At 70.3% G+C, this 56,896-nt stretch carries 52 protein-coding genes and 4 tRNA genes (2 of these 56 cut by a window edge); 12 read left to right on the forward strand and 44 right to left on the reverse strand.

The features are described from left to right. From CP980_RS13855 to rfbB, 6 genes are all read right to left on the reverse strand, one after another. Positions 1–515, reverse strand: the 5' portion of a protein-coding gene (locus CP980_RS13855) for a glycosyltransferase family 2 protein (protein ID WP_132759739.1). The gene continues 391 nt to the left of window position 1, outside the view; 515 of the gene's 906 nt are visible here — the first part of the coding sequence; its start codon is at positions 513–515; the stop codon falls past the left edge of the window. 6 nt (positions 516–521) lie between these two features. Then, positions 522–965, reverse strand: a complete 444-nt coding sequence (locus CP980_RS13860; RefSeq protein ID WP_132759738.1) for a DUF2304 domain-containing protein — start codon at positions 963–965, stop codon at positions 522–524. Beyond that, positions 965–1,651 carry a glycosyltransferase family 2 protein gene (locus CP980_RS13865; protein ID WP_207917794.1) on the reverse strand — a complete coding sequence of 229 codons (687 nt, stop codon included), beginning with the start codon at positions 1,649–1,651 and terminating at the stop codon, positions 965–967. The genes CP980_RS13860 and CP980_RS13865 overlap by 1 nt, the downstream gene beginning before the upstream one ends. Positions 1,652–1,725: 74 nt before the next feature. After that, positions 1,726–3,057, reverse strand: a complete 1,332-nt coding sequence (locus tag CP980_RS13870) for a lipopolysaccharide biosynthesis protein (RefSeq protein ID WP_189998908.1) — start codon at positions 3,055–3,057, stop codon at positions 1,726–1,728. Then, positions 3,054–3,977, reverse strand: coding sequence for a dTDP-4-dehydrorhamnose reductase (gene rfbD, locus CP980_RS13875; protein WP_150528283.1), 924 nt, complete (start codon positions 3,975–3,977; stop codon positions 3,054–3,056). The genes CP980_RS13870 and rfbD overlap by 4 nt, the downstream gene beginning before the upstream one ends. Then, on the reverse strand, positions 3,974–4,951 hold the full coding sequence (gene rfbB, locus CP980_RS13880; RefSeq protein WP_099889938.1) for a dTDP-glucose 4,6-dehydratase: 978 nt from the start codon (positions 4,949–4,951) through the stop codon (positions 3,974–3,976). Before rfbB ends, rfbD begins: the two co-directional genes overlap by 4 nt. Positions 4,952–5,034: 83 nt before the next feature. On the opposite strand from rfbB, the gene rfbA reads away from it, so the two are divergent. Together rfbA and rfbC are read left to right on the forward strand one after the other, a co-directional pair. Beyond that, positions 5,035–5,910, forward strand: a complete 876-nt coding sequence (gene rfbA / locus CP980_RS13885; RefSeq protein ID WP_132759735.1) for a glucose-1-phosphate thymidylyltransferase RfbA — start codon at positions 5,035–5,037, stop codon at positions 5,908–5,910. Further along, positions 5,907–6,509: a dTDP-4-dehydrorhamnose 3,5-epimerase gene (gene rfbC / locus CP980_RS13890; RefSeq protein ID WP_123513050.1), complete on the forward strand. Its 603-nt coding sequence runs from the start codon at positions 5,907–5,909 to the stop codon at positions 6,507–6,509. Before rfbA ends, rfbC begins: the two co-directional genes overlap by 4 nt. 221 nt (positions 6,510–6,730) lie before the next feature. On the opposite strand, the gene tuf is transcribed toward rfbC, so the two are convergent. From tuf to rpsL, 4 genes are all read right to left on the reverse strand, one after another. Then, positions 6,731–7,924 carry an elongation factor Tu gene (tuf, locus tag CP980_RS13895; protein ID WP_132759734.1) on the reverse strand — a complete coding sequence of 398 codons (1,194 nt, stop codon included), beginning with the start codon at positions 7,922–7,924 and terminating at the stop codon, positions 6,731–6,733. 151 nt (positions 7,925–8,075) lie between these two features. Then, the gene (gene fusA / locus CP980_RS13900) at positions 8,076–10,208 is read right to left on the reverse strand and encodes an elongation factor G (RefSeq protein ID WP_099889942.1); all 2,133 of its coding nucleotides are present in this window, start codon (positions 10,206–10,208) and stop codon (positions 8,076–8,078) included. A gap of 39 nt (positions 10,209–10,247) precedes the next feature. Then, entirely contained in the window at positions 10,248–10,718 is a 471-nt protein-coding gene (gene rpsG / locus CP980_RS13905; RefSeq protein ID WP_007265894.1) for a 30S ribosomal protein S7, read from the reverse strand. A gap of 2 nt (positions 10,719–10,720) precedes the next feature. Beyond that, a complete protein-coding gene (rpsL, locus tag CP980_RS13910) occupies positions 10,721–11,092 on the reverse strand; it encodes a 30S ribosomal protein S12 (protein WP_007265893.1) in 372 nt (123 codons plus the stop codon). Positions 11,093–11,566: 474 nt separating this feature from the next. Between rpsL and CP980_RS13915 the strand changes: the two genes are divergently transcribed. Then, positions 11,567–14,053: a YfhO family protein gene (locus CP980_RS13915; protein ID WP_229907157.1), complete on the forward strand. Its 2,487-nt coding sequence runs from the start codon at positions 11,567–11,569 to the stop codon at positions 14,051–14,053. A gap of 100 nt (positions 14,054–14,153) precedes the next feature. Here CP980_RS13915 and CP980_RS13920 read toward each other — a convergent pair whose 3' ends face one another. The 11 genes from CP980_RS13920 to CP980_RS13975 all read right to left on the reverse strand — a co-directional run bounded on the left by CP980_RS13920 (position 14,154) and on the right by CP980_RS13975 (position 28,571). Further along, positions 14,154–18,053, reverse strand: a complete 3,900-nt coding sequence (locus tag CP980_RS13920) for a DNA-directed RNA polymerase subunit beta' (RefSeq protein WP_030154672.1) — start codon at positions 18,051–18,053, stop codon at positions 14,154–14,156. A 97-nt stretch (positions 18,054–18,150) separates the two neighbouring features. Continuing rightward, on the reverse strand, positions 18,151–21,633 hold the full coding sequence (gene rpoB / locus CP980_RS13925; RefSeq protein WP_099889949.1) for a DNA-directed RNA polymerase subunit beta: 3,483 nt from the start codon (positions 21,631–21,633) through the stop codon (positions 18,151–18,153). A 606-nt stretch (positions 21,634–22,239) separates the two neighbouring features. Then, positions 22,240–22,626: a 50S ribosomal protein L7/L12 gene (gene rplL / locus CP980_RS13935; protein WP_048474779.1), complete on the reverse strand. Its 387-nt coding sequence runs from the start codon at positions 22,624–22,626 to the stop codon at positions 22,240–22,242. A gap of 110 nt (positions 22,627–22,736) precedes the next feature. Continuing rightward, positions 22,737–23,267: a 50S ribosomal protein L10 gene (gene rplJ, locus CP980_RS13940; protein WP_099889951.1), complete on the reverse strand. Its 531-nt coding sequence runs from the start codon at positions 23,265–23,267 to the stop codon at positions 22,737–22,739. 297 nt (positions 23,268–23,564) lie between these two features. Then, complete coding sequence (locus tag CP980_RS13945; RefSeq protein WP_150528284.1) at positions 23,565–24,455, reverse strand: SCO4651 family lipoprotein; 891 nt, start codon at positions 24,453–24,455, stop codon at positions 23,565–23,567. 74 nt (positions 24,456–24,529) lie between these two features. Further along, positions 24,530–25,501, reverse strand: a complete 972-nt coding sequence (locus CP980_RS13950) for an SCO4651 family lipoprotein (protein WP_150528285.1) — start codon at positions 25,499–25,501, stop codon at positions 24,530–24,532. A 193-nt stretch (positions 25,502–25,694) separates the two neighbouring features. Then, positions 25,695–26,423, reverse strand: a complete 729-nt coding sequence (rplA, locus tag CP980_RS13955; RefSeq protein WP_030154662.1) for a 50S ribosomal protein L1 — start codon at positions 26,421–26,423, stop codon at positions 25,695–25,697. Positions 26,424–26,512: 89 nt separating this feature from the next. Further along, positions 26,513–26,947 carry a 50S ribosomal protein L11 gene (gene rplK / locus CP980_RS13960; RefSeq protein ID WP_030154660.1) on the reverse strand — a complete coding sequence of 145 codons (435 nt, stop codon included), beginning with the start codon at positions 26,945–26,947 and terminating at the stop codon, positions 26,513–26,515. Between the two features lie 168 nt (positions 26,948–27,115). Further along, on the reverse strand, positions 27,116–28,027 hold the full coding sequence (nusG, locus tag CP980_RS13965; protein WP_150528286.1) for a transcription termination/antitermination protein NusG: 912 nt from the start codon (positions 28,025–28,027) through the stop codon (positions 27,116–27,118). Between the two features lie 84 nt (positions 28,028–28,111). After that, a complete protein-coding gene (gene secE / locus CP980_RS13970) occupies positions 28,112–28,393 on the reverse strand; it encodes a preprotein translocase subunit SecE (protein ID WP_030154653.1) in 282 nt (93 codons plus the stop codon). 105 nt (positions 28,394–28,498) lie between these two features. Continuing rightward, positions 28,499–28,571: transfer RNA gene (locus CP980_RS13975), tRNA-Trp, on the reverse strand. 219 nt (positions 28,572–28,790) lie between these two features. On the opposite strand from CP980_RS13975, the gene CP980_RS13980 reads away from it, so the two are divergent. Together CP980_RS13980 and CP980_RS13985 are read left to right on the forward strand one after the other, a co-directional pair. Then, a complete protein-coding gene (locus CP980_RS13980) occupies positions 28,791–30,017 on the forward strand; it encodes a pyridoxal phosphate-dependent aminotransferase (protein WP_150528287.1) in 1,227 nt (408 codons plus the stop codon). 222 nt (positions 30,018–30,239) lie between these two features. Further along, a complete protein-coding gene (locus CP980_RS13985) occupies positions 30,240–31,259 on the forward strand; it encodes an adenosine deaminase (RefSeq protein WP_099889955.1) in 1,020 nt (339 codons plus the stop codon). A gap of 15 nt (positions 31,260–31,274) precedes the next feature. Here CP980_RS13985 and CP980_RS13990 read toward each other — a convergent pair whose 3' ends face one another. The 5 genes from CP980_RS13990 to CP980_RS14010 all read right to left on the reverse strand — a co-directional run bounded on the left by CP980_RS13990 (position 31,275) and on the right by CP980_RS14010 (position 35,548). Then, on the reverse strand, positions 31,275–31,691 hold the full coding sequence (locus CP980_RS13990; protein WP_099889956.1) for a hypothetical protein: 417 nt from the start codon (positions 31,689–31,691) through the stop codon (positions 31,275–31,277). 15 nt (positions 31,692–31,706) lie between these two features. Continuing rightward, positions 31,707–32,834 (reverse strand): UDP-N-acetylmuramate dehydrogenase, encoded by a 1,128-nt coding sequence (locus tag CP980_RS13995; protein ID WP_268257434.1) that lies wholly within the window; start codon positions 32,832–32,834, stop codon positions 31,707–31,709. Then, a complete protein-coding gene (locus CP980_RS14000; protein ID WP_099889958.1) occupies positions 32,831–33,241 on the reverse strand; it encodes a DUF3291 domain-containing protein in 411 nt (136 codons plus the stop codon). The genes CP980_RS13995 and CP980_RS14000 overlap by 4 nt, the downstream gene beginning before the upstream one ends. A 96-nt stretch (positions 33,242–33,337) precedes the next feature. Beyond that, entirely contained in the window at positions 33,338–34,867 is a 1,530-nt protein-coding gene (locus CP980_RS14005; protein WP_229907156.1) for a DHA2 family efflux MFS transporter permease subunit, read from the reverse strand. Between the two features lie 102 nt (positions 34,868–34,969). Continuing rightward, the gene (locus CP980_RS14010) at positions 34,970–35,548 is read right to left on the reverse strand and encodes a TetR/AcrR family transcriptional regulator (protein WP_132759729.1); all 579 of its coding nucleotides are present in this window, start codon (positions 35,546–35,548) and stop codon (positions 34,970–34,972) included. 155 nt (positions 35,549–35,703) lie between these two features. Here CP980_RS14010 and CP980_RS14015 point away from each other — a divergent pair, with 155 nt between their 5' ends. After that, on the forward strand, positions 35,704–37,011 hold the full coding sequence (locus CP980_RS14015; protein WP_150528288.1) for an NAD(P)/FAD-dependent oxidoreductase: 1,308 nt from the start codon (positions 35,704–35,706) through the stop codon (positions 37,009–37,011). Further along, on the forward strand, positions 37,008–37,931 hold the full coding sequence (locus CP980_RS14020) for an RNA polymerase sigma-70 factor (protein ID WP_150528289.1): 924 nt from the start codon (positions 37,008–37,010) through the stop codon (positions 37,929–37,931). The genes CP980_RS14015 and CP980_RS14020 overlap by 4 nt, the downstream gene beginning before the upstream one ends. Before the next feature lie 57 nt (positions 37,932–37,988). Here the strand turns inward: CP980_RS14020 and CP980_RS14025 are convergent, their stop codons facing one another. From CP980_RS14025 to CP980_RS14045, 5 genes are all read right to left on the reverse strand, one after another. Beyond that, positions 37,989–38,417: a MaoC family dehydratase gene (locus tag CP980_RS14025; RefSeq protein ID WP_150528290.1), complete on the reverse strand. Its 429-nt coding sequence runs from the start codon at positions 38,415–38,417 to the stop codon at positions 37,989–37,991. 1 nt (position 38,418) lies between these two features. Then, complete coding sequence (locus CP980_RS14030) at positions 38,419–38,871, reverse strand: MaoC family dehydratase N-terminal domain-containing protein (RefSeq protein ID WP_030870124.1); 453 nt, start codon at positions 38,869–38,871, stop codon at positions 38,419–38,421. A gap of 141 nt (positions 38,872–39,012) precedes the next feature. Then, the gene (rpmG, locus tag CP980_RS14035; RefSeq protein WP_007265873.1) at positions 39,013–39,177 is read right to left on the reverse strand and encodes a 50S ribosomal protein L33; all 165 of its coding nucleotides are present in this window, start codon (positions 39,175–39,177) and stop codon (positions 39,013–39,015) included. A gap of 88 nt (positions 39,178–39,265) precedes the next feature. Next, positions 39,266–39,338, reverse strand: a tRNA-Met gene (locus CP980_RS14040). 48 nt (positions 39,339–39,386) lie between these two features. Then, a tRNA-Thr gene (locus CP980_RS14045) sits at positions 39,387–39,459 on the reverse strand. Between the two features lie 407 nt (positions 39,460–39,866). Here CP980_RS14045 and CP980_RS14050 point away from each other — a divergent pair. Continuing rightward, positions 39,867–41,204: an amidohydrolase family protein gene (locus CP980_RS14050; RefSeq protein ID WP_189998906.1), complete on the forward strand. Its 1,338-nt coding sequence runs from the start codon at positions 39,867–39,869 to the stop codon at positions 41,202–41,204. A 67-nt stretch (positions 41,205–41,271) separates the two neighbouring features. Continuing rightward, complete coding sequence (locus CP980_RS14055; RefSeq protein WP_150528291.1) at positions 41,272–41,928, forward strand: SDR family oxidoreductase; 657 nt, start codon at positions 41,272–41,274, stop codon at positions 41,926–41,928. Positions 41,929–41,961: 33 nt separating this feature from the next. Here CP980_RS14055 and CP980_RS14060 read toward each other — a convergent pair whose 3' ends face one another. After that, entirely contained in the window at positions 41,962–42,399 is a 438-nt protein-coding gene (locus tag CP980_RS14060; protein WP_132759723.1) for a DUF3574 domain-containing protein, read from the reverse strand. Positions 42,400–42,506: 107 nt separating this feature from the next. Then, a tRNA-Tyr gene (locus tag CP980_RS14065) sits at positions 42,507–42,588 on the reverse strand. A 198-nt stretch (positions 42,589–42,786) separates the two neighbouring features. Between CP980_RS14065 and CP980_RS14070 the strand changes: the two genes are divergently transcribed. From CP980_RS14070 to CP980_RS14080, 3 genes are all read left to right on the forward strand, one after another. Then, positions 42,787–43,275: a YajQ family cyclic di-GMP-binding protein gene (locus CP980_RS14070; protein ID WP_007265868.1), complete on the forward strand. Its 489-nt coding sequence runs from the start codon at positions 42,787–42,789 to the stop codon at positions 43,273–43,275. Positions 43,276–43,496: 221 nt separating this feature from the next. Beyond that, positions 43,497–44,900 (forward strand): SulP family inorganic anion transporter, encoded by a 1,404-nt coding sequence (locus CP980_RS14075; protein ID WP_150528292.1) that lies wholly within the window; start codon positions 43,497–43,499, stop codon positions 44,898–44,900. 42 nt (positions 44,901–44,942) lie between these two features. After that, positions 44,943–46,190: an APC family permease gene (locus CP980_RS14080; protein ID WP_150528293.1), complete on the forward strand. Its 1,248-nt coding sequence runs from the start codon at positions 44,943–44,945 to the stop codon at positions 46,188–46,190. On the opposite strand, the gene CP980_RS14085 is transcribed toward CP980_RS14080, so the two are convergent. The 11 genes from CP980_RS14085 to CP980_RS14135 form a co-directional block, all read right to left on the reverse strand. After that, positions 46,174–46,701 (reverse strand): SMI1/KNR4 family protein, encoded by a 528-nt coding sequence (locus tag CP980_RS14085; protein WP_132759720.1) that lies wholly within the window; start codon positions 46,699–46,701, stop codon positions 46,174–46,176. The two genes, CP980_RS14080 and CP980_RS14085, sit on opposite strands and share 17 nt — an antisense overlap. Positions 46,702–46,766: 65 nt before the next feature. Then, the gene (locus CP980_RS14090) at positions 46,767–47,750 is read right to left on the reverse strand and encodes a glycosyltransferase family 2 protein (RefSeq protein ID WP_268257433.1); all 984 of its coding nucleotides are present in this window, start codon (positions 47,748–47,750) and stop codon (positions 46,767–46,769) included. 12 nt (positions 47,751–47,762) lie between these two features. After that, entirely contained in the window at positions 47,763–48,155 is a 393-nt protein-coding gene (locus CP980_RS14095) for a YccF domain-containing protein (protein ID WP_132759719.1), read from the reverse strand. After that, positions 48,152–49,015, reverse strand: a complete 864-nt coding sequence (gene htpX, locus CP980_RS14100; RefSeq protein ID WP_030870104.1) for a zinc metalloprotease HtpX — start codon at positions 49,013–49,015, stop codon at positions 48,152–48,154. The genes CP980_RS14095 and htpX overlap by 4 nt, the downstream gene beginning before the upstream one ends. A 203-nt stretch (positions 49,016–49,218) precedes the next feature. After that, positions 49,219–50,772 (reverse strand): NADH-quinone oxidoreductase subunit N, encoded by a 1,554-nt coding sequence (locus CP980_RS14105; protein WP_229907164.1) that lies wholly within the window; start codon positions 50,770–50,772, stop codon positions 49,219–49,221. Positions 50,773–50,777: 5 nt separating this feature from the next. Continuing rightward, positions 50,778–52,361, reverse strand: coding sequence for a complex I subunit 4 family protein (locus tag CP980_RS14110; protein WP_132759717.1), 1,584 nt, complete (start codon positions 52,359–52,361; stop codon positions 50,778–50,780). A gap of 38 nt (positions 52,362–52,399) precedes the next feature. After that, entirely contained in the window at positions 52,400–54,457 is a 2,058-nt protein-coding gene (locus tag CP980_RS14115; protein ID WP_150528295.1) for an NADH-quinone oxidoreductase subunit 5 family protein, read from the reverse strand. After that, on the reverse strand, positions 54,454–54,837 hold the full coding sequence (gene nuoK / locus CP980_RS14120; protein ID WP_150528296.1) for an NADH-quinone oxidoreductase subunit NuoK: 384 nt from the start codon (positions 54,835–54,837) through the stop codon (positions 54,454–54,456). The genes CP980_RS14115 and nuoK overlap by 4 nt, the downstream gene beginning before the upstream one ends. Continuing rightward, a complete protein-coding gene (locus CP980_RS14125) occupies positions 54,837–55,436 on the reverse strand; it encodes an NADH-quinone oxidoreductase subunit J family protein (protein WP_150530219.1) in 600 nt (199 codons plus the stop codon). Before CP980_RS14125 ends, nuoK begins: the two co-directional genes overlap by 1 nt. Before the next feature lie 5 nt (positions 55,437–55,441). Continuing rightward, a complete protein-coding gene (locus CP980_RS14130; RefSeq protein ID WP_189998904.1) occupies positions 55,442–56,044 on the reverse strand; it encodes a NuoI/complex I 23 kDa subunit family protein in 603 nt (200 codons plus the stop codon). Beyond that, positions 56,044–56,896 carry the 3' portion of a complex I subunit 1/NuoH family protein gene (locus CP980_RS14135; RefSeq protein WP_099889974.1) on the reverse strand. Its footprint extends 107 nt past the window's final position, so the window shows 853 of its 960 coding nt (coding positions 108–960); its start codon lies beyond the right edge, outside the window; the stop codon is at positions 56,044–56,046. Before CP980_RS14135 ends, CP980_RS14130 begins: the two co-directional genes overlap by 1 nt.

Consider the following 56,896-nt stretch of genomic DNA (forward strand, 5'->3'; position numbering starts at 1 on the left):
CAGCAGATCGACGGGAAGTACAGCCAGTTCCCGCGCAGCACGCTGGTGGCGAGCTCCTCGCCGCCCATCAGGCGCCGGCCCTTGACCTGCGGCGCGTACAGCCGCCGCTTGGTCTGGTCGGCGAGCCCGTACGCGACCTGACCGGAGCCGTCGATCACCTCGACGCCGGGCTGGACCATGCCGATGCCCGGGTTGTCGGCTATGAGGCCGCGGACGGTCTCCAGGTAGTGCGGGTGGAGCAGGTCGTCGCAGCCCATGATGACGACGTGGTCGGCTTCGGAGAGCCGTACGCACTTCTGGAAGTTCTTGGTGATGCCGAGGTTCTGCTCGTTGCGGGTGTAGTGCACCCGGTCGTCGCCGAGGGCCTCGAACCAGCCCGGGACGTCCGGCTCCTTGCCGTCGTCGATGACGACGAGGCGGAAGTCCGGGTCCGTCTGGGCCAGGACGCTGCGGACGGCGTCCTGCATCAGCTGCACGTCCCCGTAGTAGGGGAGCATGAAGTCGAAGGTCACCACGGGACGTCAGGCCTTCACGGAGTCGGAGTCGGCGTCGGCGGGCTCGGGCTGCGGCTCGGCGACGACGACCTCCGTCACGACGACGGCGGTGGTCGCGCCGAGGCGCGCGTCGTTGTGGCGGGCGCCCTCGGCCAGGGCCACCGTACGGGCCAGGTCGGTGAGCTTCTTCTCCAACGAGCGGAAGCGCAGGAAGGTGTTGAGGGTCAGGAAGCCCATCGCCAGCACCATGACGTACAGCACGAGGTCGGTGCCGCGGCCGACGCCGAGCTGGTGCGCGACCCACGTGACGTCCGTGGGGCGGAGCACCGCGTACACGTTGACGATGACGAACAGGGAGAACGCGATGCGCTTCCAGGCGCGGTTCTTGGCCTGGCCCCACGTCCGTATGAACATGAGGGCCATCGACACCGAGCCCGCGATGAGCAGCAGCTGGATCCAGAAGTACTTCATCAGCGGCTTCGCTCCCGCATCGTGATGTCAAAGATGATGTTGACGCCGTTGATCAGGGACTGACCCTTGGCGCGCGAGTACTCGGTGTAGAGGATGTCCACCGGGACCTCGGTGACGCGCAGGCCGGAACCGGCGAGGAAGCCGACGATCTCCGACGCGTGCGCCATCCCGTTCATGGTGATGTTCAGCTGCTCGGCGGCCTTGCGGCTGAGCACGCGCAGGCCGTTGTGCGAGTCGGTGAGCTTCAGCTTGCGGGCGGTCGGGCTGACCGTCGCGGCCGTGCGCAGCACCACGCGCTTGATCCACGGCACTTGGCCGTTCTGCTCGATGAAGCGCGAGCCGAGGACCACGTCGGCCTCGTCGTCGCGCAGTACCCGGACCATCTTCTCGACGTCGTGCGTCTGGTGCTGGCCGTCCGCGTCGAACGTCGCGAAGTAGCGGGCACCGGGCTGCGAGAGGGCGTACTTGAGGCCGGTCTGGAGGGCGGCGCCCTGGCCGAGGTTGACGGGGTGGCGCACCAGGTGGGCGCCGGTCGTCGCGATGTGCTCGGCCGAGTTGTCGGAGCTGCCGTCGTCGACGACGACTATGTTCGGGAAGGTCTTGCGCGCTCCCTCGACCACATCGGCGATCACCTGGCCCTCGTTGTAGGCCGGGATGACCAGCCAGACGTCGTCGTATTGGGACACGGTAGCTCCAGCGGAATGTGGCACGTGCGCGTGCGCGGTGATCGGTGGGACGTCGGAACGGGAAGCCGGCATGGTCACTCTCCGCCCGCCCCGGCGCCCAGTGGGCTTGCGGCGACCTTGTGCCCGGGTCCTTCGGTCGCGCCCGGAGCCGCTCCGGGGAACCTCAGCCTCAGCACCGCCAGCATACCGAGCACCGTGGCGAGGGATCCGAGAGCGTAGGCCAGGATGACGCGCAGGGCCACTTCGCCCGGTGCGAAGGTGACACCGGTCAGGACGACGGTGCCGGCGGCCCAGCAGAGCAGTTGCAGGTTGTGCCGCTTGAATACCATCAGCGCCTGACCGAGGACCATCGCGAACATGTACGCAACGGTGCCGGCGGACAAAAGGAAGAAGTCGAGACGGCCCAGTACGGGACCCGCGTCGAACAGGACCTTGATCAGCCAGGGGCCGAGCACGGTCGCGGGCACGCCGCCGAGCAGCCCGAGCGCCCCCACGACCACGCCGATCCGGCGCAGCATCGCGGAGAACGCCGCCCGGTCGCCGGCGGTGTAGGCGGCGGTGAGGCCGCCGAGCAGCGAGGCCTGGAGCGAGCCGAAGACGAACAGCGGCACCCGGGCCAGGACCAGCGCGTTGAGCAGGGCCGCGATGAGCACGCTGTCGGTGGGGGCGAGCAGCTTCGTGCTCATCACCGCGGCGTTGACGACGACCTGGGACAGCAGGGTCGAGCAGATCAGCAGGCCGAGTCCGGCGGTCAGTTCCCGCCAGGCGATCTCCTCGCCGGGCTCCACGGCGCGCAGCAGCGACGGCAGGGTGACCAGCGTCGCGGCGATCGGCGCGACGGCCAGGACCAGGCTGAAGGCGAGCGCCGAGTGCAGCCCGGCGAGCGCGCAGCCGAATGCGAGGGCGATGCGCAGCCCGCCGTCGACGGCGAGTTGCGTACCGTACGCGCCGAACCGGCCGAGACCGGCCAGCACCCCGCGGGTCAGGTAGCAGACGGCCATGCCGGTGAACGCGCCGCCGAGGGCCGCCACCAGAGCGCGGTCGCCGCGGAACAGCAGGTCCGCGATCGGGCCCGCACCCAGCGCGAGGACGAGCAGGGTCGCGCCGAGGATGCCGGAGGTCAGCAGCGTGGCCCGGCGCAGCACGGGGGCAGCCCCCTGGCCGTGCACCACGCGGGCGGCGACGATCCGGGTGAGCTCCTGCTCGATGGGGAAGAAGATCCCGAGGCCGAGCGCCATGACGATCGTCCACAGCACCGAGACGTTCGCCATGGCGTCCGTGTTCAGGCTGTGCCCGGCCACGCCCAGGTGGACGTAGGAGGCCGCACCGAGCACGACAGTGCCGCCGGCCACCGCGACGGTGCCCGGCGGCAGCGCCGCGGTGAGCCTGCTCAGCAGGGACTTCATCCCGTACTTCCGTTCCTGGCCGCGGCGGCCAGAGCGGTGAACGCGGGGGTGGCCAGGGCCTGGGCGAGCTGCTCGCGCCAGTCGGGGAGCGGGGCCAGCCCCGCCCCTTCCTCCCAGGCCTCGTGCCCGAGCACGCTGAACGCGGGGCGGGCGGCGGGGCGTACGAACGCGGCGGAGGTGGTCGGCCGGATGCGCTCCGGGTCGAGCCCGCTCAGCCGGTACGCCTCGCGGGCCAGCCCCATCCAGGTGGTCCGGCCGCTCGCGGTGCCGTGGTAGACCCCGCCCGCGGCCGTGCCGTTCAGCGCGGCGAGACCCAGCTCGACCAGGCGCCGGGCCAGCGCGTTCGACCAGGTGGGCTGGCCGTGCTGGTCGTCGACGACGTCGAGGGTCTCGCGCTGGGCGGCCAGCTTGAGCATGGTGGCCACGAAGTTCGGCCCGTGCTCGCCGTACAGCCACGCGGTCCGCACGACGTACCCGTCCTGCGGCAGCAGTTCGGCGACGGCCTGCTCGCCGATCAGCTTGGAACGGCCGTACGCGTTGAGCGGGCCGGTCGGGGCGTCCTCGCGGTACGGCTCCGTGGCGTCGCCGGGGAGCACGTAGTCGGTGGAGACGTGCAGCAGCCGTACGCGGGCGGCGGCGCAGGCCTCGGCGAGGACGCGCACGCCGGTTCCGTTGACGGCGGTGGCGGCGTCCTCGGCGGTCTCGGCGCCGTCGACGTCGGTCCACGCGGCGCAGTTCACGACCACGGTGACGCCCTCGACCGCCGCGCGGACGGCGGCCGGGTCGGTGATGTCGAGGTCGGCGCGGCGCAGGCCCACGGCCTCGATCCCGGCGTCCTTCAGGACGGCCAGGACGTCCTGGCCGAGCATCCCGGCGGCGCCGGTGACGAGCCAGCGCCCGGCTCGCGGGTTCGCGCTCACTTCTGCAGGGCCGCCTTCACCTTGAGCGGCTCCCACCAGGCGCGGTTCTCGCGGTACCACTCGATCGTGGCGGCGATGCCGTCCTCGAAGGTGACCTGCGGGGCGTAGCCGAGCTCCGAGCCGATCTTGCTGATGTCGATGGAGTAGCGGAGGTCGTGGCCCTTGCGGTCCTCGACCTGCTCGACCATGTCCCAGCCGAGGCCCGCCGCTTCGAGCAGCACGCCGGTGAGCTCCTTGTTGGTGAGCTCGGTACCGCCGCCGATGTTGTAGACCTCGCCGGCGCGGCCCTTGCGCATGGCCAGGTCGATGCCGCGGCAGTGGTCGGAGACGTGCAGCCAGTCGCGGACGTTGCCGCCGTTGCCGTACAGCGGGACCTTCTTGCCGTCCATCAGGTTCGAGACGAACAGCGGGATGACCTTCTCCGGGAACTGGTAGTGCCCGTAGTTGTTGGAGCAGCGCGTGACGACGACGTCCATGCCGTGCGTCCGGGCGTAGGCCAGGGCCAGCAGGTCGGACGAGGCCTTGGAGGCGGAGTACGGGGAGTTCGGCACCAGCGGCCACTCCTCGGTCCAGGAGCCCTCGGTGATCGAGCCGTACACCTCGTCGGTGGAGATGTGGACGAAGCGGCCGACGCCGTGCTTGCGGGCGGCGTCGAGCAGCACCTGCGTGCCCACGACGTTGGTCATCACGAAGGGGCCGGCACCGGCGATCGAACGGTCCACGTGGGACTCGGCGGCGAAGTGCACCACCACGTCGTGCCCGGGCATCACCTGGTCGACGGCCTCGGCGTCGCAGATGTCGCCCTTGACGAACTTGTAACCGGGGTGGTCGGCGACCGGGGCGAGGTTGGCCTCGACGCCCGAGTAGGTCAGCTTGTCGAAGACCGTGATCTGGGCCGATGCGTCTGCACCGAGCTGCTGGCGGACGAATTCTGAACCGATGAAGCCGGCGCCGCCGGTCACAAGGATGCGCATAATACGAAGAGTCTAGCCGCTCGTACACCACCCACCCGGCCCGGGCCGCGGCGCCCCCCGCGCTCTCGCATAGGGTTGTGCCCATGCGTGGAATTCTCTTGGCCGGTGGCACCGGATCCCGACTCTGGCCGCTGACCCGGGCAGTCTCGAAGCAGCTGCTCCCCGTCTTCGACAAGCCGATGATCTACTACCCGCTCTCCACCCTGGTCATGGCCGGAATCAGCGAGATTCTGGTCATCACCACGCCGGAGGACCGTGCGCAGTTCGAGCGACTGCTCGGCGACGGCTCCCAGTTCGGCATACGGCTGGAGTACGCGGTCCAGGAGCGCCCCGAGGGCATCGCCCAGGCGTTCGTGCTCGGCGCCGACTTCATCGGCGACGAGTCCGTCGCCCTGATCCTCGGCGACAACATCTTCCACGGCAGCGGCCTCGGCACGCGCCTGGCGGAGCACACCGACTCCAAGGGCGGCCGGGTCTTCGCGTACCCGGTGGCCGACCCGACCGCGTACGGCGTGGTCGAGTTCGACGAGAACGGCCAGGCCATCTCCATCGAGGAGAAGCCGGTCACGCCCAAGTCCCGTTACGCGGTGCCCGGTCTGTACTTCTACGACAACCGCGTCGTCGAGATAGCCCGCAACCTGAAGCCCAGCGCGCGCGGCGAACTGGAGATCACCGCGGTCAACGACGCGTACCTCCAGGCCGGTGAGCTGAATGTCACCATTCTCGACCGCGGCACCGCCTGGCTGGACACCGGGACCTTCGTCTCCATGGTCCAGGCCTCGGAGTTCGTCCGCGTGATCGAGGAGCGTCAGGGCTTCAAGATCGGCTGCATCGAGGAGGCGGCCTGGCGGGCCGGCCTGATCGACTCGGCGCAGCTGCGCGAACTGGCCCAGCCGCTGCTCAAGAGCGGTTACGGCGACTACCTGATCGGTCTACTCGAAGAGGAGTCCTCCCGGTGAAGTTCCGTCAGCTCTCCATCGAGGGCGCGTACGAGATCACCCCGCAGCTGCACGGCGACCCGCGCGGCCTGTTCACCGAGTGGTACCGCTTCGACAAGCTGTCCGAGGTCGTCGGGCACCCGCTGAACCTGGCGCAGGCGAACCTCTCGGTGTCCTCGCGCGGCGTGGTCCGCGGCATCCACTTCGCCGACGTGCCGCGCGGTCAGGCCAAGTACGTGACCTGCGTGCGCGGCGCCGTGCTCGACGTCATCGTGGACCTGCGGGTCGGCTCCCCGACCTTCGGCCGCTGGGAGGGCGTCCGCCTCGACGACGTGGACCGCCGCGCGGTCTACATCCCGGAGGGCCTGGGCCACGGGTTCTGCGCGCTGAGCGACGACGCCACGCTTTCGTACCTCTGCTCGGAGACGTACAACCCGACCGGCGAGCACTCGGTCCACCCGCTCGACGCCGATCTGGGCATCGAGTGGCCGGCCGACGTCCCGCTGCTGTCGGCGCGTGACGAGGCCGCGCCGACGCTGGCCGAGGCGATCGAGTCGGGCCTGCTGCCCGACTACGCCGTCTGCAAGGAGTTCACCGAGTCCCTGCGCGTGACCGGCTGACGGCTGCGCGCACGGCGCGAGAGAGGGCCGCACCCCGTGATCGGGGGTGCGGCCCTCTTCCGTAGGTCCGTACGTCCGTAGGTCCGGCGCGTCCGTACGTACGGCGCGTCCGGCGCCTCCGTACGACGAAGGGCCCCTCCCCCGCCGCCGAGGCGGTGGGGAAGGGGCCCTCCCGTCAAACGTGGTGCCCGTTCGCACGGGCTACCAGGTCAGAGCACGAATTACTTCGTGATCTTGATGACCTGGCCGGCGCCCACCGTACGACCACCCTCACGGATGGCGAACTTCAGGCCCTCCTCCATGGCGACCGGCTGGATCAGCGCGACCGTCATCTCGGTGTTGTCGCCCGGCATGACCATCTCCGTGCCGGCCGGCAGGGTGACGACACCCGTGACGTCCGTGGTACGGAAGTAGAACTGCGGGCGGTAGTTGTTGAAGAACGGGGTGTGACGGCCACCCTCGTCCTTCGACAGGATGTAGGCCTGGGCCTCGAACTCGGTGTGCGGGGTGACCGAACCGGGCTTGATGATGACCTGGCCGCGCTCGACGTCCTCGCGCTTGATGCCACGGAGGAGCAGACCGACGTTCTCGCCCGCCTGGCCCTCGTCGAGGAGCTTGCGGAACATCTCGATACCGGTGACCGTGGTGGTGGTCTTGGTCTCCTTGATACCGATGATGTCGACGGTCTCGTTGACCTTCAGGACACCACGCTCGATACGGCCGGTGACGACGGTACCGCGACCGGTGATCGTGAAGACGTCCTCGACGGGCATGAGGAACGGCTTGTCGGTGTCACGCGGCGGGGTCGGGATCGACTCGTCGACGGCGGACATGAGGCCGAGGAGCTTCTCGCCCCACTCCTTGTCGCCCTCGAGGGCCTTCAGCGCGGAGACGCGGACGACCGGAAGGTCGTCGCCCGGGAACTCGTACTCGGAGAGCAGCTCACGGACCTCGAGCTCGACGAGCTCCAGGATCTCCTCGTCGTCCACCATGTCGGCCTTGTTGAGGGCGACGACGATGTAGGGGACGCCGACCTGGCGGGCCAGGAGCACGTGCTCCTTGGTCTGCGGCATCGGGCCGTCGGTGGCGGCGACCACGAGGATCGCGCCGTCCATCTGCGCGGCACCGGTGATCATGTTCTTGATGTAGTCCGCGTGACCCGGGCAGTCGACGTGGGCGTAGTGACGCGCCTCGGTCTGGTACTCGACGTGCGCGATGGAGATGGTGATACCGCGCTGGCGCTCCTCAGGAGCCTTGTCGATCTGGTCGAAGGCCGAGGCCTCGTTCAGGTCCGGGTACGCGTCGTGCAGCACCTTGGTAATGGCGGCCGTGAGGGTCGTCTTACCGTGGTCAATGTGACCGATGGTGCCGATGTTGACGTGCGGCTTAGTCCGCTCGAACTTCGCCTTCGCCACGGGGGTCCTCCTGGAGAGTGGTTCTGTACGCCTTACAGATCGGCGCCAGGTGATCTTTGCTGGAAAGCCGGCCGGTCCCCGGGGCAACGGGAGTGAATCCTGTTGCCCCAGAGGCTGCCGGTGACAAGCCTAAAGCGTGTACTCGGAAGAGTTACTCGCCCTTGGCCTTCGCGATGATCTCCTCGGCGACGTTCCGGGGAACCTCGGCGTAGGAGTCGAACTGCATCGAGTAGCTGGCGCGACCCGAGGTCTTGCTGCGGAGGTCGCCGACGTAGCCGAACATCTCCGACAGCGGCACGAGGCCCTTGACGATCTTGGCTCCGTGACGGTCCTCCATGGCCTGAATCTGGCCACGGCGGGAGTTGATGTCGCCGATGACGTCACCCATGGACTCCTCCGGCGTGGTGACCTCGACGGCCATCATCGGCTCAAGGAGCACGGGAGAAGCCTTGCGCGCGGCCTCCTTGAAGGCCTGCGAACCGGCGATCTTGAAGGCGAGCTCGGAGGAGTCGACCTCGTGGTAGCCACCGTCGAGAAGCGTGACGCGGACGCCCGTCATCTCGTAGCCGGCCAGGATGCCGAACTGCATGGCCTCCTGCGCACCGGCGTCGACCGAAGGGATGTACTCCTTCGGCACGCGGCCACCGGTGACCTTGTTCACGAACTCGTACGCCGGACCATCGGCGTCCGTGATCGGCTCGATCGCGATCTGCACCTTCGCGAACTGACCGGTACCACCGGTCTGCTTCTTGTGGGTGTAGTCGTGACGCTCGACGGCCTTGCGGATCGTCTCACGGTACGCGACCTGCGGCTTGCCGACGTTGGCGACGACCTTGAACTCGCGCTTCATACGGTCGACCAGCACCTCAAGGTGCAGCTCGCCCATACCGCCGAGGATGGTCTGGCCGGTCTCCTCGTCCGAGTGGACGTGGAACGACGGGTCCTCTTCCGCGAGACGCTGGATGGCGACACCCAGCTTCTCCTGGTCGCCCTTGGAGGCGGGCTCGATGGCGACCTGGATGACCGGAGCCGGGAAGTCCATGGACTCCAGGATCACGGGTGCCTTGTCGTCACACAGCGTCTCACCGGTGGTGGTCTGCTTCAGGCCCATGACGGCGACGATGTCGCCGGCGCCCACCGCGTCGATCTCCTCACGCTTGTTCGCGTGCATGCGGTAGATCTTGCCGATGCGCTCCTTCTTGCCCTTCACGGAGTTCAGCACCGCGGTGCCGGCCTCCAGGCGGCCCGAGTAAACCCGGACGAAGGTGAGCTTGCCGAGGTGCGGGTCGCTCATGATCTTGAACGCGAGCGCGGCGAGGGGCTCCTCGTCCGACGGCTTGCGCTTCACGACGACCTCGGCGTCACGGACGTCGTGGCCCTCGATGGCCTCGATGTCCAGCGGCGACGGGAGGTAGCGCACGACGGCGTCGAGCAGGGGCTGAACGCCCTTGTTCTTGAACGCCGTACCGCAGAAGACCGCGGTGATCGTGGGCTCGCCCTTGCCCTTGCCGGAGCCCAGGATGATGCGGCGCACGGCGGCGTGCAGCTGCTCCTCGGTCGGCTCGTCGCCGTTGAGGAAGAGCTCCATGATCTCGTCGTCGTTCTCGGCGACGGTCTCGACCAGCTTGCCGCGCCACTCTTCAGCGGCCTCGGTGTGGCTGGCGGGGATGTCGACGACGTCGTACATCTCGCCCTTGGTCGCCTCGGCGGACCAGACGAGCGCCTTCATGCGGACGAGGTCGACGACACCCTGGAAGTCGGCCTCGGCACCGATGGGGAGCTGCATGACGATCGGAACCGCACCGAGGCGGTCCTTGATCATGTCGACGCAGCGGTGGAACTCGGCGCCGGTGCGGTCGAGCTTGTTGACGAAGCAGATGCGCGGCACGCCGTAACGGTCGGCCTGACGCCACACCGTCTCCGACTGCGGCTCCACACCGGCGACACCGTCGAACACGGTGACGGCACCGTCGAGGACGCGGAGCGAACGCTCCACCTCGACCGTGAAGTCCACGTGACCCGGGGTGTCGATGATGTTGATGGTGTGGTCGACGTCCTCGAGCGGCCAGTGGCAGGTCGTCGCGGCAGACGTGATCGTGATGCCGCGCTCCTGCTCCTGCTCCATCCAGTCCATCGTGGCAGCGCCGTCGTGGACTTCACCGATCTTGTAAGACACACCGGTGTAGAACAGGATGCGCTCGGTGGTGGTCGTCTTGCCCGCGTCGATGTGAGCCATGATGCCGATGTTGCGCACCTTGGCCAGGTCAAGCGAAGTGGTAGCCATATCGGCTCAGTCTTCTCTCGGTCTCGATGTGGGTTGGGACTACCAGCGGTAGTGCGCGAAGGCCTTGTTGGACTCGGCCATCTTGTGCGTGTCCTCACGCTTCTTGACAGCAGCGCCAAGACCGTTGGAGGCGTCGAGCAGCTCGTTCATGAGGCGCTCGGTCATGGTCTTCTCACGACGGGCGCGGGAGTAACCCACGAGCCAGCGCAGCGCGAGGGTCGACTGGCGACCCGGCTTGACCTCGACGGGGACCTGGTAGGTCGCGCCACCGACACGGCGGGACTTGACCTCAAGGGACGGCTTGACGTTCTCCAGCGCGCGCTTCAGCGTGATGACCGGGTCGTTGCCGGTCTTCTCGCGGAGGCCTTCCATGGCGCCGTAGACGATGCGCTCGGCGGTGGAGCGCTTGCCGTTCAGGAGGATCTTGTTGATGAGCGACGTCACCAGAGGAGATGCGTAGACCGGGTCGATGATGACCGGGCGCTTCGGGGCGGGGCCCTTACGAGGCATTCTTACTTCTCCTTCTTGGCGCCGTAGCGGCTGCGGGCCTGCTTGCGGTTCTTGACAGCCTGGGTGTCAAGCGCACCGCGGATGATCTTGTAACGAACACCCGGCAGGTCCTTCACACGGCCACCACGCACGAGCACGATCGAGTGCTCCTGCAGGTTGTGTCCCTCACCCGGAATGTAAGCGGTGACCTCGATGCCGGAGGTCAGACGCACACGCGCGACCTTACGGAGCGCCGAGTTCGGCTTCTTCGGGGTGGTCGTGAACACACGCGTGCAGACGCCGCGGCGCTGGGGCGAAGCCTCAAGCGCGGGCGTCTTCGTCTTCTCGACCTTGTCCTGCCGGCCCTTACGGACCAGCTGCTGGATCGTAGGCACTACTTCTCCGGTTTCTGTGTGCCGTGTAGTGAAGCTAACCTGGAACTTTGCCGACCCACGCGGTCGGGTGTGTCGGATCCGGCGTGACTCCGCGCAAGCACGGAAACGCATGGATCGCGGTGGCTGAACCGGCTCTCATGCGGTTGATGGACACGCACGGGAGCCCAGGCACACCCCAGGCACAAGGTCTGAGCGTACCTACCGCATCCCATCCGGTCAAAACAAAGGCCCGCGCAGGGCGGGGGCGACATCGCCGCCGGTCATGCGCCGCTTGGGCGAGGACCCGGTGTGGCCGTGCCGACTCGCGCATGTGGTAAAGGCGTGCTAAGCGGAGCCGGACGGGGCGGCCTCCCCCGCGAACTAAACTGCCCCAGCGATTCACTTGATTCGTCCCGAAACGGCACGGGCGGCCACGGGCGCCCACAGGCGTCACGGGCGTCCACGGGCAGCCACGAGCACTCAGGGAGCGGGACATTGCGGACGGTCACCTCGGAGACGACGGCGACGGACCGTCCGCTCGTTCCGTCACCCCGCCGCCGGCCCCTGCGGCTCGTCCGCGTGCCCGCCCGCCTGCGCGGGCGCCTGTACGGACCCCTGCTGGCGTTCGTGATCACCTCGGCCGCGTTCTGCTCGGCCTGGGCCGCCCGCGGCACGTTCCCCTTCGGCAACACCGGCCGGGCCATCAACGACCAGGCCAACCAGTACGTGCCCTTCCACCGCGCGCTGTGGGACCTGGTCCACGGGCAGGCCGCCGGTGACCTCCTCTTCACCTGGCGCGGCGGCTTCGGCCAGCAGTTCCTGTCCGACTACTACACGTACCTCGGCAACCCGTTCTCCTGGCTGGCCGTCCTCGTCCCGCGCGCCCACGTCGACCTCGCCGTCTTCGCGGTCACCCCGGTCACGATGGGCGCGGCCGCGGCCGTCATGACGGTCTACCTCGGCAAGCTGCACCCCGGCCCCTGGTGGCAGCGCGCAGTCCTCGGCGCCTGCTACGGGCTGTGCGGCTGGGCGCTCAGCGACGCCTCGTACATCCCGATGTGGCTGTGGGGCCTGGTCGCGCTCCCGCTGCTCGGCATCGCCGTCGAGTGGTGCCTGGAGGAGCGCCGCTGGCCGGGGGTGGCGCTGTTCGTCGCCCTCGCCTGGTTCGGCAACTTCTACACCGCGATGATGGCCACGATGGCCGCCTGCGTCCTGCTCGCCGTCCGCCTGCTCACCCGGGACATGACCGGCCGGCAGCGGCTGCGCGCCGTGTGGCGGGCCGCGACGGCCGCCGCGACGGGCATCCTGCTGACCCTGCCGCTCCTGCTGCCTTCGTTCCTCTCCAGCGGCTCCGCCCAGCCCACCGGGGCCGGGGCCTTCACGCCCGTACGGATCGAGCTCTTCCTGGCCGGGATGCTCCCGGCCACCCACCTCTGGGGCGGCCGGCCCAGGCTCTACGTGGCCTCGCTGGGCCTGATCCTCGCCGGATCGTTCCTGTTCAACGCCGCCATCGCGCGCCGCACCCGCCTGGTGTGGGCGGCGGCGACGCTGCTCGTCGTGGCCTCGTTCCAGTTCCCGCCGACCCAGTACGCGTGGCACGGGCTGGCGGTGCCGAACGGCAACCCGTACCGCGAGGCCTTCGTCTTCAGCGGCATGGTGGTGGTCCTGGCCTGGCTGGCCCTGGCCCACCGGCCGCGCGCACTGCACGTGGCCCTGTCGGCCGCCCTGCTGGTGACGGCCACCTTCGTACTCCGCCACGCCGACGACTTCGGCGGCTGGACCTGGCCGGCGGTGCTGGTCGGCGGGGGCGTCTCGCTGCTGGCCCTGGTCCTCCTCGCGCTGGGCGAGAAGCGGCGGTACCTGATCCCCGTGGCCGCGGTCCTCATGGTCGGCGTGGTCTTCGCCGAGTCCACGGCGGCGGCCGCGAGCGCGGACTCCCGCCGCAGCCGCGAGCGCTGGGCGAAGCCGGTCCCCACCTCGAACCGCTCGATCGACGCGCACTTCGACGCCGTCCGGCAGGTGGACGGCTGGCCCGCCTACCGGACCGACTCGGGCGCGCCGCAGAGCGCGTACAACGACGCCCTCGCCCTGCGCGCGGAGGGCCCCCAGTACTACAGCAGCTACCTGCCGGAGGCCACGTACCGGGCCCTGGAGCCCCTCGGCTACGGCTACAAGAACGACGGCCGGACCTTCTTCGGGGCCGACAACCCGGTACTCGACGCGATCTTCTCGATCGGCGCCCGGATCCACCCGGGGAGCGCCCCGCACACCTGGACGGCCACGCGCTTCGAGGCCCCTCCCCTGGTCACGGTCCGCACCGGACCGTACGCCTCCCCGAACCCCGCCGACAGCGTCTACGCCCGCCAGGAGAACGTCCTCGGCGCCACCGTCTACCAGGTCCCGCAGGTCACCCGCGGGGGCAGCGCCACCGAGCAGACGTACGCCGCCCGGTGCACCCCGGGCTCCGAGGCGTACTGGTACTCCCCCGCGCTCTACGGCACCCTCACCCACGCCGGCGCGCCCCGCCCCCTGGAAGACCGGATGACGGGCGTGATCCCCCTGGGCAAGGTCCCCGCGGACGGCGGGGTGGCGGTGACGGTCCGTACCGGGACCAAGGACGCCACGGCCGGCGAGCACCCCGTCGGCTGCCTGGACCGCCCCGCCCTGGACACGGCGATCGCCTCCCTGAAGGCCACGGGCGCCACCCGGGTCACCGCGGGCGGCCACTCCATCGAGGCCACCCTCCCGAAGGGCGCCGCCGGCACGGCGGTCTTCGCGATGACCGACGTCCCGGGCTGGCAGTGCTCGGCCCCGGCGAGGAGCTTCCACGGCCTGGTCGCCCTGTCCGTCCCCGCGGGCACCGACAAGGTCTCCTGCACCTTCACCCCCAAGGGCCTCACCCCCGGCCTCGCCGCCGCCACCCTGGCCCTCCTCACCCTCACCTCGGTCACCCTCACCTCCCTCCGCCGCCGCCGGGCCTGAGGGCGTCGCCACGGCCCCGGGGCATCCCCCGGGGCCCCGGACACGAAGAAGCCCCCCGCCGCTCCTCTCGGAGCGGCGGGGGGCTTCCTCTTACGAGCTGTTAGCCGTTGTACGGGCCGTAGTCGTAGTCCTCCAGCGGGACAGCCTGGCCGGAGCCGGTGCCGAAGGGCGAGTAGTCGATGTCGTCGTAGCCGACGGCCGAGTACATCGCGGCCTTCGCTTCCTCGGTGGGCTCGACCCGGATGTTGCGGTAGCGGGCGAGGCCCGTACCGGCCGGGATGAGCTTACCGATGATGACGTTCTCCTTGAGGCCGATGAGGCTGTCGGACTTGGCGTTGATCGCCGCATCCGTCAGGACTCGGGTCGTCTCCTGGAAGGAGGCGGCCGACAGCCAGGATTCCGTCGCCAGCGAGGCCTTGGTGATACCCATCAGCTGCGGACGGCCGGAGGCGGGGTGACCGCCCTCGGTGACCACACGACGGTTCTCGGTCTCGAACTTCGAGCGCTCGACGAGCTCGCCCGGCAGGAGCTCCGCGTCGCCGGACTCGATGATCGTCACGCGGCGCAGCATCTGCCGGATGATGATCTCGATGTGCTTGTCGTGGATCGACACGCCCTGCGAGTTGTAGACCTTCTGGACTTCGCCGACCAGGTGGACCTGGACGGCACGCTGGCCGAGGATGCGCAGCACGTCGTGCGGGTTGGTGGCACCCGCGGTGAGCTTCTGGCCCACCTCGACGTGGTCGCCCTCGTGCACGATGACCTTGGCGCGCTTCGAGATCGGGAACGCCGTCTCGTCGCTGCCGTCGTCGGGCGTGATGACGATCTTCTTCGTCTTCTCGGTCTCCTCGATCCGCACGCGGCCGGCGGCCTCGGAGATCGGGGCGACACCCTTCGGGGTACGGGCCTCGAAGAGCTCGACGACACGCGGCAGACCCTGCGTGATGTCGTCACCGGCCACACCACCGGTGTGGAAGGTACGCATCGTCAGCTGGGTACCGGGCTCACCGATGGACTGGGCGGCGATGATGCCGACCGCCTCACCGATGTCGACCAGCTTGCCGGTGGCGAGCGAGCGTCCGTAGCAGAAGGCACAGGTGCCGACCGCGGACTCACAGGTCAGGACCGAGCGGGTCTTGACCTCCTCGACGCCGTTGGCGACCAGGGCGTCGATCAGGACGTCACCGAGGTCGACGTTGGCCGGCGCGATGACCTTGCCGTCGATGACGACGTCCTCGGCCAGCATGCGGGCGTAGACGGACGTCTCGACGTCGTCGGCCTTGCGCAGCACGCCGTCCTCGCCGCGGACGGCGATCTTCAGCTTCAGGCCGCGCTCGGTGCCGCAGTCCTCCTCGCGGATGATCACGTCCTGCGAGACGTCCACCAGACGACGGGTCAGGTAACCCGAGTCGGCGGTACGCAGGGCGGTGTCCGCCAGACCCTTACGGGCACCGTGCGTGGAGATGAAGTACTCCAGAACGGTGAGGCCCTCACGGAAGGACGCCTTGATCGGACGCGGGATGGTTTCGTTCTTCGCGTTCGACACCAGACCACGCATACCGGCGATCTGTCGCATCTGCATCATGTTTCCTCGGGCACCCGAGTCAACCATCATGAAGATGGGGTTCGTCTTGGGGAAGTTCGCGTTCATCGCCTCGGCAACCTCGTTGGTCGCCTTGGTCCAGATCGCGATGAGCTCCTGCGTGCGCTCGTCCTTGGTGATCAGACCGCGCTCGTACTGCTTCTGGACCTTCTCGTCCATCGCCTCGTAGCCCGCGACGATGGCCTTCTTGGCCTCGGGCACGACGACGTCGGAGATGGCCACGGTGACGCCCGAACGGGTCGCCCAGTGGAAGCCGGCCGCCTTCAGGTTGTCGAGCGTCGCCGCCACGATGACCTTGGGGTAGCGCTCCGCCAGGTCGTTGACGATCTCGGAGAGCTGCTTCTTGCCCACCGAGTAGTCGACGAACGGGTAGTCCTCGGGCAGCAGCTCGTTGAAGAGCGCGCGGCCCAGCGAGGTCTTCAGGCGGAAGCTGTCGCCCGGCTGGAACTCCTGCTCGCCCTCTTCGGCGACCGGCGGCACCCAGCCGCGCGGCGGGATGGTGCCCACCGGGAAGCGGATGTCGACGGACGACTGCAGCGCGAGCTCGCCGGCGTCGAACGCCATGATCGCCTCGGCCGTGGAGCCGAACGCGCGGCCCTCGCCCTTGGTGTCACGGAGCTCACCGTCGGTGGTCAGGAAGAACAGACCGAGGACCATGTCCTGGGTCGGCATCGTGACCGGACGGCCGTCGGCCGGCTTCAGGATGTTGTTCGAGGACAGCATCAGGATGCGGGCCTCGGCCTGCGCCTCCGCGGAGAGCGGCAGGTGCACGGCCATCTGGTCACCGTCGAAGTCCGCGTTGAACGCGGTGCAGACGAGCGGGTGGATCTGGATGGCCTTGCCTTCGACCAGCTGGGGCTCGAAGGCCTGGATGCCGAGGCGGTGCAGCGTGGGCGCACGGTTCAGCAGGACCGGGTGCTCGGCGATGACCTCTTCGAGCACGTCGTACACGACCGTGCGGCCGCGCTCGACCATGCGCTTCGCCGACTTGATGTTCTGCGCGTGGTTCAGGTCGACCAGGCGCTTCATCACGAACGGCTTGAAGAGCTCCAGCGCCATGGCCTTCGGCAGACCGCACTGGTGCAGCTTCAGCTGCGGGCCGACGACGATCACGGAACGCGCGGAGTAGTCCACGCGCTTGCCGAGGAGGTTCTGACGGAATCGACCCTGCTTGCCCTTGAGCATGTCGCTCAGGGACTTCAGCGGACGGTTGCCGGGGCCCGTGACCGGGCGACCACGACGGCCGTTGTCGAACAGGGCGTCGACGGCCTCCTGGAGCATGCGCTTCTCGTTGTTCACGATGATCTCGGGGGCACCGAGGTCGAGAAGGCGCTTCAGGCGGTTGTTGCGGTTGATCACGCGGCGGTACAGGTCGTTCAGGTCGGAGGTCGCGAAGCGGCCACCGTCCAGCTGCACCATCGGACGCAGGTCCGGCGGGATGACCGGCACGCAGTCCAGAACCATGCCCTTGGGGCTGTTGCTGGTCTGCAGGAACGCGGAGACGACCTTGAGGCGCTTGAGCGCACGGGTCTTCTTCTGGCCCTTGCCGGTACGGATGATCTCGCGGAGGCGCTCGGCCTCCTCCTCCAGGTCGAAGGACTCCAGGCGCTTCTGCAGCGCCGCGGCACCCATCGAACCGTCGAAGTACGTACCGAAGCGGTCGCGCAGCTCGCGGTAGAGCAGCTCGTCGCCCTCCAGGTCCTGGACCTTGAGGTTCTTGAAGCGGTTCCAGACCTCGTCCAGACGGTCGATCTCGCGCTGGGCGCGGTCACGGAGCTGCTTCATCTCGCGCTCGGCGCCTTCGCGCACCTTGCGGCGCACGTCGGCCTTGGCGCCCTCGGCCTCAAGCTCGGCCAGGTCGGTCTCAAGCTTCTTGGCACGGCCTTCGAGGTCCGCGTCACGGCGGTTCTCGATCTGCTGGCGCTCGACGGAGACGTGGGCCTCCAGCGACGGGAGGTCGCGGGTGCGGCGCTCGTCGTCCACGAACGTGATCATGTACGCGGCGAAGTAGATGACCTTTTCGAGGTCCTTCGGCGCGAGGTCCAGCAGGTAGCCCAGGCGCGAGGGGACGCCCTTGAAGTACCAGATGTGGGTGACGGGAGCGGCAAGCTCGATGTGGCCCATCCGCTCACGACGCACCTTGGCGCGCGTGACCTCGACGCCACAGCGCTCACAGATGATGCCCTTGAAGCGGACACGCTTGTACTTGCCGCAGTAGCACTCCCAGTCCCGGGTCGGACCGAAGATCTTCTCGCAGAAGAGTCCGTCCTTCTCGGGCTTGAGGGTGCGGTAGTTGATGGTCTCCGGCTTCTTGACCTCGCCGTGCGACCAGGTTCGGATGTCGTCCGCGGTGGCAAGGCCGATCCGCAGCTCGTCGAAGAAGTTGACGTCGAGCACTGTGCGTCAATCCCTCTTTCGGGGTCGAGTCTCAATCATGGTCTGAACGGTCCCGGGGATGACGGGGGGCTCTTGAGCGAGCCCCCCGTCAGGCCCGTCAGACCTCTTCGACGCTGCTCGGCTCACGCCGGGACAGGTCGATACCGAGCTCCTCCGCCGCGCGGAAGACGTCCTCGTCGGTGTCGCGCATCTCGATGGACATGCCGTCCGAGGACAGCACCTCCACGTTGAGGCAGAGCGACTGCATTTCCTTGATGAGCACCTTGAAGGACTCGGGAATGCCCGGCTCGGGGATGTTCTCGCCCTTGACGATGGCCTCGTAGACCTTCACTCGGCCGGTGACGTCGTCGGACTTGATGGTCAGCAGCTCCTGGAGGGCGTAAGCGGCGCCATAAGCCTCAAGCGCCCACACCTCCATCTCACCGAAGCGCTGGCCACCGAACTGCGCCTTACCACCCAGCGGCTGCTGCGTGATCATCGAGTACGGACCGGTCGACCGCGCGTGGAGCTTGTCGTCGACCAGGTGGTGGAGCTTGAGGATGTACATGTACCCGACCGAGATCGGGTCCGGGAACGGCTCGCCGGAGCGGCCGTCGAACAGACGCGCCTTGCCGGACGGGAGGACCAGGCGGTCACCGTCGCGGTTCGGGATCGTGTGCTCGAACAGGCCGGCGAGCTCGTCCTCGCGGGCGCCGTCGAACACCGGGGTGGCGACGTTGGTGCCGGGCTCGACGCGGTCGGCGCCGATGGCCTTCAGTCGCTCGGCCCACTCCTCCGCGAGGCCGGAGACGTCCCAGCCGCGGCTGGCGAGCCAGCCGAGGTGGATCTCCAGGACCTGTCCCGGGTTCATTCGGGACGGGACACCCAGCGGGTTCAGGATGATGTCGACCGGCGTGCCGTCCTCAAGGAAGGGCATGTCCTCGATCGGAAGGATCTTGGAGATGACGCCCTTGTTGCCGTGGCGGCCGGCGAGCTTGTCACCGTCGGTGATCTTGCGCTTCTGGGCGACGTAGACGCGGACCAGCTGGTTCACGCCCGGAGGAAGCTCGTCGCCCTCCTCGCGGTCGAAGACGCGGACACCGATGACCTTGCCGATCTCACCGTGAGGGACCTTGAGCGAGGTGTCACGCACCTCGCGGGCCTTCTCACCGAAGATCGCGCGGAGCAGGCGCTCCTCGGGGGTCAGCTCGGTCTCACCCTTGGGCGTGACCTTGCCGACGAGGATGTCGCCGGCGACGACGTCCGCACCGATGCGGATGATGCCGCGCTCGTCGAGGTCGGCGAGGACCTCCTCGGAGACGTTCGGGATGTCCCGGGTGATCTCCTCGGGGCCCAGCTTGGTGTCACGGGCGTCGACCTCGTGCTCCTCGATGTGGATCGAGGAGAGGACGTCGTCCTGCACGAGGCGCTGCGACAGGATGATCGCGTCCTCGTAGTTGTGGCCTTCCCACGGCATGAACGCGACGAGCAGGTTCTTGCCGAGGGCCATCTCGCCCTCTTCGGTGGCCGGGCCGTCGGCGAGGACCTGGGCCTCGACGATCCGGTCGCCCTCGTTGACGATGACCTTCTGGTTGACCGAGGTGCCCTGGTTCGAGCGGGAGAACTTGGCGACGCGGTACGTGGTGTACGTGCCGTCGTCGTTGGCGACGGTGATGTAGTCGGCCGAGACCTCCTGGACGACACCGTCCTTCTCCGCCTTGATCGAGTCGCCGGCGTCGACCGCGCAGCGGTACTCCATGCCGGTGCCGACGAGCGGGGCCTCCGCCTTGATGAGCGGAACGGCCTGGCGCATCATGTTCGCGCCCATGAGGGCGCGGTTGGCGTCGTCGTGCTCCAGGAAGGGGATCATCGCGGTCGCGACGGACACCATCTGGCGCGGGGAGACGTCCATGTAGTCGACGTCGTCGCCGGCGATGTAGTCGATCTCGCCGCCACGACGGCGGACCAGTACGCGGTTCTCGGTGAAGCGCATCTCGTCGTTCAGGCCGGCGTTGGCCTGGGCGATGACGAAGCGGTCTTCCTCGTCGGCGGTCAGGTAGTCGACCTCGTCGGTGACGACGCCCTCGACGACCTTGCGGTACGGGGTCTCGACGAAACCGAACGCGTTGACGCGACCGTAGGACGCGAGCGAGCCGATCAGACCGATGTTCGGGCCTTCAGGGGTCTCGATCGGGCACATGCGGCCGTAGTGCGACGGGTGCACGTCACGGACCTCGAAGCCGGCCCGCTCACGGGACAGACCACCGGGACCCAGCGCCGAAAGACGACGCTTGTGCGTCAGACCCGACAGCGGGTTGTTCTGGTCCATGAACTGCGACAGCTGGCTGGTGCCGAAGAACTCCTTGATGGAGGCGACGACCGGCCGGATGTTGATCAGGGTCTGCGGCGTGATCGCCTCGACGTCCTGCGTGGTCATGCGCTCGCGGACGACGCGCTCCATACGGGCCAGACCCGTGCGGACCTGGTTCTGGATGAGCTCGCCGACGTTGCGCAGACGACGGTTGCCGAAGTGGTCGATGTCGTCGGTCTCGACGACGATCGAACGGCCCGACTCACCGGTCGTCTCGGTCTCGCCCGCGTGGAGCTTCACGAGGTACTTGATCGTCGCGATGATGTCGTCGGTGGTGAGCACACCGGCGTCCAGCGGCTCGTCGGCGCCGAGCTTCTTGTTCACCTTGTAGCGGCCGACCTTGGCGAGGTCGTAGCGCTTCGGGTTGAAGTAGAGGTTCTCAAGCAGCGTCTGAGCGGCCTCGCGGGTCGGCGGCTCGCCCGGGCGCAGCTTGCGGTAGATGTCGAGCAGCGCGTCGTCCTGGCCCTGGGTGTGGTCCTTCTCCAGGGTGGCGCGCATGGACTCGTACTCGCCGAACTCCTCCAGGATCTGCTCGGTGGTCCAGCCGAGAGCCTTCAGGAGGACGGTGACGGACTGCTTGCGCTTGCGGTCGATGCGGACACCGACCATGTCGCGCTTGTCGACCTCCATCTCCAGCCAGGCACCCCGGGACGGGATGATCTTGGCGGAGAAGATGTCCTTGTCGGACGTCTTGTCGATGGAGGAGTCGAAGTAGACACCGGGGGAACGGACGAGCTGCGACACCACGACACGCTCGGTGCCGTTGATGACGAAGGTGCCCTTGTTGGTCATGAGCGGGAAATCGCCCATGAAGACCGTCTGAGACTTGATCTCACCGGTCTCGTTGTTCGTGAACTCGGCCGTGACGAAGAGCGGCGCCGCGTACGTGAAGTCGCGCTCCTTGCACTCGTCGACGGAGTTCTTCGCCGGCTCGAACCGGTGGTCGCGGAACGTCAGCGACATCGAACCGGAGAAGTCCTCGATCGGCGAGATCTCCTCGAAGATCTCTTCCAGACCGGACTTGGTGGGAACGTCCTGTCCACTCTCGAGCGCCGACTCGACGCGAGACTTCCAGGCTGCATTGCCGAGCAGCCAGTCAAAGCTCTCGGTTTGCAGCGCCAGGAGGTTCGGAACCTCGAGGGGCTCCTTGATCTTTGCAAAGGAGATGCGCAGCGGGGCGGTGCTGGCACCGGTGTTCGTATTGGTCGAGGCGTTGCGCGAGGCGGCCAAGAGGGGGTCCTTCCGAGGGCTCGGACTCACTACGCGCGTACCGGTCCCAGCTGACACAGAAGACGGCCCGCCTGATTCGGCCGAAAAGACCTGGTCAGGGCGTATCGATCAAGTGTGCTCAAGCGTGGGCATGCCCCTGGCGACGGGCAGGGGGCAGCTAACAGGCAGCGCAAAGGGTCAGTGTAGCCACTTGGCTCACTGATGTCCAGACCAGGTTTCCGGAAACCGGCAACAGGCCTTCCCCATGTCGTTGAAACCAACCCTGCGACCCTGCGTCCAACACGCGACCCCGATGGCTCTCGCACACGGAGCGCGTATCAGTACTGCCCTCTTCGTAGTCGATCCATGCCTCGGATCCTCGATCCGTGCGTCGGATCTCGGACCGATCCGATCGATCCCACAACGGGACTGAGAATTGCGCGCCGCGTCCCGTTCGTCAAGGCCCCCTGCTCCGTGCGGATCAGCTCAGGATCCTGCCGCGGGGCAACGATGATCACCCTACTCACCAACGAGACCAGGGCAAGTCAGGCACTGCGGGTACGCCAAAGGGCGACCACCCTTACGGGTGATCGCCCTTGGTTGGGGCCCCAGAGGGCCCCAGAGGTGTTACTTGACCTCGACGGCCGCACCGGCGCCCTTGAGGGCCTCGGCGGCCTTCTCGGCGGCGTCCTTGGCGACCTTCTCGAGGACGGGCTTCGGCGCACCGTCGACGAGGTCCTTGGCCTCCTTCAGACCCAGGGAGGTCAGCTCGCGCACGACCTTGATGACCTGGATCTTCTTGTCGCCGGCACCGGTGAGGATGACGTCGAACTCGTCCTTCTCCTCCTCGGCGGCGGCGGCGTCGCCACCACCCTGACCCGGGGCGGCAACGGCGACGGCCGCGGCGGCGGTGACGTCGAACTTCTCCTCGAAGGCCTTCACGAACTCGGAGAGCTCGATGAGGGTCATCTCCTCGAACTGGGCGAGGAGGTCGTCCTGAGAGAGCTTCGCCATGATGGGCGATCCTTCCACTAATTCGGCAGGTGCCGGATGTATATAGAGGCGGGCGTAACGGCCCGCTACGACCCACGCACTAGGCGGCGTGGATCAATGCGCGAGCCGAATTACTCGGCACCGCCCTGCTCGGCGAGCTTGACGCGAAGCGCTTCCGCAGTGCGGACGAACTTCGACGGCAGCGCCTGGAAGAGCGAGGCAGCCTGGGACTGCTTGCCCTTGAACGCGCCGGCCAGCTTGCTGAGCAGAACCTCGCGGGACTCGAGGTCCGCGAGCTTCTTGATCTCATCGGCGGTGAGCGCCTTACCATCAAGGACACCCGCCTTGATGATGAGGTTCGGGTTCTCCTTGGCGAAGTCACGCAGGCTCTTCGCCGACTCCACCGGGTCACCGGTGATGAAGGCGACCGCGGTCGGACCAGCGAAGTGCTCGTCCAGCGCGGTGATCCCGGCCTGGTTGGCCGCAATCTTGGTCAGCGTGTTCTTCACCACGGCGTACTGGGCGTTCTCACCGAGAGAGCGACGCAGCGTCTTGAGCTGCGCGACGGTGAGACCCCGGTACTCGGTCAGCACGGCGGCGTTCGAGCTCTGGAACGCGTCCTTGAGCTCGGCTACCGATGCAGCCTTGTTGGGCGTCGGCATATGCGTTCGCCTCCTTCCGGGTGATGAGGACCGCTCAGAAGGGGCTGACATACGAAACGCCCCGGCGCAGGCGCCAGGGCGTAGCTCAACCGGAACGGAATTCCGGGAACAATCCAAGGTCACCTGCGCAGGACGTCCGCAATTGGCGGATCCTTCGGCCGCCGCACCCTCACGGGCACGACAACGACCAGCGGTCTTTGGCTTCTCCGGAAGAGTACGTGAACCGGCCGACCCGAGGCAAATCGCCTCAGGACCACCCCGGGGAGCCGCCAGGAAACCCGGGCGGCCCCCGAGGACTCAGGAGCCGCCCAGACCGCCCAGACCCGCGTCCTTCAGGGTCTTGTCGGCCTCCTTCAGGGTGTCGTCGACGCCCTTGAGCTTGTCGTCGATGCCCTTCATCACGTCGTCGAAGTCGGCCACCTGGTCCGCGGGCGGCGCGCTGACCGGAGCGGTCGTGCCGTAGCCGGAGAACTTCGCCGAGACCTTCGTCGTGCCGTCCTTGGTGCCCTGCGCCGAGTCGACGCGGACGGGGTAACCGTCCTTGCCGATCCACAGGTCCACGTCGAGGGAGGTGTACTCCTTGAGCGCCTCGTGGAGGTACTGCCGGTTCGCCGCCTCCATCACCTTGGTGGACTCGTCCGCGGCGAGCAGGTCGGCGTTGGTGAGGGCGGCCTTGAAGTGCCGGGCCTCCCCGCCGTCGATCTGTTCGGTGCCGACCAGCGTCACCTTCTGCTGGCCCAGGAGCACGGCGAGGTAGTCGGCCGGGTCGTCGTTGAACCGGGAGCGGGGCTTGCCGTCCTTGTTCAGGTTCATCTTCATCCAGGACTTGCCCTCCAGGGGCTTGTCCGAGTGGGTGTAGACGACGTCGCCGATCATGACCTGGTTGGCGCCGTCCCCCTTGTCGTCGATGGCGGTGGTCGACGGGTACCAGCCCTTCGTGCCCGAGAGCTGTTCGGCCTTGCCGCTGCCCGAGGTGATGGTCATCCCGTACGTGGCGAACTTGGCGGCCACCGTCTTCGCGTAGGACGCCTTCACCGCCTCAGCCGGCGTCTCGGCCTTGGCGGCCCCGGCGGTCTTGGCGTCGCCCTTGCCGTCGGCCTTGCCGGTCCCGCACGCAGTGAGCCCGCCCACGAGCAGTGCGGCCCCCGCCGCCGCGATCCCGGCCCGGGTCAGTACGGCCGTGTTCATCGGTGTTCCCCCATGGGTGGTTCTGGTGGTTCTGGTGGTTCTGGTGTTACGAGAGGCCCCGCGAGCGGGCGGGCTCAGGTGCCTGATGCGTCGGCGCCGGCGCCGAGGTCCTTGAGCATCGCGAAGAGGTCGAGGGTCTCGTTCTCCGGCGGGGTCTGGACGGTCGCCGTCGTGGCGTAGTCGGAGTACGAGGCGTCCAGGTCGAGCGAGCCCTGGGGCGTGCCGATGGCGACCTTCATGCGGGCCGGGTAGCCGTCCTTGTTCACCCAGACGTCCATGTCGTAGCCCTTGATGCCGGCCTTCTTCATGGCTTCGGTGAGCTTCGCGCGATCGGCCTCGGGCAGCGCCTTGGAGCCCTCGTTCGCGGCGAGCATCTCCTCGAAGGTCAGGGTGCCCTTGTAGTGCTGGGCGTCGGCGCCCTCGACCTTCTCGGAGCCGACGAGCTTCACGTTCGGCGAGGCGAGCAGCAGGGCCAGCTGCTTGGCGGGGTCCTGGTTCTGGTCCATCCCGCTCATGCCGCCCATGCCCCCGGCGCCGCCGAACTTCTTCAGCACCTCGGCGTCCCCCGAGGCCTCGGCCGCGGCCTTCATGTCGAGCTTCATCCAGCGCTTGCCGTCCATGCCCGCGGACATCGGAGAGTCGGCCGGCATCTCCATGTACATGACGTCCTTGGACATGACCATGCGCATCGAGTCGACGCCGGCCTGTCCGAGCCCGCCCTTCATGGTGATGTCCATGACCTGCGGGTCCCATCCCTGGACGCCCGTCATCTCGATGTTCTCGCCGCCGAGCCCGCCGGACATCTTCATCGTCATGCGCACCTTGGCCGACTTGGCGGCCGAGGTCTTCTTGTAGGCCGCGGTGAGGGCCTCGGTGGCCGAGCCGCCCGCGACGGGCGCGGAGGGCTGCGCGGAGGCCGCGCCGGCGGCCTTGCCGGAGTCTTCCTTCTTGCCGTTGTCGCACGCGGTGGCCCCGCCCACGAGCAGTACGGCGGCCAGCGTCGCGCCGGCGGCCTTCCTCCGGTACGCGGCACGGTTTGCAGACATAGAGATCCCCACCCCTGTGTGATCGTTCGTTTTCACACCGACCCTACGTTCCACCGCCCCGCCCCCGCGCGCCGGTTACCGCCCGGTTGCGGGTTATGTGGCCCGAAACACGGAAAACGGGCCCCTCGCCGCCCTGTGAAAGGGGCGAGGGGCCCGTTTCAGCCACTCAGGTGAGCCGGGGGCTCAGCGGAGCTCAGACAGCGGCCGGGTCTTCCTCGACGAGGAGGTTCCGGGTGCGGTTCGAGTCCAGCTGGATGCCGGGGCCCATCGTGGTGCTCAGGGCGGCCTTCTTGACGTAGCGGCCCTTCGCGGCGGACGGCTTCAGACGAAGGATCTCGTCCAGGGCCGCACCGTAGTTCTCGACCAGCTGCTCATCGGTGAAGGAGACCTTGCCGATGATGAAGTGCAGGTTCGAGTGCTTGTCGACGCGGAACTCGATCTTGCCACCCTTGATCTCGGTGACAGCCTTGGCAACGTCCATGGTGACGGTGCCGGTCTTCGGGTTCGGCATCAGGCCACGGGGACCGAGCACGCGGCCGAGGCGGCCGACCTTGCCCATGAGGTCCGGAGTGGCGACAACCGCGTCGAACTCGTTCAGGCGGTTGCCCTTGGCGATCTCGTTGATCAGCTCGTCGTCGCCGACGATGTCGGCGCCGGCGGCTTCCGCGGCCGCAGCACGGTCACCGGTCGCGAAGACCAGGACCCGGGCGGTCTTACCGGTGCCGTGCGGGAGGTTCACGGTGCCACGGACCATCTGGTCGGCCTTGCGCGGGTCGACACCCAGGCGGAAGGCGACCTCGACGGTGGCGTCGAACTTGGTCGTGGAGGTCTCCTTGGCGAGACGGACGGCCTCGAGCGGGGCGTACAGCTTCTCCCGGTCGACCTTGGCGTCCGCAGCGCGGAGAGTCTTGCTGCGCTTCACTTCTGCTCCTGTATTTCGGCTTCAGGCATGGAGTCGTGGTGCGGACCAGCGCTTGGTCCTACCACTGGTGGTGCTGGGGGGTGGCTGGATCAGCCTTCGACCGTGACGCCCATCGAGCGCGCGGTGCCGGCGATGATCTTCATCGCGGCGTCGACGTCGTTGGCGTTGAGGTCGGGCATCTTCAGCTCGGCGATCTCGCGGACCTGGGCGCCGGTGAGCTTGGCGACCTTGGTCTTGTGGGGCTCGCCGGAGCCCTTCTCGATGCCCGCGGCCTTCAGGATGAGGCGCGCGGCCGGCGGAGTCTTGGTGATGAAGGTGAAGGTGCGGTCTTCGTAGACCGTGATCTCCACCGGCACGACCATGCCACGCTGCGACTCGGTCGCGGCGTTGTAGGCCTTGCAGAACTCCATGATGTTGACGCCGTGCTGACCGAGCGCGGGGCCGACCGGCGGAGCCGGGTTGGCCGCACCGGCCTTGATCTGGAGCTTGATAAGCCCCGTGACCTTCTTCTTCTTGGGAGGCATTGCTCTCTCCGGGTCCTAGTGAGAGTTTTTCGCCGCCAATCCGGTCATCCGGATGGAGGCATACCGCACCACGATAACGGGTATCGGAGCGGGGCTAAAAACCGAGCAGGTCAGACCGCCCTTCACGGGGCGATCTGACCTGTCCGGAAGCGTTGGCTCAGAAGATCGTCAGTTCTTCTGGATCTGGTCGAAGCTGAGCTCGACCGGGGTCTCGCGACCGAAGATCTCGACGAGGCCCTTGACCTTCTTCGAGTCAGGGTTGATCTCGTTGATGGTCGCCTGCAGCGTCGCGAACGGGCCGTCGGTGACGGTGACCGAGTCGCCGACCTCGAAGTCCAGGACCTCGATGGTGCGCTTGACCGCGGGGGCCGGCAGACCGGCGTCCTCGGCGGCCTGCTTGGCGGCCTTCTCCTGCGCCTCCGGGGCGAGCATCTTGACGATCTCGTCCAGGGTCAGCGGGTACGGGTCGTACGCGTTGCCCACGAAGCCGGTGACACCGGGGGTGTTGCGGACGACGCCCCAGGACTCGTTCGTCAGATCCATGCGGACGAGAACGTAACCGGGCAGCTTGTTCTGCCGGACGTTCTTGCGCTCGCCGTTCTTGATCTGGACGATCTCTTCCTCGGGCACCTCGGCCTGGTAGATGAACTCCTCGACGTTCAGCGAGACGGCGCGCTGCTCCAGGTTGGCCTTCACGCGCTTCTCGTAGCCCGCGTAGGTGTGGATCACGTACCACTCGCCGGGCAGGAGGCGCAGCTCGTCGCGCAGGGCCTGGATCGGGTCGACGGGCTCGGCGTCGGCGGCCTCCTCGGCCTCCTCCGCGTCCTCGTCGGTGCCGGCCTCGTCCTCGACCGCGGCGTCCTCGTCCTGGTCGGAGTCCTCGCCGGCCTGCGCGTCGTCCGCGGTCTCGTCGACCTCGTCCTCGACGTGGAGCGCGGCCTCCTCGGCGGCGGCACCCGCCTCGGCGTCGGCAAGCTCGACCTCGTCCGGGTCCACAGCGTCTGCCGCCTCGACGATGTCGAGCTCGTCCTCGACGGACTCGACGGAGTCGTGGCTCGCGTTCAGGTTCGGGTCAGACACGGTGGCTGCTTCTTCCTGGATACAAAAGGTGGTCGAACATGCGAAAACGGGCGGCACCCATCAAGGCGCCGCCCTCCGCGGGGATCAGCCGAAGACGAACTTGATGGCTTCCTGGAACCCATAGTCAATCACGGTCACCAGACCGATCATGATGACGACGAAGACAATCACCACGGTGGTGTACGTCGTGAGCTGGTTGCGCGTGGGCCAGACGACCTTGCGGAGTTCCGCGATGATCTGGCGGTAGAACAGCGCGAGCCGACCCAGAGGACCCTTCTTCCCGCGCTTGCCGCCCTTGCGGGCCTTCTTCTCGCGGGTGTCGTCCTCGGCGTCAGGCATGTCGATGGAGCCCAGGGCGTCCGTCACGTCTCTCACCTGAATCCGGGTCGTGGCCGTAGCCGCGCCCGGTTGCGCCGCACGGCGTTGCATCGAAGTACGTACCTGCGCACACGTCCGAGAAGGAGTGTGAAGCAGGGCCGGAGGGACTCGAACCCCCAACCGCTGGTTTTGGAGACCAGTGCTCTACCAATTGAGCTACGACCCTTTGTTGCGTCCCCCAACCTACCGCATCCAGACGGGTGCACGGAGTGCTCGCGCTCTGGAGTGACCGGCAGGGGCCAACGACGAGTGAGTGTACGTGTTCCTGGACCTGACGTCGAACGTAGCCCTCGACCTGACATCTAACAGAGCACATTCCCGACCGGTCCGTCCGATGACTGAAACGGCGTGCGGGGCTTCTGAGGCGTCTGGGACGATTGGCCTCATGACCTCTGAGACGCCTTCCGCCGAGCGCCGCGTATCCGCCCGCATCGGCGCCATTTCCGAGTCCGCCACCCTCGCCGTCGACGCCAAGGCCAAGGCCCTCAAGGCCGCCGGGCGCCCGGTGATCGGCTTCGGCGCCGGCGAGCCCGACTTCCCGACCCCCGACTACATCGTCGAGGCGGCGGTCGAGGCCTGCCGCAACCCGAAGTACCACCGCTACACGCCGGCCGGCGGCCTGCCCGAGCTCAAGACCGCGATCGCCGCGAAGACGCTGCGCGACTCGGGTTACGAGGTGGACGCGTCGCAGGTCCTGGTGACCAACGGCGGCAAGCAGGCGATCTACGAGGCGTTCGCGGCGATCCTGGACCCGGGCGACGAGGTCATCGTCCCGGCTCCGTACTGGACCACCTACCCCGAGTCGATCCGCCTCGCCGGCGGTGTCCCGGTCGAGGTCGTCGCCGACGAGACCACCGGCTACCGCGTCTCCGTCGAGCAGCTCGAAGCCGCCCGCACCGAGCGCACCAAGGTCGTCCTGTTCGTCTCCCCCTCGAACCCGACCGGCGCCGTGTACTCCGAGGCCGATGCCGAGGCCATCGGCCGCTGGGCCGCCGACAAGGGCCTGTGGGTCCTGACCGACGAGATCTACGAGCACCTGGTCTACGGCGAGGCGAAGTTCGTCTCCCTGCCGGCGATCGTCCCCGAGCTCGCCGACAAGTGCATCATCGTCAACGGCGTCGCCAAGACGTACGCGATGACCGGCTGGCGCGTGGGCTGGATCATCGGCCCCAAGGACGTGGTCAAGGCCGCGACCAACCTGCAGTCGCACGCCACCTCCAACGTCTCCAACGTGGCCCAGGTCGCGGCGCTCGCCGCCGTCTCCGGCAACCTGGACGCCGTCCACCAGATGCGGACGGCCTTCGACCGCCGCCGCCAGCTGATCGTGCGGATGCTGAACGAGATCGACGGCGTGTTCTGCCCGACCCCCGAGGGCGCGTTCTACGCGTACCCGTCGGTCAAGGAGCTCCTCGGCAAGGAGATCCGCGGCAAGCGCCCGCAGACCTCCGTCGAGCTGGCCGCGCTGATCCTGGACGAGGCCGAGGTCGCGGTCGTCCCGGGCGAGGCCTTCGGCACCCCCGGCTACCTGCGCCTGTCGTACGCCCTGGGCGACGCGGACCTCGTCGAGGGCGTGTCCCGCATCCAGAAGCTGCTGGCGGAGGCCAAGGCCTAGGCCTGAGGCGGCCCGCGGAACGGTGAAGACGGGTGGGGGCGGTCGTCCGTACGGACGACCGCCCCCACCGCTTCCGGGGTCCGGGGCACCCCCGGGGAACGGGCGGGGCGGGTGGGGGACGGTCCCGCAGGGCCCGCCACCGGCCCCGCTCTCGCGTTCGAGCAAGCCCCCGATTGGCAAAACCCCCTCCCGCCGAGCGCAGCGGTGCGGCAGGATCACCGGATGGAGCACGTACGCGATCTCACGCTTCTGCCGAAAGCCCACCTCCACCTGCACTTCACCGGGTCGATGCGCCCCTCGACCCTCCTGGAGCTCGCCGACAAGTACGGCGTGCGCCTCCCCGACGCCCTGACGGCGGGCGAGCCGCCCCGGCTCCGCGCCACCGACGAGCGCGGCTGGTTCCGCTTCCAGCGGCTGTACGACGCCGCCCGCTCCTGCCTGCGCGAGCCCGAGGACATCCGCCGGCTGGTCCGCGAGGCCGCCGAGGAGGACGTACGGGACGGCAGCGGCTGGCTGGAGATCCAGGTCGACCCGACCTCCTACGCCCCCCTGCTCGGCGGCATGATCCCGGCCGTCGAGATCATCCTGGACGCCGTCGAGGCGGCCTCGCGCGAGACCGGGCTCGGCATGCGGGTCCTGATCGCCGCCAACCGCATGAAGCACCCCCTCGACGCCCGGACCCTGGCCCGCCTCGCCGTCCGCTACGCCGACCGCGGCATCGTCGGCTTCGGGCTCTCCAACGACGAGCGCCGCGGCATGGCCCGCGATTTCGACCGGGCCTTCGCCATCGCCCGCGAGGGCGGCCTGCTCGCGGCCCCGCACGGCGGCGAGCTCACCGGTCCCGCCTCCGTCCGCGACTGCCTGGACGATCTGCACGCCTCCCGCATCGGTCACGGCGTACGGGCGGCCGAGGACCCCCGGCTGCTGAAGCGGCTCGCTGACCGGCAGATCACCTGCGAGGTCTGCCCGGCGTCGAACGTCGCCCTCGGGGTCTACGAGCGGCCCGAGGACGTCCCGCTGCGCACCCTCTTCGAGGCCGGGGTGCCGATGGCGCTGGGCGCCGACGACCCGCTGCTGTTCGGGTCCCGGCTGGCGGCGCAGTACGAGATCGCCCGCCGCCACCACGCGTTCACGGACGCGGAGCTCGCCGAGCTGGCCCGGCAGTCCGTGCGCGGGAGCGCCGCGCCGGATGACGTGCAGGACAAGCTGCTGGCCGGGATCGACCACTGGCTGGCCACCTGAGCCGGCCACCGGGGCTCACCGCGTGAGCCGCAGGTCGCCTTCCCAGCAGTCGGCCCGGACCCGGTCCCCGTCGGGGAAGCCGATCTCCAGCTGCGTGCGCCCGGTCCGCGGCGCCGCGAACTCGGCCACGCTCGCCACCGTGTCCCCGAGGTGGCGCAGGAAGGGGTGGTCGCCGAGGTCCTCGCCGACCTCGATGCGGCCCCACTCCCCCATGTCGTACGGCTCGTGCGGCGCGGCGGATTCGACGATGAGGCAGCCGTCGGACCCGGTGCTGATCCTGGTGGACTCGCCCTCGCTGTCGATCAGCCAGACGTCGAGCGGTGCCTCGGAGCGTTCGCCCTCGCAGACGTGCCAGGACGCGACGATCCTGCTGATCGTGCGTCCCACCAGGCGGGTGGGGTCCGTACCGGCCCCGTGCAGTGGACAGAGCATGGCGGCCGGGACTCCTCAGATGCTGACGCCGACCGTCACCGGCTCGTTGACCAGGGTGACGCCGAAGGCCGCGTGGACGCCCGCGACGACCTCGCGGGCCAGGGCGAGGAGGTCCTCGGTGGTGGCCTCGCCGCGGTTGGTCAGCGCGAGGGTGTGCTTGGTGGAGATGCGGGCGGGTCCGGTGCCGTAGCCCTTGGTGAAGCCGGCCTTGTCGATCAGCCAGGCGGCGCTGGTCTTCGTACGGCCTTCGCCGGCGGGGTACGCGGGCGGGGCGGTCTCGGCCCCGAGCCGGTCCTGGACGCGGGTGAGGAAGGCGGCGTACGCCTCGTCGGTCAGGATCGGGTTGTGGAAGAAGGAGCCCGCGGACCAGGTGTCGTGGTCGGCGGGGTCGAGGACCATGCCCTTGCCGGCGCGCAGCCGCAGTACGGTCTCGCGGGCCTGGGCGGCCGGGACCCGGTCGCCGGCCTCGACGCCGAGGGCGCGGGCGGTCTCGGGGTACTTGATGGGAGCGGACAGGCCGCCCGCGTCCTCCAGTGCGAAGCGGACGCGCAGGACGACGTAGCGGTCGGGCTGGTCCTTGAAGGTGCTGTTGCGGTAGCGGAAGGCGCACTCGTCGGCGGTGAGGGTGACCGTTTCGCCGGTGGTGCGGTCGTACGCGACGACCTCGGTGATGGTGTCGCAGACTTCCTGGCCGTACGCCCCGACGTTCTGGATCGGGGTGGCGCCGGCGGAGCCGGGGATCCCGGCGAGGCATTCGATGCCGGCCAGGCCCGCCTCGACGCTGCGGGCGACGGCGTCGCTCCAGTTCTCGCCCGCGGCGAGCTCCAGCCGCGTCCCGTCCAGGTGGAAGCCGGTGGTCGCGATGCGCAGGGCGGTGCCCTCGAAGCCGCGGTCGCCGATGACCAGGTTGCTGCCGCCGCCGATGACGAGGAGCGGGGTGCCGCTCTCGTCCGCGGCGCGGACGGCCTCGACCACCTCGGCGTCGGTGGTCGCGGTGACCAGACGGGTGGCGGGGCCACCGAGGCGGAAGGTGGTCAGGGGGGCGAGGGGGGCGTCGTGGAGTTCCTGCACGTGGACAAGAGTACGGTCCGTACCCCTCGCATCCCTGCGGGGCCACGGACCGTACCTCTCGCCGCATGTCACGCCGTACGTTCCGGGCGGGCGGCCTCCTCGGAGAGTCGGCGCTCGGCTTCGGCCCAGGTGATGGGGAGCTCCGAGGCGGGGGCGGTCCAGTAGGCGAAGGCCGACTCCCGCATGAACGCGGCGGCGGCGCGGGAGCTGGAGCGGTGCGGCTCGCTGCGGGCGAAGCGGTGGAGCGCTTGCGGGTCCTCCCAGGCGGAGAGGGTCAGGAAGGTCCGGCCGAGGACCCGGGCGCGGAGGGCGACGCCGTGGGCGCCGGGGGCCTTGCGGATCTGGCCGATGATGCCGGGCGCCTTGAGGAAGAACCTGACGGCGCCGAGCAGGGTCTCGGTCTCGAAGCGGGAGGCCATGACGTGGACCTCGGCGCCGGGAGCGGGCGGGGTGGGCGTGAACCAGGGCATGTCGGGCATGGTGTGCGCTCCTTTCGGTGGAGCTGCTCGGGGGGCGGGGGCCCGGGGGGCGGGCGGCGGAGGCGGGCGGCGGAGGCGGGGCCGGGGCTGTCGCCGTCAGCCGGTCGCGGAGACCTTGGCGGAGGCCGCGTATCCGGCGCCGGAGCCGTTTCCGGCGGCGTTTCCGGCGGTGTTCGCGGCGGTGTTCCCGGAGGCGACGGGCGCGGGCGTCGTGAGGCTGCGCTTGCCCGGGACCATCAGGGCGAAGGCGGCCGCCACGGCCACCCCGGCCGCGCCGATCCACAGCGCGGGCACGGTCCCGTCGGTGAAGGCCTGCGGGGACTCGTAGCCGCCCTGGGCGGAGAAGACCGAGGCCAGGACCGCGACGCCGAGGGCTCCGCCCACCTCGCGCAGCGCGTTGTTGGCGCCGGAGGCCTTGCCCTGGTCGGCGGGGGACACGGTGGACATGAGGATGCTGGACGCGGGGGCGAAGTAGAGGCCCATGCCGATGCCGCTGAGGATCAGCGCCGGGAGCTGGGCGGCGTACGAGACGTCGGCGCTCAGGATCATCGCGAACCAGCCGAGGCCGAGGGCCTGCAACGCGAGCCCGGTGGCGACGACGGGACGGCCGCCGATGCGGTCGGACAGGATGCCCGCGATCGGGGCGACGACCAGCGGCATGGCGGTCCAGGGGAGCATCCGTACGCCGGCCTGGGTGGGCGAGTAGCCGGCGACGCCCTGGAGGAATTGGCTGAGCAGGAAGACCGAGCCGAACATGCCCAGGTACATCAGCAGGCTGGCCATGTTGATCCCGAGGAAGCCCCGGTTCTGGAAGAGGCGCATGGGCAGCATGGGGTTCGCGTTGCGGAAGCCGTGGACGACGAACGCCCCGACGAGCGCGGCGCCGGCGATCAGGCCGGTGAGCACGGAGGCGCTGGTCCAGCCGTCGGCGTTGGCGTTGACGAGGGCGTAGACGATGCCGAAGAGGCCGCCGCTGATCAGGAGCGTTCCCGGGACGTCGAGTCGGGCGTTCGGGGCGGTGGACTCGGCCAGCTTGAGGCGGGCGAGCGGGATCAGGGCGAGGCCGATCGGGACGTTCAGCCAGAAGATCCACTGCCAGGAGATGTGCTCGGTGAGGGTGCCGCCGACGAGGGGGCCGCTGGCGACGGCGAGGCCGCTGACGGCGCTGAAGATGCCGAGGGCCATGCCGCGGCGGGCGGCCGGGACGGCGGCGGTGAGCAGGGTGAGGGTGAGCGGCATCATGATCGCGGCGCCGACGCCCTGGACGGCGCGGGCGGCGATGAGCTCGTCGATGCCCGGCGAGAGGGCGGCGGCGGCGGAGGCGCCGGTGAACACCGCGAGGCCGGCCATGAAGAGCCGGCGCCGCCCGAAGCGGTCGCCGAGGGCCGCGCCGAACATGAGGAGGACGGCGAAGGTGAGCGTGTAGGCGTTCACCGTCCACTCCAGGTCCTCCAGCGCACCGCCGAGGTCCTTGCGGATGGCGGGGAGGGCGGTGGTGACGACGAGGTTGTCGAGGGCGGCCATGAAGCCGGCGACGGAGGTGAGGACGAGCGCCCAGACGGCGGGGCCGCGGAGTGCGGCGTCCCGGGTGCCTTCGGCGCCGTGGGCTTCGTGCGTGGAGTTCACGATTTCCCCCTGAAGGTGATGACGAGCGTTGTTAGTTATCACTGACTAACTTTTGCGGCCATGAAAAGGCGCCGCACGGGGCGGACGGCGTGCGCCGGGGACTCACTCCCCCGGCCGGCCCTCTCGCCCCTGGACCCGGGCGGCGGGGAACAGTCCCTCCCAGACCCGGTGCCCGGGCGGGAAGCCCATGGCGGCCAGGTTGTTGATCAGCATTCCGTAGGCCATGAAGGTCGTGGTCTCGTTCACGTCCCCGCCGAGGGGGAGGTGGACGGTGTCCCAGAGCTCCATCCAGCCGTTGCGCACGAGCTCGCCGAGCTCGTGGTCGCCGGCCGCTTCGGCGGCGCCGATGGTGACGTACATCTGGAGCTGCATCTGGAGCTTGTCCGGATCCTCGGTGATGAGCCGGGCGTACGCGTTCGCCATGGCGTACGTCGCCTCATCGCCCTCCAGGCCCTCGGCCGCCGCGCCGAGCACCTCGCGGGTCTCGCGCAGGCAGCGGTCGGCGGCGGCGAGGAAGATGGCCTGCTTGTTCGGGAAGAGCCGGAACAGGTACGGCTGCGAGACTCCGACCCGCTTGGCGATCGCCTCGGTGGAGGTCCCGTGATAGCCGCCGCGGGCGAACTCGTGCATCGCCGCACGGATGACGCTCTCGCGCCGCTCGTCCGCACTCATCCTTGCCATGCGTATGAAGTTAGTACTCAATCACTAACTTGGCAAGCCCTCTGGCCCGGCGCCCTCCGCCGACCGTGTCGCGCGTCACATCGGACTCATGTCACGAACGGGGCGGCAGAGCGCATCTGGTGGTCGTCAACAGCGGGTGGAGGAGGGCGAGAGCGATGAACGCACAGCCGAAGGACACGCGGCACGAAGACGCATACGCGGACACGGCCACGGCCGCGGGCGTGGATGTGGACGCGGACGGAGCGGGCGGCGGGAGCGGCACCCACCACGTCCTGGTCCTGGGGGCGGGGTACGCGGGCATGTCCGCGGCGGTCCAGCTCGGAGCCCGGCTCGGGCGGCGCCAGAACGTGCGGGTGACCCTGGTGAACGCCCAGGAACGGTTCACCGAGCGGCTGCGGCTCCACATGACGGCGACCGGGCAGCAGCTCGCCGAGCTGAGCATCCCGGAGCTACTGGAGGGGACGGGCGCGCGGTTCGTCCGCGGCTGGGTGACGGCGGTGGACGCGGACGCGAGGACGGTGCGGATCGACGACGACCGGGTCCTGCCCTACGACACGCTGGTCTACGGCCTCGGCAGCGTGGCCAACCTCGGGGCGGTGGCGGGCGTGGAGGAGCACGCGTACACCCTGAACAGCCCCGAGGACGCGGCGGCGCTGGCCGACCGCCTGGCCCGGCTCGCGAAGGGCAACGGCAGCGGCAGCGGCAGCGGCAGCGGGACGGTGGTCGTCGTCGGGAGCGGCCTGACCGGCATCGAGTCGGCCGCGGAGATCGCCGAGCGGCACCCGGGGCTGGACGTCGTCCTGCTGGGCCGGCGCGAACCCGGCGCCACCATGACCCCGAAGGCCGCGGCGTACCTGCGGGCCGCGCTCGGCCGCCTGGGCGTGACCGTGCGCAGCGGGGTCGAGGTGGTGGAGGTACTGCCGGGCGCGGTCGAGCTGGCCGGGGGCGAGCGCCTCCCCGCCGACGCGGTCCTGTGGACCAGCGGTACGCGGGTGTCGCCGCTGGCGGCCGCCGCCGGGCTGGCCGTCGACGAGCGCGGCCGCGTCCTCACCGACGCCGCGCTGCGGTCGGTATCGCACCCGGAGGTGTACGCGGTGGGCGACGCGGCGGCGATCCGGCAGGGCTACGGCGTCATGCACGGCACCTGCCAGGGCGGCATGCCGACGGGCGTGCACGCCGCGGTGTCGATCGTCCGCACGCTGAAGGGCAGAGCGCCCCGGCCGTTCCGCTTCGGCTACTACCACACGCCGGTGAGCCTGGGCCGGAACGACGCGGTGGTGCAGTTCACCCGGCCCGACGACAGTCCGCGGCGCATTCACCTGACCGGCCGCACGGCGGCCCGGTACAAAGAGGTGGTGAGCGCCGCGCCCTGGCCGACGTACGGCCGCATGAAGAAGATGCCCGCCTCGGGAGCCGTCTGGCCGCGTGGGGGCCGCTTCACCCGGAACGGGGCGGTCCGATGACCGGTCCCTCGCCCACGGACCTCGACCAGCAGGTGTTCCACCGGCACCGGAACCTGCTGTTCACGGTGGCCTACCGGATCCTGGGCACGGCGGCCGACGCGGAGGACGCGGTCCAGGACGCCTGGATCAAGTGGTCGGCGGCGGACCGCTCACAGGTGGCCGACCCCAAGGCGTACCTGGCGCGGATCGTGTCGAACGAGGCGCTGGCACGGCTGCGGTCCGCCCGCCACCAGCGGGAGACCTACGTCGGACCGTGGCTCCCCGAGCCCATCCTCACCACGGGCGACACCGCCGAGACCGTCGTGGACGCCGAGTCGGTGTCGATGGCCGTGCTCGTCGTACTGGAGACGCTCAGCCCGCTGGAGCGCGCGGTGTTCGTGCTGAAGGAGGTCTTCGACTTCAGCCACGCCGAGATCGCGGAGGCACTGGAACGCTCCGAGGCGGCGGTGCGCCAGGCCGCGCACCGCGCCCGCGAGCACGTCCGGGCGGGGCGGCCGCGCTTCACCGCCGACCGGTCGCGCCGGCGCGAGGTCACGGAGCGGTTCTTCGCCGCCACGACCGGCGGTGACGTCAACGCGCTGATGGAGGTCCTGTCCCCGGACGTGACCCTGTGGACCGATGGCGGCGGGAAGGTCCGCCAGGCCCTGAAGCCGGTCCTGGGGGCGCGGACGGTGGCCGCCTGGTTCGCCGCCATGGGCAGCGTCACCTACCAGGGCGTCGCCCCCGCCGACATGAGGGCCGAACTCATCGAGATCAACGGCGGCCCGGGCCTGCTGTTCAGCGCACCGGACCGGGTGATCTCCACGGTCACCTTCGACTTCGACGCCGACGGCCGGATCACCACGATCCACAACGTCGCCAACCCGGACAAGCTCCGGGCCGTCACCGAGGGCACCGCCCACGGCATCGGCACGCGCTGAGCGAGCGCCGAGCGGGACCCGTCCCGCCCGGCGCTCGGCCCGGTGTGGGCGCCGGGCTCAGGCCAGGACCACCACGGCCCGGGACATGCCCAGGACCTTCTGGCCCGCGCTCATCGCCGTCAGGTCCACGCGTACGCGGTGGTCGTCCAGCTTCGCCGCGACCTTGGCCGTGACCTCGACCAGCGCGCCCGTCTCGTCGTTCGGCACGACGACCGGCTTCGTGAAGCGGACCCCGTACTCGACGACCGCACCCGGGTCGCCGACCCAGTCGGTGACCACGCGGATCGCCTCGGCCATCGTGAACATGCCGTGCGCGATCACGTCCGGCAGCCCGACCTCCTTGGCGAACTTCTCGTTCCAGTGGATCGGGTTGAAGTCGCCCGAGGCACCCGCGTACCGCACCAGCGTGGCGCGCGTCACCGGGAAGGAGCCCGCCGGCAGCTCCGTGCCGACCTCGACGTCGGCGTACTTGATCTGCGCGGTCATCTCAGGCCTCCTCGGGGGCGCGGGAGACGAGCTTCGTCCACGCCGTCACCACGTGCTCGCCGGTCTCGTCGTGGACCTCGCCGCGGATGTCGATGATGTCGTTGCCCGCCATCGACTTCACGGCCTCGATCGTGGAGGTCACCGACAGGCGGTCACCGGCACGCACGGGCCGCGAGTACGCGAACTTCTGGTCGCCGTGCACGACGCGGCTGTAGTCCAGACCCAGCTGCGGGTCCTCGACGACCTGACCCGCCGCCGCGAATGTGATCGCGAACACGAAAGTCGGCGGGGCGATCACGTCCAGGTGACCGAACGCCTTGGCGGCATCGGGGTCGGTGTAGACGGGATTCGCGTCCCCCACCGCCACCGCGAATTCGCGGATCTTCTCCCGGCCGACCTCGTACGGATCGGTGGGCGGGTAGCTCCGCCCCACGAAGGACTGGTCGAGCGCCATGGCTCCCTACCTCCTGTTGGAAAAAAGTCGGTCACACGAGGAAAACGATCACAGACCGACGATCACGGAAACGACACGAGGCCGCCCCCCAAAGAAGGGGACGACCTCATGACGGTGCCTGTATTCGAGACTTCGCTGGGGTCAGCGGGTCTCGCGGTGCGCGGTGTGCGAGTTGCAGCGCGGGCAGTGCTTCTTCATCTCCATGCGGTCCGGGTTGTTACGCCGGTTCTTCTTGGTGATGTAGTTCCGCTCCTTGCACTCCACGCAGGCCAGCGTGATCTTCGGGCGGACGTCGGTGGCAGCCACGTGAGTGCTCCTTGACGGACTATGGGACGGATGAACGCATAAAAGAGTAGCCGATCGGGAGACCGACCCCGCAATCGGCTACTGTGGGTAGCGGCGACCGGACTTGAACCGGTGACACAGCGATTATGAGCCGCTTGCTCTACCGACTGAGCTACGCCGCTTTGATGTGATCAGCTCCCCACCCGAGGGTGGGGAACCTCTCTCACCAGAGCCCCAATGCGGAATCGAACCGCAGACCTTCTCCTTACCATGGAGACGCTCTACCGACTGAGCTATTGGGGCGAGCGATGAAGACATTACACGGTTGCCCGCCCATCGCCCAAATCCTTTGCGGGGACTGGGCTCCGAGGGGGCGGTCCCGGCTTTCCCGATCAAGTCCCGGGTGCCACCGAGGCCCATTTCGGGGCGGATTGTGTCCGGGCTCACATTCCCGGCGGCCCCCACGAGCCACTCCGGCCCCGCCGATCCCCGCCGATCCCGTACGAAGCGGCCGGCGCGAGGAGGCGTCCGCGCCCGGCCGGGGCGCGGGCACGGGCGCCGCGGCCCGGGGGCACCACACCGGTACGACTATTGCGCTCCTCCGCGAAGCGGAGACCCCCGCGCCCTAGGCTCTGAGCACGCTGCGTGATCTTGGGCCGCGGGCCGCGGCCGCTCGGCCCAGGAACCGCCCGAGCCACCGCAGGAGCGCGATGTCCGACAGCCAGCCGCAGCAGCCGTCCCCCTTCCCGCCGGGCGGCCGTGGTGAGGGCGGCGGCCAGGGGCCCCGGCGCCCGCCCGGGAACGCGGACGCGAACGCTGCCGCTGCCGCTGCCGCTGCCGCTGCCGCCGAGTCCACCACCCTGCTGCTCTGCGGAGCCCGCCTCACGGACGGGCGTACGGTCGACGTCCGGCTCGGCGGCGGCCGGATCCAGGCCGTCGGCACCGCGGGCAGCCTGCCCTCCCCCGCGCTCGCCCGCGTCGACCTCGGCGGCTACCTGCTGCTCCCCGCCCCCGCGGAGCCGCACGCCCACGGGGACACCGCCCTGACCGCCGACGGCGAGGGGCCCGTCTCGTACGGCACCGACGAGGTGCAGCGCCGGGCCACCGAGGCCGCCCTGCTCCAGCTCGGCCACGGCGCCACGGCCGTGCGCTCCCACGTCCGGATCGGGGACGTGCACGGCCTCGGCCCCCTGGAGGCCGTGCTCCAGGCCCGCCGCTCGCTGCGCGGACTCACCGACCTGACCACCGTCGCCGTGCCCCGCCTCCTCACCGGCGCGGCCGGCTCCGACGGGCTCGCCATGCTGCGGGACGCCGTCAAGATGGGCGCCTCCGTCATCGGCGGCTGCCCGGACCTGGACCCCGACCCGACGGGCTTCCTGGAAGCCGTCCTGGAACTCGCCGCCGAGCACGGCTGCCCCGTGGACCTGCACACGGACGGTGACGATCCCGGCCGGCTGGCCCGGCTCGCCGCGATGGCCGGCGGGCTGCGCCCGGGGGTGACGATCGGCCCCTGCGGCGGGCTGTCGCGGCTCCCGCTGGACGTGGCGCACCGGGCCGCCGACCAGCTGGCCGCGGCCGGCGTGCGGGTCACCTGCCTGCCCCAGGGCGACTGCGCGGCCCTGGAGCGGCGCGGGCTGCGCACGGCTCCCGTACGGCTGCTGCGCGCCGCCGGGGTCCGGGTGGCGGCCGGCAGCGGGGCGCTGCGGGACGCCGGGAACCCGGTCGGCCGCGGCGACCCGCTGGAGGCGGCATTCCTGCTGGCCTCCCAGGGCGGGCTGCGGGCCCCGGAGGCCTACGCGTCCGTCAGCGGCGCCGCCCGGGAGGCGATGGGCCTGCCGGAGGTCCGGGTGGAGGCCGGGTTCCCGGCCGAGCTGCTGGCCGTACGGGGGGACCGGATCGCGGGGGTGCTGTCCCTGGCGTACAGCCGGATCGTGATCCACCGCGGCCGGGTGGTAGCCCGGACGAGTGCCGTACGGGAGTACTGCGACTCGGCGGTCGCGGTGGCCCTGGACCTGCCCCGCCAGGGCCGCGTGGAGCCCGGCCCCTGACCGTCCGCCGGCCCGGCGGCGGAGGGTTTCGCGGGCGGCGGCGCCCGGCTCGTCGTACGGTCGGGACATGCGCATCGTCATCGCGGGTGGACACGGTCGGATCGCGCTGCGGCTGGAGCGACTGCTCGCCGCGCGCGGGTACGAGGTCGCGGGCATCATCCGCGACCCGGAGCAGGGCGACGACCTGCGGGAGGCGGGCGCCGAACCGGTGCTCTGCGACCTGGAGTCCGCCTCGGTCGAGCACGTGGCGGGCATCCTGCAGGGCGCGTACGCGGCGGTGTTCGCGGCCGGCGCGGGCCCCGGCAGCGGTGTGGCCCGCAAGGACACCGTGGACCGGGGCGCGGCGGTGCTGTTCTCGGACGCGTCCGAACGGGCGGGTGTACGGCGCTTCCTGATGGTCTCTTCGATGGGCGCGGACGCGTACCACGAGGGCGATGACGTCTTCGACTTCTACCTGCGGGCGAAGGGCGAGGCGGACGACCACGTACGGACCCGGCTGGGCCTGGAGTGGACGGTCCTGCGGCCCGGCGCGCTGACCGACGACCCCGGGAGCGGGCGGGTGCGGCTGGAGGCGCGGACGGGCCGCGGGACGGTGGCGCGCGACGACGTGGCCGCCGTGCTGGCGGAGCTGGTCGAAACCCCGGCGACGGCCGGTCTGACGCTGGAGCTGGTCGAGGGATCGACCCCCGTCGCGGTGGCCGTCAAGGCCGTCGCGGGCAACTGAGGCCGCCGGGGGCTCCCCCGCGGTGACGGGCTCTCAGAACTCGGCGGTCACCTTGTCGTCGGAGCGCCCGACGGAGTCCTGCTGGTACTGGTCCTGGTAGGCCTGCCGGATCCGCTCGATGCGGACACTGCGGTCCTCGGCCTCCTTCTCCGGGTAGAGGAGCACCACCTCGTACGAGGTCTCGTGGATGACCTGCCCGGCGCGCTGCCACTGGCCGTGCCCGTCCAGGAGGGTGAGCCCCTCGGGGAAGGCCGGGGTGACCTCCCGGTCCAGGAAGTCCATGAACTCCTGCTCCGCGACGGGGGTCCGGCCGCCGGGGCGTTCGGTGCCGAAATAGAGCGTGGTCTCCTGGTAGGGCTGGCCCACGTGGCTGTGCAGTGCCGCCCCGACCAGGGCGGGGATCCCGGCTCCGAGGAGGGCGAGCAGCATGCCGCCGCCGACCCTCCCGCGCGTGTCAGAAATGAAGTTCACGTCCGGAGAACGAACACGCGACCCGGACGATACGGGCGCCGTTTGCGGGGTCGTACGAGAAGACCCCCGCCACTGCGCTTCCGCAGTAACGGGGGTCTCACATCGCGTGGCGGCGCCAGGGTTCGAACCTGGGTAGGCTGAGCCGGCAGATTTACAGTCTGCTCCCTTTGGCCACTCGGGCACACCGCCATGATCGCTGCCATTTTTCCGCCTTGCGGCGGCGCTCCCTGGCAACGACGTAAACGATACCTGATGCTCGGGGGTGCTTCGCCACTGGATTGATCAGCACCGGGGGCGGGCGCGGTGGCTAGGCTTTGCCGAGCGGGCCGGGGATGTCCGGCCGCGCCCCGCGGGGCAATGACAGCCGACTTCAAGGAGCCACAGCACATGGCCGACTCCAGTTTCGACATCGTCTCGAAGGTCGAGCGGCAGGAGGTCGACAACGCCCTCAACCAGGCCGCCAAGGAACTCTCGCAGCGCTACGACTTCAAGGGCACCGGCGCCACCATCGCCTGGTCGGGCGACAAGATCCTGATGGAGGCGGTCTCCGAGGAGCGTGTCAAGGCCGTCCTCGACGTGTTCGAGACCAAGCTGGTCAAGCGCGGGATCTCGCTGAAGGCGCTCGACGCCGGCGAGCCGCAGCTGTCCGGCAAGGAGTACAAGATCTTCGCCTCGATCGAGGAGGGCATCTCCCAGGAGAACGCCAAGAAGGTCGCCAAGATCATCCGGGACGAGGGCCCCAAGGGCGTCAAGGCCCAGGTCCAGGGCGAGGAGCTGCGCGTCAGCTCCAAGAGCCGTGACGACCTCCAGGCCGTCCAGGCGCTCCTCAAGGGCAAGGAGCTCGACTTCGCGATCCAGTTCGTGAACTACCGCTGATCGCGGTCTCCCACCTGCCGTCCGGCGGCCCGGCGGTCCTTCGCGGACCGGCGGGCCGCGGCTGTTTCCGGGGGGTGCTTCCGGGTCCGGGGGCGTGCGGATCATGTGCCCGGAGTGCGCGGCGCATGCGCCTCACCAGCCCCCAATGGGCACTTGGGCAACCGTGCGCGCGCCCGCCAACCTGGCGGTGTTCATCGCCGCGGGACAGGGGAGGGTCACGGATGCCTGGGGTCGGAACGTTTCGCGAAGACTTCGGGGCGTCCGTCGTGGTCGCGCTCGTCGCACTGCCGCTCTGCGTGGGGGTCGCCGTCGCCTCCGGCGTGCCCGCGGAGCTGGGGATCGTGACCGGGGTGGTGGGCGGACTGGTCACCGGCTGGTTCCGGGGCAGCTCGCTCCAGGTGAGCGGACCGGCGGCCGGGCTCACCGTGCTCGTCTACGAGGCGGTGCACACGCACGGCCCCCGCGCGCTGGGCGTCCTGGTCCTGGCCGCCGGGGTGCTCCAGCTGTGCATGGGGGCGCTGCGGCTCGGGCGGTGGTTCCGGGCGATCTCCGTCGCCGTCGTGCACGGGATGCTCGCCGGGATCGGGCTGGTGCTGATCGCGGGGCAGCTGTACGCCCTGGGCGGCGTACCGGCGCCCGGCGCGACCCTGGAGAAGCTGGCCGCGGTGCCGGCGCTCGCCGCGGAGGCCGACTGGGCGGCCGTGGGGCTCGGGGCGGGGACCGTCGCGATCCTCGTGGCCTGGCGCCGGATGCCGGACCGGCTGCGGATCGTGCCGGGCGCCCTGGTCGGGGTGGCGGCCGCGACCGCCGCCACGGTGATGCTGGGCCTGCCCGTCGAGAAGGTGACCGTGACCGGCCTACTGGGGTCCATCGCCCCGCCGGGCTGGGCGGACTTCGGGCTGCTGGCCTCCGCCGGGGCCCTGGGCACCGTGATCGCCCTGGCGCTGATCGCCTCCGCCGAGACCCTGTTCAGCGCGGCCGCCGTCGACCGGATGCACGACGGGCCGCCGACCCACTACGACCGCGAGCTCATGGCCCAGGGCGTCGGCAACACCGTCTGCGGGCTGCTCGGGGCGCTCCCGATGACCGCCGTGATCGTGCGCAGCGCGGCCAACGTGGAGGCCGGGGCCCGCACCCGGGCCTCCCGGGTGATGCACGGCGGCTGGCTGCTGCTGTTCGCGGTCGCGCTCCCCCAGCTGCTGCGGATCGTGCCGCTCGCCGCGCTGGCCGGGGTGCTGCTGCACGCCGGATGGAAGCTGCTGCCGGCCCGCGCCGTCGCCGGCCTGTGGCGGACGCACCGGGGCGAGGCGGTGGTGCTGGTGACGACGGCCGCCGCGATCGTGGCCACCAACCTCTTCGAGGGCGTGCTGATCGGGCTGGGCCTCGCCGTGGTCAAGGCGGCCTGGGAGACCTCCCAGGTGCACATCGAGGAGGTCTGGGAAGGCGAGGAGCTCCGTGTCCAGGTGCTGGGGAGCGCCAGCTTCCTGCGGCTGCCGAAGCTGCTCGACGAGCTGGACGCCCTGCCGGCCGGACACCCCGTACGCCTCGACCTGAGCGGGCTGCGCCACCTCGATCACGCCTGCCTGACGGCCCTCCACGGCTGGGAACGGAACCGGACCCCCTGACCGGTCGCGAAGGCGTCGTCCAGCCCCGCTACCCTCCGCCGCGTGGACAACGAACTCAAGCGCACGCTGGGGGTGGCCGACGCCGTCGTCGTCGGGCTGGGCGCCATGGTCGGGGCGGGCATCTTCGCCGCCCTCGCGCCGGCGGCGGGCGCGGCGGGGCCGGCGGGCGGCGCGCTGCTCGCGGCCCTGGCGGTGGCGGCCCTGATCGCCTACTGCAACGCGCACTCCTCGGCGCGGCTGGCCGCCCGGTACCCGGCTTCCGGGGGGACCTACGTCTACGGGCGGGAGCGGCTCGGCCCGTTCTGGGGATACCTGGCCGGCTGGGGGTTCGTCGTGGGCAAGACGGCCTCCTGCGCGGCGATGGCGCTCACCGTGGGGGCGTACGTGTGGCCCGGGCAGCAGCACGCCGTGGCCGTGGCGGCCGTGGTGGCGCTGACCGCCGCGAGCTACGGCGGCGTGCAGAAGTCCGCCCGGATCGCCCGGGTGATCGTGGCGGCGGTACTGGCCGTGCTGGCCGGGGTCGTGGTGGTGTGCCTGACCTCCGGCGCGGCGGAGGCGGGACGGCTCGGCGCTCCGGCCGGGGTCGGCGCCGGCGGGCTGCTGCAGGCGGCCGGGCTGCTGTTCTTCGCCTTCGCGGGGTACGCCCGGATCACCACCCTGGGCGAGGAGGTGCGCGATCCGCAGCGCACGATCCCCCGGGCGGTGCCCCTGGCCCTGGGGCTCGCCCTGCTCGTGTACGCCGCGGTGACGGTGGCCGCGCTGTCGGTGCTGGGCGCCGGCGGCCTCGCGGCTTCGCCGGCCCCGCTGGCGGATGCGGTACGGGCGGCCGGGCTGCCCGCAGCGGCCCCCGTGGTCCGGGTCGGGGCGGCCCTGGCGGCGCTGGGCTCGCTGCTGGCCCTGGTGCTCGGGGTGTCGCGGACCACCCTGGCGATGGCCCGGGACGGCCATCTCCCCCGCGCGCTGGCCGCCGTACATTCCCGGCGCCGGGTGCCGCACCATGCGGAGCTCGCCGTGGGCGCGGTGGTCTCGGTGCTCGCGGCGACCACCGATCTGCGGGGCGCGATCGGCTTCTCGTCCTTCGGGGTGCTGGCCTACTACGCGATCGCGAACGCTTCGGCGTGGACGCTCGATTCAGGTGTCAAGGGCCGGGCCGTGGCAGCGGTCGGGCTGTCCGGCTGTGTCGTACTGGCCTGTGCGCTGCCGGCCGCCGCGGTCCTCGCGGGGGCGGCGGTACTGGCACTGGGCGCGGTGGCCTACGGGGTCCGCGGCCGGCTCAGACGCGGGATCTGAACTCCGCCCAGGGGGCCATTTCCAGATCCGCGCCCTCCGAGTCGTCGCAGAACCAGGCCGTGCCGTCGAGCCAGCCGCGCAGCCAGTCGGCCAGCGCGGGCGAGTCGGCGTACCAGGCGAGGTCGGGATCGCCCGGGTTCGGCTCGAACAGCAGGACCTGGGCGGTCTCGGAGCGGCAGTCCACGCATCCCAGCATGGCGCAGCCGTAGTCGGTGATCGGCAGGACGCCCTCGGGCCAGCCCCAGTCCGAGGCGCGCATCGCGGTGTACTGCCTGACCGCGGCCTCCAGCGGGAGCAGTCCGTACTCCGGGCCGAACCCGCCGTCCGCGATCCGGGTGTAGAGACCGGCCAGGAGCGGGGTCAGGGCGAAGCCGAGTATGCCCTCGGCCCGGCGCACCGCGTCCGGGTCCAGGGGGGCCGGCAGCGGCCCGGGCACCAAGGTGCCGCCCTCGGGCCCGAAGCCGCGTACGCGTCGGGCGACTTGCTCCAGCAACTGCTCGGTCTCGTCCATGCCCCCATCGTGAACCCCACCACTGACAATCGCCCTGACCTGCGGCGACCACCTCGAAGCCCCCGTCAGTTCCCGCTGGACCCGGGCCCCTTGCGGATGTCTTCGTCGCGGGCCGAGTCGTATCCGATGAAGTACGTGGGCCGGCGCTGCACCGCGGTGTAGATCCGGCCGATGTACTCGCCGAGCAGCCCCACGCAGATCAGCTGGACGCCGCCCAGGAACAGCATGGCGACGAACAGCGAGCTCCAGCCGGGCACGGTCTTGCCGAGCAGGAAGACCACCAGCGTCCAGGCGATCATCACGAAGCAGGTGACGAAGCTGATGACGCCGAGCCAGGTCGCCAGCCTCAGCGGCGCGGCCGAGAAGTTGGTGATGCCGTCCACGGCGAGGCGGATCATCTTGCTCAGCGGGTACTTGGTCTCGCCCGCCACCCGCTCGCCGCGGCGGTACGTCACCTGCCCGCTCGGGAAACCGAGCCACGGCACCAGCAGTCGGTAGACCTGGTGCTGGTCGGGCAGGGACTTGAGGGCCTCCACCGCCTCGCGGCTGAGCAGCCGGAAGTCCCCGGCCTGCGCGGGCACCTGCTTGCCGACCATGCGGCGCATCAGCCAGTAGTACGCGCCGGCGGTGCGGCGCTTGAAGCCGGTGTCGGTGCTGCGGTCGGAGCGGACGCCGTAGACGATGTCGAGGTTCTCGGACCGGGCCAGGTCCAGCATCTCCGGTATTTTCTCCGGCGGGTCCTGGAGGTCGGCGTCGATGCTGGCCACGTACGCCCCGACGGAGCTGTGGAGTCCGGCGCGCAGGGCGGCCTGGTGGCCGGAGTTCCCGCGCAGCCGGACGATGCGGAGCTCGGGCCAGTCCGTACGGAACTTCTCCAGGAGTTCGGCGGTCCGGTCGGTGCTCCCGTCGTCGACGGCGAGCACCTCGTACGGGACGCCGGTGTCGTCGAGCACCGGCCGAAGACGGCCCACCAGGGCGGGAAGGGCCTCTTCCTCGTTGTACATCGGCACGATGACCGAGAGGGTCGTGGCCGGGCGCGCAGCCGACACCGTGTGCGCCGCCTACCGGGACGCGAACGGCGCGTCGGTCGGGACGATCTCACGGCCCAGCGGGAGCAGGGACAGCGGGACCATCTTGAAGTTGGCGATGCCGAAGGGGATGCCGATGATCGTCACGCACAGGGCGATGCCGGTGACGATGTGGCCGAGGGCCAGCCACCAGCCCGCGAGGAGCAGCCACAGGACGTTGCCGACGCAGGATCCCGCGCCCGCGTCATGGCGCTCGACGGTCGTGTAGCCGAAGGGCCAGAGCGCGTACAGGGCGATGCGGAAGGCCGCGATGCCGAACGGGATGCCGATGATGGTGATGCACAGGAGCACGCCCGCCAGGCAGTAGCCCAGGAAGAGCCAGATGCCGCTGAGGACGAGCCAAATGATGTTGAGGATGGTCTTCATCGGCTACGTCCTGCCATCTGTTCGAGCCGGGCGATGCGCTCGGCCATCGGGGGGTGCGTCGAGAACATTTTAGAAAGGCCCTGGCCCGGGCGGAACGGGTTGGCGATCATCATGTGGCTCGCGGTCTCCAGCCTGGGCTCGGGGGGCAGCGGGAGCTGCTTGACGCCTGCGTCCAGCTTGCGCAGGGCGCTGGCCAGGGCGAGCGGGTCGCCGGTGAGCTGGGCGCCGGACGCGTCCGCCTCGTACTCGCGCGAGCGGCTGATGGCCAGCTGGATCACGCTGGCGGCCAGCGGGCCCAGGATCATGATCAGCAGCATGCCGAGGATGCCGGGCCCCTCGTCGTCGTTGGACCGGCCGACCGGGATCAGCCAGGCGAAGTTCACCAGGAACATGATGACGGAGGCCAGGGCTCCGGCGACGGACGAGATCAGGATGTCGCGGTTGTAGACGTGGCTCAGCTCGTGGCCGATCACCCCGCGCAGCTCGCGCTCGTCGAGGATGCGCAGGATCCCCTCGGTGCAGCAGACCGCGGCGTTGCGCGGATTGCGGCCGGTGGCGAACGCGTTGGGCGCCTCGGTCGGCGAGATGTAGAGCCGGGGCATGGGCTGGCGCGCGGACGTGGAGAGCTCGCGCACCATGCGGTAGAGCTGCGGGGCTTCGAACTCGCTGACGGGGCGGGCGCGCATCGCGCGTAGAGCCAGCTTGTCGCTGTTCCAGTACGCGTACGCGTTCGTCCCCAGGGCGACGAGGACGGCGATGATCAGGCCGCCCCGCCCGAAGAAACTCCCGATGAGGATGATGAGTGCGGACAGCCCGCCGAGGAGTACGGCGGTCTTCAGCCCGTTGTGCCGGCGGTGCACGGTACGCCCTCCAAATGGTGCGGCAGGGGAGCCCCGTCCTTGGTTCTGAGGGTCTACGGTCCAGTGGACCCTCCCTCACCGCTCAACGCGAGGTGAGCGCGTCTGGTTCCCGGGGCGCGGCGGGCCCGCCGCCCGGGCGAGGGGGGCGGCGGGAGCGGCGCGGGCGTTGGGCCGTACGGGTGGCTCGGGTACGGGTCCCCGGCCTACAGCGGGAAGAGGCTGCCCGACGCGAAGCGCAGGACCAGCTGCGGGGCGCCCGAGAGCACCACCGAGACGACGGCCGTGACCGCGATCGCGATGCTGACCGGCCAGGGGGCCTTCGTACGGGCGCCTTCGGCGGGGGCCTCGGGGGCGCGGAAGAGCAGCGCCGTCCAGCGCAGGTAGTAGTACAGGGCGATGACGACGTTGACCGCCATGACCACGGCCAGCCAGCCCAGGCCCGCGTCGACCGCGGCGCGGAAGACGGTGACCTTGGCGAAGAGGCCGATGAGGCCCGGCGGCAGGCCGGCCAGGCAGAGCAGGAAGAACGCCAGCGCGAGGGCGGCCGCCGGGCGCTGCGCGTACAGCCCCCGGTAGTCGCTGATCCGGTTCTGCGGCTTCGTACGGGCGACCAGGGCGGCCACGGAGAAGGCGCCGAGGTTCACGGCGCCGTACATGAGGGCGTACGCGACGGTGGAGCCGATCTGGTCGCGCCCGGAGTACGCGGCGGCCGCGATCGGGACGAGCAGGTAGCCGGCCTGGCCGACGGAGGACCAGGCGAGGAGGCGGACCGCGCTGTTCGGCCGGTCCGGGCTCTGGCGCACGGCGGCGGCGTTGCCGAGCGTCATCGTCAGCGCGGCGAGGACGGCGAGGGCCGGGCCCCAGACGTCGGAGTACGCGGGGAAGGCGATGACCGTGACGAGGATGAGGCCGGTGAAGCCGACGGCCTTGCCGATCACGGAGAGGTAGCCCGCGATGGGCAGCGGGGCGCCGACGTAGGTGTCCGGGACCCAGAAGTGGAAGGGGACGGCGGCGGTCTTGAAGGCGAAGCCGACGAGGGTGAGCGCGACGCCGGCCATGGCGAGGGTGTCGAGCTGCCCGGGGACGTCTTCGAGCCGGTCGGCGACCTGGGTGAGGTGCAGGGAGCCGGTGGCGGCGTAGACGAAGCTGACGCCCATCAGGGAGACCGCGGTGGCGGTGACGGAGGAGAGGAAGAACTTGAGGGCGGCCTCGGAGGAGAGGCGGTCGCCGCGGCGCATGCCGACGAGGGCGAAGGCGGGCAGCGAGGCGACTTCGAGGGCGACGATCAGGGTGGCGAGGTCGCGGGAGGCGGGCAGCAGGGCGGCGCCCGCCGCGGAGGACAGCAGCAGGAACCAGTACTCACCGGCCGGCATGCGCGCGTCGCGGACCGCGGTGACCGACAGCAGGGCCGTGACCAGGGCGCCGGCCAGCACGAGGAACTGGATGACGAGCGCGAAGTGGTCGGCGGTGTAGCTGCACGCGCCGGGGTCGGTGGTCAGGCAGAAGGTGGCGCGGTCGCCGGCGCGCAGCGGGATCAGGGTGGCGGTCGCGGCGGCGAGGCCTGCGACGGAGAGCCAGCCGAGCAGCGGCTTGCGGCGCTCCGGTACGAAGAGGTCGGCGACCAGGACGACCAGGGCGACGGCCGCGGGCAGGACCACCGGGGTGATCGCGAGCCAGTCGACGCTCTGGACGAGGCTCGCGGCCCCGGCGGCCGGGGCCGTGGCCGTGGCCGCGGCCAGGGGGGGCAGGGCCGTCATGGCCGTCATGCGTTGCCTCCTGCGAGGAGCTTCTGGACGGCCGGGTCGGTCAGGCCGAGGAGGACGGCGGGCCACAGGCCGGCGAGGACGGTGAGGGCCACGAGCGGGGTCCAGGCGGCGAACTCGTAGCGCTGGATGTCGGCGAGTTCGAGCGCGGGCCCGGACGCCGCTCCCGGCGCGGGCTGCGGCCGCGCCGCGGGGTCGCCCATGCAGACGCGCCGTACGACGGTCAGCAGGTAGGCGGCGGTGAGCAGGGTGCCGAACGCGCCGAAGGCCATGTAGGTGAGGAAGGCGGGCCGGGACAGGCCCCGTGCCGGTTCGAACGCGCCGAACAGGGCCAGCATCTCGCCCCAGAAGCCGGCGAGGCCGGGCAGGCCGAGCGAGGCGACGGCGGCGAAGGCGAGGAAGGCGCCCAGGCGGGGGGCGCGGCCGTAGAGGGCGGCGCCGGTGGCTCCGGCGAGGGTGTCGAGGTCGGCGGTGCCGTAGCGGTCCTTGAGGGCGCCGACCAGGAAGAAGAGGAGGCCGGTGATCAGGCCGTGGGCGATGTTCGCGAACAGCGCGCCGTTGACGCCGGTGGGGGTCATGGAGGCGATGCCGAGGAGGACGAAGCCCATGTGGCCCACGGAGGAGTACGCGATGAGGCGCTTGAGGTCGCCCTTGTTGCCCTTGCGGGCGAGCCAGAGGCAGGCGAGCGATCCGTACACGATGCCGACGGCGGCGAAGGCGCCCAGGTAGGGGGCGAAGGTCGCCATGCCGTCGGGGGTGACCGGCAGCAGGATGCGGACGAACCCGTAGGTGCCCATCTTGAGCAGGACTCCGGCCAGCAGGACGGAGCCGACGGTGGGCGCGGCGGTGTGGGCGTCGGGCAGCCAGCTGTGCAGCGGCCACATCGGGGTCTTCACGGCGAGGCCGGTCCCGATGGCGAGGACGGCCAGGAGCTGGGTGGTGTGGGTCAGTTCGCGCCCGTTGTCAGAGGCGAGTGCCACCATGTCGAAGGTGCCGCTGTTCACTCCGATGAGCAGCAGTCCGAGGAGCATGACCACGGAGCCGAGGAGGGTGTAGAGGATGAACTTCCAGGCGGCGGCCTGCCTCTGAGCACCGCCCCAGCGGGCGATGAGGAAGTACATCGGGATGAGGACCATCTCGAAGGCGAGGAAGAAAAGCAGCAGGTCCAGGACGGCGAAGGTCGCGAGGGTGCCGGATTCGAGGACCAGGAGCAGGGCGACGAAGGCCTTCGGGGAGGGGCCCTGGGGGAGCTTGAAGTAGCTGTAGAGCGCGCAGAGGAAGAACAGCAGCGCGGTCATCAGGAGGAGGGGGAGCGAGATGCCGTCGATGCCGAGGTGGATCCGGACGTCCAGCGCCGGGATCCAGCTGATGTCCGTGGTCGCCTGGAAGCGGGCGGGGGTGTCGTGGTCGAAGCCCAGGGCGAGGGCGACGGCCGCGGCGAGGATCACGCCGGTGACGGTCACGCCGTGGCGCAGCACGGCCTGTTCGGGGCTCTTGCCCTTCAGTCCGGGCGGGGCGGGCAGGAGGGCCGCGAGGGCGCCGAGGAGCGGTGCGGCCACGACGAACGCCAGAAGGAACTGCATCACGGACGGGCTGATATCAATCACGGCTGACTCACGGCTCACGATCCGGCGTTGACGTTGGCGAGGACGGCGGTGGCGATCGCCAGGACCACGGCGCCGGCGAGCAGGGCGCTCAGGTAGCTCTGTACGTTGCCGGTCTGGGCCCGGCGTACGAGGCTGCCCAGGAGTCGGGGGCCGGCGCCCGCGCCGCTGACGTACGTGTCCACGACCTCGCGGTCGAGGAAGCGGACGAGGCTCGCGGCGGCGCGGACGGGGCGGACGAACAGCCGGTCGTAGACGGCGTCGAGGTGGAAGCCCTCGGCCGCGTGGCGGTGCAGGGGGCCGAGCAGCGCCCGCCCGGGGTCGGCGGCGGGGCCGGCCGGGACGGCGGGGTGCTCGTGGGTGACCTCGGCGACCTCGGGCGTCTCGGCGGCGGATTCGGCCGCGGCGGTGGCCGCGGACACCGCGGCGGCGACGGCGGCGGGCTGCTCGGCCGCGGCGACGGTGACGCCGGGGGCGGGAGCGGCCGAGGCGGGGGCCGTGGCGGCCTTCGCGGAGGCCCGCTGCCACAGGGCGTACGTCAGGACCGCGCCGACGGCGGCGGCTCCGGTGCCGAGGACGGAGGTGGTCAGCGTCGGGGTGAGCTCGTTGCCGTCGAACCAGTCGGCGATGGGGGCGGCGGCGAGGCCGAGTCCGAGGGACGGGATCGCCAGCAGCCACAGCACGCCGGTCATGGCGAGGGGCTCCTTGCCGTGGTCGGGGGCTGCCGGGCCCCGGCCGCGGAAGGCCATCAGCCACAGCCGGGTGGCGTAGGCGGCGGTGAGCAGGGCGGTCAGTACGCCCGCGACGAGGACGACCCATCCGGCGGCGCCGGGGGCGGCCTCCGTGTGGCCGCCGGCGGCGTGCTCGGCGGCGACGAGGACGGCTTCCTTGGAGAAGAAGCCGGCGAAGGGCGGGATCGCGGCGAGCGCGAGCAGCGCGATCGTCATGGTCCAGAAGGCGTCGGGGATGCGCTTGGCCAGGCCGTCCATGCGGTCCATGGCGGCCAGGGAGTTCGTCCCCGCGGCGTGGATGATCACGCCCGCGCCGAGGAAGAGGAGCGCCTTGAAGGCGCCGTGGGACAGGAGGTGGAAGACGGCGGCGCCGCGGTCGCCGACGGCCAGGGCCCCGGTCATGTAGCCGAGCTGCCCGATCGTGGAGTAGGCGAGGACGCGCTTGATGTCGTCCTGGGCCAGGGCGGCGAGGCCGGAGCCGACCATCGTGACGGCCGCCATGACGGCCATGACCACCATCGCGGCCTGCGAGGCCTCGAAGACCGGGAGGAGGCGGGCGACGAAGTAGACGCCGGCGGCGACCATCGTCGCGGCGTGGATCAGCGCGGAGACCGGTGTGGGGCCCGCCATGGCGTCGGGGAGCCAGGTGTGCAGCGGGAACTGCGCGGACTTGCCCGCGACTCCGGCGAGCAGCAGCAGCGCGATCAGCGTCGGGTGGTCGAGCCCGCCCGCGGCGACGGTGCCCAGGATCTTGGGGATCTCGAAGGAGCTGGCGTCGGTGGCGAGCGCGAACAGGCCGATCAGGAAGGGCACGTCGCCCAGCTTGGTGACGAGGAAGGCCTTGAGGGAGGCGGAGCGGGCCGCCTCGGTCTCCCAGTAGTGGCCGACGAGGAAGTACGAGCAGATGCCCATGACCTCCCAGCCGACCAGCAGCACCATCAGGTCGCCGGAGTAGACGACGAGCAGCATGGCGGAGGTGAACAGGGAGACCAGAGCGGCGTACGAGGGGTAGCGCGGGTCCTCGCGCAGGTACGCGGTGGAGTAGAGCTGTACGCAGGTGGCGACCACCCCGACGAGCACGGCGACCAGCGCCGCGAAGCCGTCCAGGTAGAGCGCGAGGTCGATCGGCACGGAGCCGGTCGGGGTCAGCTCCGTCGAGGCGACGATCGGCGTTCCGCCGCCCTGGCGGACGGCGACGATCACGGCCAGTACGGCCGAGGCCAGGGCCGGCAGCACGGCGAGGGGGCGGACGAAACCGGGGGCGCTGCGGCCGAGCAGCAGTCCCGCGACCGCGCCCAGGAAGGGCAGGAGCGGGACGAGGACCGCGAGGGTCGTGGTGCTCACGCGGTGACCTCGCTCTGGTTGTTCGGGGCGGGTGTGCCGTTCGGGGCGTCCGGCCCGCCCGGGTCGGGCTCGTGGCCTTCGGCGGTGTCGCGCAGCCGGTCCACGTCGGAGGTGCCGCGGTTGCGGTACACCATCAGCACGATCGCGAGGCCGATGCCGATCTCGGCCGCGGCGATGGCGATCGTGAAGAGGGTGAGGGCCTGGCCGGCGTGCAGGGCGTCGCGCAGCCAGACGTCGAAGGCCACCAGGTTGAGGTTGACGGCGTTGAGCATGAGCTCGACGGACATCAGGACCAGGATGGCGTTGCGGCGGGCGAGCACTCCGTACAGGCCCGTGCAGAAGAGGAGCGCCGCGAGCACGGCGGGGTAGGCGAGGTGCATCAGCGCTGCTGCCCCTTCGTGTTGTCGTCGGGGCCACCGGCGGCGGCGTCCCTGCGGGAGAGCACGATGGCGCCGATCAGGGCCGCGAGGAGGAGCACGGAGAGCGCTTCGAAGGGCAGCACCCAGTGCTGGAAGAGGATCTCGCCGGAGACCTTGGTGGATCCCTGCGCGGGTCCGTCGAGGTCGATCCAGGTGGTGCGGAAGGCGTCGACGACGACCCAGACCAGGGATGCGGCGGCGACGAGGGCGACACCGAGGGCGACCCAGCGGTTGTTCGAATCGGCGTCCGGGGAGCGGCCGATGGGGGCCTTGGTGAGCATCAGCCCGAAGAGGAGGAGGACGACCACGGAGCCGAGGTAGATCAGGACCTGGACCCAGGCGATGAACTCGGCGGTCAGCAGCAGGTACTCGACGGCGATGCCGCCGAGGGTGACGACCAGCCAGAGGGCGGCGTGCACGAGCTGCCTGGTGGTGACGGTGACGGCGGCCGCGCCGAGGGTGGCGAGGCCGACGAGGACGAACGCGATCTCGACGCCGGTCGGGGAGAGGAACCCGTGGCCCGTCGCCGCGGCGGCCAGGGTGGTGGCCGCGGGGGTCAGGGCGCTCACGCGTCTGCCTCCGGGGTGGTGGGGGTGTCGGTCTCGGGCGTCGTCGGGGCCTCGGCGGCTGCGGCCGCTGCCGCGGCGGCGGCCGCTTCGGCCTTCTCCGCCGCCTTGCGGGCGGCGGCGAGCTCCTTGGGCTCCTCCGCGGCCGGGTCCAGGGCGGGCGGGGCCGGGACGGTCCACATCCATTCGCGCAGCTTGTCGCGCTCGTGGGTGAGTTCGAGGATGTCCGTTTCCGCGTACTCGAACTCCGGCGACCAGAAGAGGGCGTCGAAGGGACACACCTCGATGCAGATGCCGCAGTACATGCAGAGGGAGAAGTCGATGGCGAAGCGGTCCAGGACGTTGCGGCTGCGCTCGCGGCCGCCGGGGGTGGCGGCCGGGACCGTCTCCTTGTGGGAGTCGATGTAGATGCACCAGTCGGGGCACTCGCGGGCGCACAGCATGCAGACCGTGCAGTTCTCCTCGAACAGGCCGATGACCCCGCGGGTGCGGGGCGGGAGCTCGGGCTGCGCCTCGGGGTACTGGGCGGTGTGCGCGCGCTTCGTCATGGTGCGCAGGGTGACGGCTAGGCCCTTGGCGAGGCCGGATCCGGGGATGGGCATCAGCTGATCGCCACCTTCACGATGCCGGTGAGCGCGATCTGGGCGAGCGCGAGCGGGATGAGTGCGGTCCAGGCGAGCTTCTGGAGCTGGTCCTCGCGCAGTCGCGGGTAGCTGACGCGGAGCCAGATCACGACGAAGGCGAGGACGGCGGTCTTGAGGAGGGTCCAGACCCAGCCGTCGGCGACCGGGCCGTGCCAGCCGCCGAGGAAGAGGACGGTGGTGAGGGCGCAGAGGACGACGATGCCGGCGTACTCGGCGAGCAGGAACAGCGCGAAGCGCAGGCCGGTGTACTCGGTGTACGCGCCGAAGATGATCTCGGAGTCGGCGACGGGCATGTCGAAGGGCGGCCGCTGGAGTTCGGCGAGGCCGGCGGTGAAGAAGACGAGCGCGCCGGTGATCTGCCAGGGCAGCCACCACCACTGGAAGGCGTCGACGATGCCGGGCAGGGAGACGGTCCCGGCGGCCATGGCGACGGAGGCGGCGGCGAGCAGCATGGGCAGCTCGTAGGCGAGGAGCTGGGCGGCGGTGCGCAGGCCTCCGAGCAGGGAGAACTTGTTCGCCGACGCCCAGCCGGCCATGAGGCTGCCGAGGACGCCGACGCCCATGACGGCGAGTACGAAGAACAGCCCGGCGTCGATGACCTGGCCGACGGCGCCTTCGCCCGGACCGATGGGGATGGCCACGAGGACGAGGAGGTACGGGAGCAGGGCGACGGCGGGGGCGAGCTGGAAGATGCGGCGGTCGGCGCCCGCCGGGACCACGTCTTCCTTCTGCGCGAACTTCACGCCGTCGGCGACGAGCTGGGCCCAGCCGTGGAAGCCGCCGGCGTACATGGGACCGAGGCGGCCCTGC

The sequence above is a fragment of the Streptomyces vinaceus genome (assembly GCF_008704935.1).
GTDB lineage: Bacteria > Actinomycetota > Actinomycetes > Streptomycetales > Streptomycetaceae > Streptomyces > Streptomyces vinaceus.

Coding starts and splice junctions, on each gene's coding strand:
- CP980_RS13860 (WP_132759738.1), bottom strand. CDS start 965: ATGAAGTACTTCTGGATCCAGCTGCTGCTCATCGCGGGCTCGGTGTCG.
- CP980_RS13870 (WP_189998908.1), bottom strand. CDS start 3,057: ATGAAGTCCCTGCTGAGCAGGCTCACCGCGGCGCTGCCGCCGGGCACC.
- rfbB (WP_099889938.1), bottom strand. CDS start 4,951: ATGCGCATCCTTGTGACCGGCGGCGCCGGCTTCATCGGTTCAGAATTC.
- rfbA (WP_132759735.1), top strand. CDS start 5,035: ATGCGTGGAATTCTCTTGGCCGGTGGCACCGGATCCCGACTCTGGCCG.
- fusA (WP_099889942.1), bottom strand. CDS start 10,208: ATGGCTACCACTTCGCTTGACCTGGCCAAGGTGCGCAACATCGGCATC.
- rpsG (WP_007265894.1), bottom strand. CDS start 10,718: ATGCCTCGTAAGGGCCCCGCCCCGAAGCGCCCGGTCATCATCGACCCG.
- rplL (WP_048474779.1), bottom strand. CDS start 22,626: ATGGCGAAGCTCTCTCAGGACGACCTCCTCGCCCAGTTCGAGGAGATG.
- rplJ (WP_099889951.1), bottom strand. CDS start 23,267: ATGCCGACGCCCAACAAGGCTGCATCGGTAGCCGAGCTCAAGGACGCG.
- CP980_RS13945 (WP_150528284.1), bottom strand. CDS start 24,455: ATGAACACGGCCGTACTGACCCGGGCCGGGATCGCGGCGGCGGGGGCC.
- CP980_RS13950 (WP_150528285.1), bottom strand. CDS start 25,501: ATGTCTGCAAACCGTGCCGCGTACCGGAGGAAGGCCGCCGGCGCGACG.
- rplK (WP_030154660.1), bottom strand. CDS start 26,947: ATGCCTCCCAAGAAGAAGAAGGTCACGGGGCTTATCAAGCTCCAGATC.
- CP980_RS13980 (WP_150528287.1), top strand. CDS start 28,791: ATGACCTCTGAGACGCCTTCCGCCGAGCGCCGCGTATCCGCCCGCATC.
- CP980_RS13985 (WP_099889955.1), top strand. CDS start 30,240: ATGGAGCACGTACGCGATCTCACGCTTCTGCCGAAAGCCCACCTCCAC.
- CP980_RS13990 (WP_099889956.1), bottom strand. CDS start 31,691: ATGCTCTGTCCACTGCACGGGGCCGGTACGGACCCCACCCGCCTGGTG.
- CP980_RS14000 (WP_099889958.1), bottom strand. CDS start 33,241: ATGCCCGACATGCCCTGGTTCACGCCCACCCCGCCCGCTCCCGGCGCC.
- CP980_RS14010 (WP_132759729.1), bottom strand. CDS start 35,548: ATGGCAAGGATGAGTGCGGACGAGCGGCGCGAGAGCGTCATCCGTGCG.
- CP980_RS14015 (WP_150528288.1), top strand. CDS start 35,704: ATGAACGCACAGCCGAAGGACACGCGGCACGAAGACGCATACGCGGAC.
- CP980_RS14020 (WP_150528289.1), top strand. CDS start 37,008: ATGACCGGTCCCTCGCCCACGGACCTCGACCAGCAGGTGTTCCACCGG.
- CP980_RS14025 (WP_150528290.1), bottom strand. CDS start 38,417: ATGACCGCGCAGATCAAGTACGCCGACGTCGAGGTCGGCACGGAGCTG.
- CP980_RS14030 (WP_030870124.1), bottom strand. CDS start 38,871: ATGGCGCTCGACCAGTCCTTCGTGGGGCGGAGCTACCCGCCCACCGAT.
- CP980_RS14050 (WP_189998906.1), top strand. CDS start 39,867: ATGTCCGACAGCCAGCCGCAGCAGCCGTCCCCCTTCCCGCCGGGCGGC.
- CP980_RS14055 (WP_150528291.1), top strand. CDS start 41,272: ATGCGCATCGTCATCGCGGGTGGACACGGTCGGATCGCGCTGCGGCTG.
- CP980_RS14070 (WP_007265868.1), top strand. CDS start 42,787: ATGGCCGACTCCAGTTTCGACATCGTCTCGAAGGTCGAGCGGCAGGAG.
- CP980_RS14075 (WP_150528292.1), top strand. CDS start 43,497: ATGCCTGGGGTCGGAACGTTTCGCGAAGACTTCGGGGCGTCCGTCGTG.
- CP980_RS14085 (WP_132759720.1), bottom strand. CDS start 46,701: ATGGACGAGACCGAGCAGTTGCTGGAGCAAGTCGCCCGACGCGTACGC.
- CP980_RS14095 (WP_132759719.1), bottom strand. CDS start 48,155: ATGAAGACCATCCTCAACATCATTTGGCTCGTCCTCAGCGGCATCTGG.
- CP980_RS14105 (WP_229907164.1), bottom strand. CDS start 50,772: ATGACGGCCCTGCCCCCCCTGGCCGCGGCCACGGCCACGGCCCCGGCC.
- CP980_RS14110 (WP_132759717.1), bottom strand. CDS start 52,361: ATGCAGTTCCTTCTGGCGTTCGTCGTGGCCGCACCGCTCCTCGGCGCC.
- nuoK (WP_150528296.1), bottom strand. CDS start 54,837: ATGCACCTCGCCTACCCCGCCGTGCTCGCGGCGCTCCTCTTCTGCACG.
- CP980_RS14130 (WP_189998904.1), bottom strand. CDS start 56,044: ATGCCCATCCCCGGATCCGGCCTCGCCAAGGGCCTAGCCGTCACCCTG.